Annotated in this window: 55 protein-coding genes and 1 pseudogene (2 of these 56 running past the window's edge); 20 read left to right on the top strand and 36 right to left on the bottom strand. The window is 59.5% G+C overall.

The window, feature by feature from the left end; all coding sequences use genetic code 11:
• The 4 genes from KGB29_RS27715 to KGB29_RS27700 form a co-directional block, all read right to left on the bottom strand.
• On the bottom strand, positions 1-267 hold the beginning of the coding sequence (locus KGB29_RS27715) for a nucleoside recognition domain-containing protein (protein WP_057712585.1). The gene continues 963 nt to the left of window position 1, outside the view; only the first 267 of its 1,230 coding nucleotides appear in the window; it begins with the start codon at positions 265-267; the stop codon falls past the left edge of the window.
• A 189-nt stretch (positions 268-456) separates the two neighbouring features.
• On the bottom strand, positions 457-1,788 hold the full coding sequence (gene gltP, locus KGB29_RS27710) for a glutamate/aspartate:proton symporter GltP (protein WP_057712586.1): 1,332 nt from the start codon (positions 1,786-1,788) through the stop codon (positions 457-459).
• Positions 1,789-2,624: 836 nt separating this feature from the next.
• The gene (locus KGB29_RS27705) at positions 2,625-2,789 is read right to left on the bottom strand and encodes a DUF1328 domain-containing protein (protein ID WP_003177151.1); all 165 of its coding nucleotides are present in this window, start codon (positions 2,787-2,789) and stop codon (positions 2,625-2,627) included.
• A 72-nt stretch (positions 2,790-2,861) separates the two neighbouring features.
• Positions 2,862-3,149, bottom strand: a complete 288-nt coding sequence (locus tag KGB29_RS27700) for a hypothetical protein (RefSeq protein WP_102669537.1) — start codon at positions 3,147-3,149, stop codon at positions 2,862-2,864.
• A gap of 438 nt (positions 3,150-3,587) precedes the next feature.
• On the opposite strand from KGB29_RS27700, the gene algB reads away from it, so the two are divergent.
• Both algB and KGB29_RS27690 read left to right on the top strand, forming a co-directional pair.
• On the top strand, positions 3,588-4,934 hold the full coding sequence (gene algB, locus KGB29_RS27695; RefSeq protein ID WP_057712588.1) for a sigma-54-dependent response regulator transcription factor AlgB: 1,347 nt from the start codon (positions 3,588-3,590) through the stop codon (positions 4,932-4,934).
• A 10-nt stretch (positions 4,935-4,944) separates the two neighbouring features.
• Complete coding sequence (locus KGB29_RS27690; protein ID WP_090452335.1) at positions 4,945-6,735, top strand: KinB sensor domain-containing domain; 1,791 nt, start codon at positions 4,945-4,947, stop codon at positions 6,733-6,735.
• A 7-nt stretch (positions 6,736-6,742) separates the two neighbouring features.
• Here KGB29_RS27690 and KGB29_RS27685 read toward each other — a convergent pair whose 3' ends face one another.
• The 7 genes from KGB29_RS27685 to KGB29_RS27655 form a co-directional block, all read right to left on the bottom strand.
• Positions 6,743-8,356, bottom strand: coding sequence for an EAL domain-containing protein (locus tag KGB29_RS27685; RefSeq protein ID WP_057712590.1), 1,614 nt, complete (start codon positions 8,354-8,356; stop codon positions 6,743-6,745).
• A gap of 76 nt (positions 8,357-8,432) precedes the next feature.
• Positions 8,433-9,212 (bottom strand): N-acetylmuramoyl-L-alanine amidase, encoded by a 780-nt coding sequence (locus tag KGB29_RS27680; protein ID WP_057716533.1) that lies wholly within the window; start codon positions 9,210-9,212, stop codon positions 8,433-8,435.
• 103 nt (positions 9,213-9,315) lie between these two features.
• Positions 9,316-11,271, bottom strand: a complete 1,956-nt coding sequence (locus KGB29_RS27675; RefSeq protein WP_154909711.1) for a GGDEF domain-containing protein — start codon at positions 11,269-11,271, stop codon at positions 9,316-9,318.
• Positions 11,268-12,146, bottom strand: coding sequence for an endonuclease/exonuclease/phosphatase family protein (locus KGB29_RS27670; RefSeq protein WP_057712592.1), 879 nt, complete (start codon positions 12,144-12,146; stop codon positions 11,268-11,270). Before KGB29_RS27670 ends, KGB29_RS27675 begins: the two co-directional genes overlap by 4 nt.
• A gap of 14 nt (positions 12,147-12,160) precedes the next feature.
• Entirely contained in the window at positions 12,161-12,802 is a 642-nt protein-coding gene (gene dsbA / locus KGB29_RS27665) for a thiol:disulfide interchange protein DsbA (RefSeq protein ID WP_090452332.1), read from the bottom strand.
• A gap of 199 nt (positions 12,803-13,001) precedes the next feature.
• Positions 13,002-13,631, bottom strand: coding sequence for a c-type cytochrome (locus KGB29_RS27660; protein WP_056726709.1), 630 nt, complete (start codon positions 13,629-13,631; stop codon positions 13,002-13,004).
• Positions 13,632-13,676: 45 nt separating this feature from the next.
• Positions 13,677-13,967, bottom strand: a complete 291-nt coding sequence (locus KGB29_RS27655) for a c-type cytochrome (RefSeq protein WP_008002190.1) — start codon at positions 13,965-13,967, stop codon at positions 13,677-13,679.
• Positions 13,968-14,158: 191 nt separating this feature from the next.
• Here KGB29_RS27655 and yihA point away from each other — a divergent pair, with 191 nt between their 5' ends.
• Complete coding sequence (gene yihA, locus KGB29_RS27650) at positions 14,159-14,803, top strand: ribosome biogenesis GTP-binding protein YihA/YsxC (protein ID WP_057712595.1); 645 nt, start codon at positions 14,159-14,161, stop codon at positions 14,801-14,803.
• Positions 14,804-15,305: 502 nt separating this feature from the next.
• Here the strand turns inward: yihA and polA are convergent.
• Entirely contained in the window at positions 15,306-18,110 is a 2,805-nt protein-coding gene (gene polA, locus KGB29_RS27645) for a DNA polymerase I (RefSeq protein WP_154909713.1), read from the bottom strand.
• Between the two features lie 74 nt (positions 18,111-18,184).
• Here polA and KGB29_RS27640 point away from each other — a divergent pair, with 74 nt between their 5' ends.
• Entirely contained in the window at positions 18,185-18,472 is a 288-nt protein-coding gene (locus KGB29_RS27640; protein WP_057712597.1) for a DUF2782 domain-containing protein, read from the top strand.
• Between the two features lie 60 nt (positions 18,473-18,532).
• On the top strand, positions 18,533-19,483 hold the full coding sequence (locus KGB29_RS27635) for a homoserine kinase (RefSeq protein WP_154860828.1): 951 nt from the start codon (positions 18,533-18,535) through the stop codon (positions 19,481-19,483).
• Positions 19,484-19,592: 109 nt separating this feature from the next.
• Here KGB29_RS27635 and znuA read toward each other — a convergent pair whose 3' ends face one another.
• Positions 19,593-20,513 (bottom strand): zinc ABC transporter substrate-binding protein ZnuA, encoded by a 921-nt coding sequence (gene znuA, locus KGB29_RS27630; RefSeq protein ID WP_191628307.1) that lies wholly within the window; start codon positions 20,511-20,513, stop codon positions 19,593-19,595.
• A gap of 66 nt (positions 20,514-20,579) precedes the next feature.
• Between znuA and zur the strand changes: the two genes are divergently transcribed.
• The 7 genes from zur to KGB29_RS27595 all read left to right on the top strand — a co-directional run bounded on the left by zur (position 20,580) and on the right by KGB29_RS27595 (position 26,262).
• Positions 20,580-21,062 (top strand): zinc uptake transcriptional repressor Zur, encoded by a 483-nt coding sequence (zur, locus tag KGB29_RS27625; protein WP_008045818.1) that lies wholly within the window; start codon positions 20,580-20,582, stop codon positions 21,060-21,062.
• Positions 21,062-21,847 (top strand): zinc ABC transporter ATP-binding protein ZnuC, encoded by a 786-nt coding sequence (gene znuC, locus KGB29_RS27620; protein WP_007989407.1) that lies wholly within the window; start codon positions 21,062-21,064, stop codon positions 21,845-21,847. The genes zur and znuC overlap by 1 nt, the downstream gene beginning before the upstream one ends.
• On the top strand, positions 21,840-22,628 hold the full coding sequence (gene znuB, locus KGB29_RS27615) for a zinc ABC transporter permease subunit ZnuB (RefSeq protein WP_057712600.1): 789 nt from the start codon (positions 21,840-21,842) through the stop codon (positions 22,626-22,628). Before znuC ends, znuB begins: the two co-directional genes overlap by 8 nt.
• A gap of 37 nt (positions 22,629-22,665) precedes the next feature.
• Positions 22,666-23,382 carry a PA5502 family lipoprotein gene (locus KGB29_RS27610; protein WP_154909717.1) on the top strand — a complete coding sequence of 239 codons (717 nt, stop codon included), beginning with the start codon at positions 22,666-22,668 and terminating at the stop codon, positions 23,380-23,382.
• 367 nt (positions 23,383-23,749) lie between these two features.
• Positions 23,750-24,757, top strand: coding sequence for a methionine ABC transporter ATP-binding protein (locus KGB29_RS27605; protein WP_057712602.1), 1,008 nt, complete (start codon positions 23,750-23,752; stop codon positions 24,755-24,757).
• Positions 24,757-25,431, top strand: coding sequence for a methionine ABC transporter permease (locus KGB29_RS27600; protein WP_057712603.1), 675 nt, complete (start codon positions 24,757-24,759; stop codon positions 25,429-25,431). The genes KGB29_RS27605 and KGB29_RS27600 overlap by 1 nt, the downstream gene beginning before the upstream one ends.
• Before the next feature lie 60 nt (positions 25,432-25,491).
• Complete coding sequence (locus KGB29_RS27595) at positions 25,492-26,262, top strand: MetQ/NlpA family ABC transporter substrate-binding protein (protein ID WP_102669524.1); 771 nt, start codon at positions 25,492-25,494, stop codon at positions 26,260-26,262.
• A 174-nt stretch (positions 26,263-26,436) separates the two neighbouring features.
• Here KGB29_RS27595 and KGB29_RS27590 read toward each other — a convergent pair whose 3' ends face one another.
• From KGB29_RS27590 to KGB29_RS27570, 5 genes are read right to left on the bottom strand one after another with little or no spacing between them, the layout of a single operon-like run.
• A complete protein-coding gene (locus KGB29_RS27590; protein WP_057712605.1) occupies positions 26,437-27,072 on the bottom strand; it encodes an SCO family protein in 636 nt (211 codons plus the stop codon).
• Positions 27,069-27,968, bottom strand: a complete 900-nt coding sequence (gene cyoE / locus KGB29_RS27585) for a heme o synthase (protein WP_008045805.1) — start codon at positions 27,966-27,968, stop codon at positions 27,069-27,071. Before cyoE ends, KGB29_RS27590 begins: the two co-directional genes overlap by 4 nt.
• Positions 27,956-29,026, bottom strand: coding sequence for a COX15/CtaA family protein (locus KGB29_RS27580; RefSeq protein ID WP_150812643.1), 1,071 nt, complete (start codon positions 29,024-29,026; stop codon positions 27,956-27,958). Before KGB29_RS27580 ends, cyoE begins: the two co-directional genes overlap by 13 nt.
• Before the next feature lie 10 nt (positions 29,027-29,036).
• On the bottom strand, positions 29,037-29,630 hold the full coding sequence (locus KGB29_RS27575; protein WP_154909721.1) for a hypothetical protein: 594 nt from the start codon (positions 29,628-29,630) through the stop codon (positions 29,037-29,039).
• Positions 29,596-30,336: an SURF1 family protein gene (locus KGB29_RS27570; RefSeq protein WP_090452326.1), complete on the bottom strand. Its 741-nt coding sequence runs from the start codon at positions 30,334-30,336 to the stop codon at positions 29,596-29,598. The genes KGB29_RS27575 and KGB29_RS27570 overlap by 35 nt, the downstream gene beginning before the upstream one ends.
• A gap of 71 nt (positions 30,337-30,407) precedes the next feature.
• On the opposite strand from KGB29_RS27570, the gene KGB29_RS27565 reads away from it, so the two are divergent.
• Positions 30,408-30,611: a twin transmembrane helix small protein gene (locus tag KGB29_RS27565; RefSeq protein ID WP_154909723.1), complete on the top strand. Its 204-nt coding sequence runs from the start codon at positions 30,408-30,410 to the stop codon at positions 30,609-30,611.
• Between the two features lie 8 nt (positions 30,612-30,619).
• Here the strand turns inward: KGB29_RS27565 and KGB29_RS27560 are convergent, their stop codons facing one another.
• From KGB29_RS27560 to coxB, 4 genes are all read right to left on the bottom strand, one after another.
• Positions 30,620-31,507 (bottom strand): cytochrome c oxidase subunit 3, encoded by an 888-nt coding sequence (locus KGB29_RS27560; RefSeq protein ID WP_090452324.1) that lies wholly within the window; start codon positions 31,505-31,507, stop codon positions 30,620-30,622.
• A gap of 25 nt (positions 31,508-31,532) precedes the next feature.
• Positions 31,533-32,084 (bottom strand): cytochrome c oxidase assembly protein, encoded by a 552-nt coding sequence (locus KGB29_RS27555; RefSeq protein ID WP_056726726.1) that lies wholly within the window; start codon positions 32,082-32,084, stop codon positions 31,533-31,535.
• 129 nt (positions 32,085-32,213) lie between these two features.
• Complete coding sequence (gene ctaD, locus KGB29_RS27550; protein WP_057712611.1) at positions 32,214-33,806, bottom strand: cytochrome c oxidase subunit I; 1,593 nt, start codon at positions 33,804-33,806, stop codon at positions 32,214-32,216.
• An 82-nt stretch (positions 33,807-33,888) separates the two neighbouring features.
• A complete protein-coding gene (coxB, locus tag KGB29_RS27545; RefSeq protein ID WP_090452322.1) occupies positions 33,889-35,016 on the bottom strand; it encodes a cytochrome c oxidase subunit II in 1,128 nt (375 codons plus the stop codon).
• A 369-nt stretch (positions 35,017-35,385) separates the two neighbouring features.
• Between coxB and KGB29_RS27540 the strand changes: the two genes are divergently transcribed.
• The gene (locus KGB29_RS27540; RefSeq protein ID WP_057712613.1) at positions 35,386-36,036 is read left to right on the top strand and encodes a hypothetical protein; all 651 of its coding nucleotides are present in this window, start codon (positions 35,386-35,388) and stop codon (positions 36,034-36,036) included.
• 119 nt (positions 36,037-36,155) lie between these two features.
• Here KGB29_RS27540 and KGB29_RS27535 read toward each other — a convergent pair whose 3' ends face one another.
• From KGB29_RS27535 to KGB29_RS27525, 3 genes are all read right to left on the bottom strand, one after another.
• Positions 36,156-37,682, bottom strand: a complete 1,527-nt coding sequence (locus tag KGB29_RS27535) for a SulP family inorganic anion transporter (RefSeq protein WP_057712614.1) — start codon at positions 37,680-37,682, stop codon at positions 36,156-36,158.
• A 91-nt stretch (positions 37,683-37,773) separates the two neighbouring features.
• Positions 37,774-38,505, bottom strand: coding sequence for a carbonic anhydrase (locus KGB29_RS27530; protein WP_008045785.1), 732 nt, complete (start codon positions 38,503-38,505; stop codon positions 37,774-37,776).
• A gap of 244 nt (positions 38,506-38,749) precedes the next feature.
• On the bottom strand, positions 38,750-39,808 hold the full coding sequence (locus KGB29_RS27525) for a PA0069 family radical SAM protein (protein ID WP_154909725.1): 1,059 nt from the start codon (positions 39,806-39,808) through the stop codon (positions 38,750-38,752).
• A gap of 224 nt (positions 39,809-40,032) precedes the next feature.
• Here KGB29_RS27525 and KGB29_RS27520 point away from each other — a divergent pair, with 224 nt between their 5' ends.
• The 3 genes and pseudogenes from KGB29_RS27520 (at position 40,033) to KGB29_RS27510 (ending at position 41,723) form a co-directional block, all read left to right on the top strand.
• On the top strand, positions 40,033-40,335 hold the full coding sequence (locus KGB29_RS27520) for a hypothetical protein (RefSeq protein WP_150812647.1): 303 nt from the start codon (positions 40,033-40,035) through the stop codon (positions 40,333-40,335).
• 85 nt (positions 40,336-40,420) lie between these two features.
• The gene (locus tag KGB29_RS27515; RefSeq protein WP_154909727.1) at positions 40,421-40,969 is read left to right on the top strand and encodes a hypothetical protein; all 549 of its coding nucleotides are present in this window, start codon (positions 40,421-40,423) and stop codon (positions 40,967-40,969) included.
• A gap of 109 nt (positions 40,970-41,078) precedes the next feature.
• Positions 41,079-41,723 (top strand): annotated as a pseudogene (locus KGB29_RS27510) (tyrosine-protein phosphatase).
• Between the two features lie 41 nt (positions 41,724-41,764).
• Here KGB29_RS27510 and KGB29_RS27505 read toward each other — a convergent pair.
• Positions 41,765-42,052, bottom strand: coding sequence for a YheV family putative zinc ribbon protein (locus KGB29_RS27505; RefSeq protein ID WP_154909729.1), 288 nt, complete (start codon positions 42,050-42,052; stop codon positions 41,765-41,767).
• A complete protein-coding gene (gene prlC, locus KGB29_RS27500) occupies positions 42,049-44,100 on the bottom strand; it encodes an oligopeptidase A (protein WP_150812650.1) in 2,052 nt (683 codons plus the stop codon). The genes KGB29_RS27505 and prlC overlap by 4 nt, the downstream gene beginning before the upstream one ends.
• Before the next feature lie 88 nt (positions 44,101-44,188).
• Between prlC and KGB29_RS27495 the strand changes: the two genes are divergently transcribed.
• Positions 44,189-44,734: a gamma carbonic anhydrase family protein gene (locus KGB29_RS27495; protein WP_150812651.1), complete on the top strand. Its 546-nt coding sequence runs from the start codon at positions 44,189-44,191 to the stop codon at positions 44,732-44,734.
• Positions 44,735-44,759: 25 nt separating this feature from the next.
• Entirely contained in the window at positions 44,760-45,410 is a 651-nt protein-coding gene (locus tag KGB29_RS27490) for an HAD family hydrolase (RefSeq protein ID WP_150812652.1), read from the top strand.
• Between the two features lie 127 nt (positions 45,411-45,537).
• Here KGB29_RS27490 and KGB29_RS27480 read toward each other — a convergent pair whose 3' ends face one another.
• The 9 genes from KGB29_RS27480 to KGB29_RS27440 all read right to left on the bottom strand — a co-directional run bounded on the left by KGB29_RS27480 (position 45,538) and on the right by KGB29_RS27440 (position 55,854).
• A complete protein-coding gene (locus tag KGB29_RS27480; protein WP_154860833.1) occupies positions 45,538-46,161 on the bottom strand; it encodes an ABC-type transport auxiliary lipoprotein family protein in 624 nt (207 codons plus the stop codon).
• Positions 46,158-47,096 carry an MlaD family protein gene (locus tag KGB29_RS27475; protein WP_090452304.1) on the bottom strand — a complete coding sequence of 313 codons (939 nt, stop codon included), beginning with the start codon at positions 47,094-47,096 and terminating at the stop codon, positions 46,158-46,160. The genes KGB29_RS27480 and KGB29_RS27475 overlap by 4 nt, the downstream gene beginning before the upstream one ends.
• A gap of 1 nt (position 47,097) precedes the next feature.
• Entirely contained in the window at positions 47,098-47,901 is an 804-nt protein-coding gene (locus KGB29_RS27470; RefSeq protein ID WP_057712625.1) for an ABC transporter ATP-binding protein, read from the bottom strand.
• Positions 47,898-49,046 (bottom strand): ABC transporter permease, encoded by a 1,149-nt coding sequence (locus KGB29_RS27465; protein WP_150812654.1) that lies wholly within the window; start codon positions 49,044-49,046, stop codon positions 47,898-47,900. The genes KGB29_RS27470 and KGB29_RS27465 overlap by 4 nt, the downstream gene beginning before the upstream one ends.
• A 54-nt stretch (positions 49,047-49,100) precedes the next feature.
• Entirely contained in the window at positions 49,101-50,129 is a 1,029-nt protein-coding gene (locus KGB29_RS27460; protein ID WP_102669507.1) for a DUF5924 family protein, read from the bottom strand.
• Positions 50,130-50,315: 186 nt separating this feature from the next.
• Positions 50,316-51,692, bottom strand: coding sequence for a M16 family metallopeptidase (locus KGB29_RS27455; RefSeq protein WP_154860834.1), 1,377 nt, complete (start codon positions 51,690-51,692; stop codon positions 50,316-50,318).
• A 56-nt stretch (positions 51,693-51,748) separates the two neighbouring features.
• Positions 51,749-53,407: a Na/Pi cotransporter family protein gene (locus KGB29_RS27450; protein WP_150812656.1), complete on the bottom strand. Its 1,659-nt coding sequence runs from the start codon at positions 53,405-53,407 to the stop codon at positions 51,749-51,751.
• 286 nt (positions 53,408-53,693) lie between these two features.
• On the bottom strand, positions 53,694-54,461 hold the full coding sequence (locus KGB29_RS27445; RefSeq protein ID WP_150812657.1) for a TerC family protein: 768 nt from the start codon (positions 54,459-54,461) through the stop codon (positions 53,694-53,696).
• An 85-nt stretch (positions 54,462-54,546) separates the two neighbouring features.
• Entirely contained in the window at positions 54,547-55,854 is a 1,308-nt protein-coding gene (locus KGB29_RS27440) for a CitMHS family transporter (RefSeq protein WP_008045759.1), read from the bottom strand.
• Between the two features lie 418 nt (positions 55,855-56,272).
• On the opposite strand from KGB29_RS27440, the gene KGB29_RS27435 reads away from it, so the two are divergent.
• Positions 56,273-56,656: the 5' portion of a GFA family protein gene (locus KGB29_RS27435; protein ID WP_150812658.1), read on the top strand. 18 nt of this gene lie beyond the right edge of the window; the window shows 384 of its 402 coding nt (coding positions 1-384); it begins with the start codon at positions 56,273-56,275; its stop codon lies beyond the right edge, outside the window.

Genomic DNA, 56,656 nt, shown 5'->3' with positions numbered 1-56,656 from the left:
GACTTCAGGCATCAGGCGCAAAAACAGTGGCCCCAGGGCCCTTGCCAGCCATTCGACGATCCCGGCTTTCTCGGCAATGCGCAGAAAACCCAGCCAGAGGGTCAGGGTGCCGAACAGCAGCACCATGACTTCGACCGACAGCTTGGCCATGGCAAAAATGCTTTCCACCATCGCCGCGAATATCCCGGCGTTGCCCCCGATCAGCCACTGGGCCAGCGCCGATACAGCTGCCACGATGAAGAAGCCAAGCCACAGGCCATTGAGCATCAGTCAAATCCCCCCAAAAGATCCGCGAATGATAGCGGGGTAGCCAGAAACGACAAACCCCGGATTTCTCCGGGGTTTGTTGTAGGAGCGAGCTTGCTCGCGATGGACGTCAATGATGATGCGGGCATTCTGGATAAGCCCGGTGCTCCTGCCACCATCGCGAGCAAGCTCGCTCCCACAGGTTTTGCATCAATTGCTGGAGGTTTCACCCGCCGGCAGTTTTTCCTTGCTGCGCCAGTGCGGCAGGGAGTTCCAGTAGCGCTGGCCCTTGGCGTCGTCGTACATGCCTTCCCAACGAGCGATAACCAGAACGGCCAGGGCGTTGCCGATCACGTTCAGTGCGGTACGAGCCATGTCCATGACGCGGTCGACACCAGCGATGAACGCCAGGCCTTCCAGTGGAATACCGACGCTGCCCAGGGTGGCCAGAAGTACCACGAAGGACACGCCCGGTACGCCGGCGATGCCTTTGGAGGTGACCATCAACGTCAGTACCAGCAGCAGTTGCTGGCTGATCGACAGGTCGATGCCATACAGCTGGGCAATGAAGATCGCCGCGATGCTTTGGTACAGGGTCGAACCGTCGAGGTTGAACGAGTAACCGGTCGGCACCACGAAACTGCAAATGGCTTTCGGCGCGCCGTAGGCTTCCATCTTCTCAATCACGCGCGGCAGCACGGTTTCGGAGCTCGCGGTGGAGTAGGCCAGTACCAGCTCATCCTTGAAGATGCGCATCAGCTTGATCACCGAGAAGCCGAACAGGCGAGCGATCAGGCCCAGGATCACGAAAGCGAAGAAGGCGATGGCGACGTAAACCAGGATCACCAGTTTGGCCAGCGGTATCAGCGACGCGAAGCCGAAGTTGGCAACGGTCACCGCAATCAGTGCGAACACGCCGATCGGGGCGTAGTTCATGATCATGTGAGTGACCTTGAACATGCTTTCCGATACGCCCTGGAACATCTTCACCAGCGGCTCGCGAAGGTCCGCCTGCAGGCTCGACAAACCGAGACCGAACAATACAGAGAAGAAGATGATCGGCAGCATTTCGCCGCGAACCATGGCCGCAAAGATGTTCGACGGGATCAGGTTGAGGATGGTTTCGATGAACGCATGTTCATGCTGAACCTCGGCCGCCGTGGCCTGGTACTTGGAAATGTCCACAGTGCCCAGGGTGCTCATGTCGATGCCGGCACCCGGATGGAACAGGTTGGCCAGCAGCAGACCGACCACGATGGCGATGGTGGTGACGATTTCGAAGTAGATGATGGTCTTGAAGCCGATGCGCCCCAGCTTCTTGGCGTCACCGACGCCGGCAATGCCGACGATCAAAGAGGAAATGACGATCGGGATCACGATCATCTTGATCAGACGGATAAAGATATCGCCTGCCGGTTGCAGGACGTTGCTGATCCACCAGGCTTTTTCGGCACTGAAATGGTTGAGCAGCGCACCGATTGCAATCCCCAATACCAGACCGATGAGGATCTGCCAGGCGAGGCTAAGCTTTGCCTTCTTCATATCTTTACCCTTACTTGTTGTTTGACTCAGGGAGATGCGCGAACTGGAACGCTTGTGGCGAAAAAGTCCAGTGCATCTGCCCCCCGTATAAGGTGCCCCGGAGCGCGTGTTTACGGCTCTCTGGCAGGCGAAAAAAGGCGCAACTATTCCGATGCAAGGAAGCGCCGTCTAATGCCGTAAACGCCTACCCTATGCCGAATCGGCATGAGGTTTTTTTACCGAAACGCGCGTCCCAACCGGTTCGAATACGACATTTCGGCAGGCATAAGTGCCGTGAACCGGCCATCACAGAGCAGATTGAGTATTTTTCGAGCAGTGGCCGAGCGTTGATTTTTCAGCAAAATCGCGCAGGACGAAGGGAAAAATCGCGGCCAAAGAAAGGTGATTTTTCTCGATATACGGTCGCAGATGAAACACCGGGAAAAGTATTTTCCGACGTAACACGGACAAGGACGGGATAACACTGATGAAATCGAGACGAGCGCTCTATTTCAATGTGTTGCTTGATCAAGCCCTTGGCAAGTCCGTCGAGCCTTGGCGGTCCGACGAACTTGCGCAGCAGCTTTTCCTGACCCGGCCCTTGCGCAGGTACTCCCTGTACCCGTAGGTCACTCCGCCCCTGAAACAGGCAGAACGTCCCGACCCCTTGGTCATGCGCCGGCCTTCCTCAGGTGGCGCAGGTAGAAAGAGGCGCTGGCCTCCTTCGTGTACAAATTCTGTTCTATCAGCAGGCCCTGAATGGGCCTCAGGCATGTCGGGAAAACGCCAGCCCGCATGCCATGGCACTACCGCCCAACAGCAGGGCGGCTGCCAGTGTCTTGAACAACGCTCTCATATCAGCCTCGACCGCGACGGCCAAAGAAGAAGGAGGCAATGAACATCACCAGGAACACGACAAACAGAATCTTGGCGATACCCGTGGCGGTGCCCGCGATACCACCGAAGCCCAGTACCGCGGCGATGATGGCAATGATCAGGAATGTGATTGCCCAGCTCAACATGGTGATTCTCCTTACGCTTGTGTTTAGAGGTGCTGCGTTTTCCCGGCGCATGGGGTGCGTCGGAAGTTTTGCCTAGAACACCCAACGCTCTTGATGACGTATCTCACCCACAGGCCCGGCCTGGTCGACATCCATCATGCGCATCGGTGGGCTATCGGCCTGACTGCTGCTGACAGCGCTGAAATGGGTTTGGACCGGATGCGGAATCGACAGGAATGGCACTTCCGGCTGCCGGCTCTGCTCCCAGCGCAGAAACTGCTGGCCGCCGATCAGGGTGATCAACAGCGCCAGAACCGCAAACAGTCCTTGCTGGATATACACAGGCGAGAGGTGCAGGTTGGCGACACGTTGACGGTTCATCCTGGATCTCCTGCCACTGGGGGCGGTATTCGATAGCGGGCGCTTGTTTTTGAATGCCTTGGTTAACCAGAAGATTGCAGAGCGCATGCCAGCTTTGATTAGAACTAATTTCCTTTAATATCAATATGTTATTAACTACAAAGAAACCACTTCGCGCGCATCCTGCACGATGTCCCTTGTGCAATCGTGCGTATTGCACGACTGGTTTGAGGGAAGGCGTAAATTTTTTGAATTGAGAGGAGGGTGCGCAGGTCAGAAATTCACGCTGGCCGCTGTCAGAAACCGGGTATCTATTAAAGGACCCGCAAAATCAGGTGGCTAACCAATGCATTGGATGAGAGCTACCCTGCCATGACAGGAATGGCTCAGAATCAATCATGCAACTTGCCCGATTTCTCCGGGACTAAATTAAGATCATTCATTAAGGAGCGTAGGAAAATGGAATCCGCCACTGAGCATCAAGGCCGCATTCTGCTGGTGGATGACGAATCCGCCATCCTGCGTACTTTCCGTTATTGCCTTGAAGACGAAGGCTACAGCGTGGCCACCGCCACCAGCGCCGCGCAGGCAGAAGCCCTGTTGCAACGACAGGTCTTCGACCTGTGCTTCCTCGACTTGCGCCTGGGTGAAGACAACGGCCTCGATGTGCTGGCCCAGATGCGTATCCAGGCGCCCTGGATGCGGGTGGTGATCGTCACTGCGCACTCTGCCGTCGACACGGCGGTGGATGCGATTCAGGCTGGCGCCGCCGACTATCTGGTCAAACCGTGCAGCCCTGATCAATTGCGGCTGGCAACCGCCAAGCAACTGGAAGTGCGGCAATTGTCGGCGCGACTGGAAGCCCTGGAAGGCGAGGTACGCAAGCCCATGGATGGTCTGGACTCCCACAGCCCGGCCATGAAAGTGGTACTCGAAACCGCCCGCCAGGTTGCCACGACCGATGCCAATATCCTGATTCTGGGTGAATCCGGTACCGGCAAGGGCGAACTGTCCCAAGCCATTCACGGCTGGAGCAAACGCGCGAAGAAATCCTGCGTCACGATCAACTGCCCGTCGCTGACCGCCGAGCTCATGGAAAGCGAACTCTTCGGCCACAGCCGCGGCGCCTTCACCGGCGCCAGCGAAAGCACCTTGGGCCGAGTCAACCAAGCTGACGGCGGAACGCTGTTTCTCGACGAGATCGGCGACTTTCCCCTGACATTGCAGCCGAAGTTGCTGCGTTTTATTCAGGACAAGGAATATGAGCGCGTCGGTGATCCGGTGACCCGCCGTGCCGATGTGCGCATCCTTGCGGCCACCAACCTCAACCTTGAGGACATGGTGCGCGACGGTCGTTTCCGTGAAGACCTGCTCTATCGCCTGAATGTCATTACCTTGCACCTGCCACCGCTACGCGAACGCCGCGAAGATATTCTCAACCTGGCCGACCGTTTCCTGGCACGCTTCGTCAAGGAGTACGCCCGTCCCGCGCGCGTCTTCAGCGACGAGGCCCGGGAAGCACTGCTGGGCTATCGCTGGCCGGGCAACATCCGTGAACTGCGCAACGTGATCGAACGGGCGAGCATCATCTGTCCGCAGGAACGGGTCGAGATCAGTCATCTGGGCATGGCTGAAACCCCGGTCAACAATGCACCGCGCATCGGCGCGGCACTGAGCCTGGATGAGCTGGAGAAGGCCCACATCGGCGCGGTCCTCGCCACCGCCGATACCCTGGATCAAGCGGCGAAAACCCTGGGCATCGATGCCTCGACGCTGTACCGCAAACGCAAGCAGTACAACTTGTGAGCAATCGCCGATGAAACTGGCGATGAAATTGCGGACCCGGCTTTTCCTGAGCATCTCCGCACTGATCACCGTCGCGTTGCTCGGGCTCTTGCTCGGGCTGGTCAGCGTGATGCAGATGGCCGGCAGCCAGGAAGCACTGATTCGCAGTAACTTCATCACCCTGGACCTGGGGCTCAAGCTGCGTCAGACCCTGGGTGATCAACTGATCATCATGCTCAGCGAGAAGCCTGACTCCGCCGCTTTCGCTGCCTCGAAGCAGCGTTACTTCGAACTGCTGGAGGAGGGCATCGCCCAGGAACCGGAGGAAACCGCAAGCGAGCACGGTTTCAGAAAAGCCAAGGCCGACTACGAGCGTTTTATCCAGGCTTATGAAGCGTCCCCGGACCCGTCGAAGGTGCTCAGCAGCCACGACAACCTGACGGAAAAATTCAATGCGCTACGCAATGGCCTGATCGCCGAGCACAAGCGCGCGCTTGATAACATCAGCGATACCGAGCGCCAGGCCCGGGAGCAGGCGCTGCTGTTTGCCGGGTTGCTTGGCCTGGTGGGGCTGGCGGTGCTGATCATCGGCTTCGTGACCGCACAAGCCATCGCCCGGCGTTTCGGGGAGCCCATCGAGGCCTTGGCCAAGGCGGCGGACAATATCGGCCAAGGCAATTTCGATGTCACCCTGCCGATTTCTTCGGCGGTGGAACTGAACCAGCTGACCCGGCGTTTCGGGATCATGGCCCAGGCGCTGCGTGAACATCAGGCCACCAACGTAGATGAGCTGCTGGCCGGTCAGCAGCGCTTGCAGGCCGTGCTCGACAGCATCGACGACGGACTGCTGATGATCGACCGTCAGGGCCATCTGGAACACCTTAACCCTGTAGCCCAGCGTCAGTTGGGCTGGGAGTCCGATCGTCTGGGTCAGGGGCTGGGTACGGCGCTGGAGCGCCCCGAGCTCGATGAGCAGCTGCAACTGGTGCTGCGCGGCGGCACGCTGGAGCGGGCGCCGGAAGACTTGAGTGTCGAAGTCGATGGTGAGTCGAGACTGCTCACCTACAGCCTGACCCCGGTCAGCCATACCCAGGGCCATATTCTGGGTGCCGTGATGGTACTGCATGACGTCACGGAGCAACGAGCGTTCGAACGGGTACGCAGCGAATTCGTATTGCGAGCCTCCCATGAATTACGCACACCGGTCACCGGCATGCACATGGCCTTCGGATTGTTCCGTGAGCGCGCTCACTTTGCCCCGGACTCCCGGGAAGCCGACCTGCTCGATACCGTTAACGAAGAGATGCAGCGGCTGATGCAGTTGATCAATGACCTGCTGAATTTCTCCCGTTACCAGAACGGTTTGCAGAAACTCACCCTGACGCCGTGTTCCATCGAGGCGTTGCTGGAACAGGCTCGGTCACGTTTTGCCACATCGGCCGAAGAGAAGGAAATCAATCTGCTGGTGGAAGTGCAGGGGCCTTTGCCGCGGTTGCAGGCCGACCAGCCACAACTGGAGCGGGTACTCGACAATTTGCTCGACAACGCCTTGCGTCACACCGGCTCCGGCGGGCGGATACGCTTGCAGGCCCGGCGTCACGGTGACCGGGTCATCATCAGTGTCGAAGACAACGGCGAAGGTATTGCCTACGGTCAGCAGGGGCGGATCTTCGAGCCCTTCGTGCAGGTTGGACGCAAGAAGGGCGGGGCCGGGCTCGGCCTGGCCTTGTGCAAGGAAATCGTGCAATTGCATGGCGGACGGATGGGTGTCTATTCACGGCCGGGGCAAGGTACTCAGTTCTACATGACGCTGACCGTTTAGGTCACCCTCACGCTTCGTCATCCAGGCGCCGGCCGGCTCGACGCCGTCCCCGGGTAATCAATTCAGTGAACTGCACTGCGCTCAACGCGCGGGCGAACAGCCAGCCCTGGCCGAACTTCACGCCTTCACTGCACAGGAACGCGGCCTGGGCCTCATGTTCGATGCCCTCGGCAATCACCTTCAGGTGCAGCGACTGGGCCATATGAATGATATGCGGCGCCACGCCGCTGCTGGCGGCGTCATGGCCCAGCGCATCAATGAACGCCTTGTCGATTTTCAGACAATCGACCGGCAGGGTTTGCAAATAGGCGAGGCTGCAATAGCCGGTGCCAAAATCATCGATCAACACCTGATGCCCGACATCCCGTAGCGCTTGCAGGTTTTCCCGAGCCACCACCACATCGACCAGCCCGCGCTCGGTGACTTCAAAAGCAATTTGCCGCGCAGCGACGCGATGCAGGGTCAGCAGCCGCGCCATCACCTGGCCAATCCGCGGAACCATCACATCACACGCAGCGAGATTGACCGAGATGTACAGCTGCGGGTTCGCACGCAGCAACTGGCCGAGTTGCTCGAGCAGGCGCTGCAAGACGAAGTCCGTCATCTGGCGAATCTGCCCGGTGTTCTCCGCCATCGGAATGAACAGGTCGGGACTGGTCAGGGTACCGTCCGGCCTGCGCCAGCGCAGCAGTGCTTCTGCCCCGACACAGTTGCGGCTATCAAGGTCGAAGATCGGTTGGTACAGCACCTGCAACTCGCCACGGCGAATCGCGCCGGCCAGCTCGGCGTCCAGCGACTGCCGTTGGCGCACCAGCAAAAACACCAGGAACCCAACGCATATGCCCAGCGCAAGGCTGGCCGGCAGCAACCACCACCAGACCGCCGGGATATGCATGCCGGTGCGCGGGCTGATCAACACCAATTGATATTCCGGGTTGTCGGTGGGCATCCGGTATATCAGGCGTGCCTGGGTGATCTGCAGCGCATCACGGTTTTTTGGTGGCCAGGCCTCGGCCGGCGGCCAGACCTGAGAAGCGCCCAGCACCGGAATCGCGCGCGCGCCATGGTCCAGAACTACCAGCAGGCTGCTGCCCGGCGACAGGTCGACCATATCGGTCAAATGCCCGCGAGAGGTCGCCACCCGGAAATTCCCGCGCCCGAGCATCAGCGCGGCACGGTTTTCATCGGGTTCAGTGGTGGTATTGAGCCAATAGCTGTAAGTCGGGCCTTTGATGTCTGGCGATCGACTCAGCGACAGCCCTTCCTGACGAGGGCGATTGGAGCAGATTCGTGAAGAGTCCATGTAGGCGGCTTCGTAGACGAAGCGATAATTGAACGTAACCTGTTGCAAGGTCGCGATCATTTCAGCATCGCAGCCGCGCAACGGTTGCGCTTCAAGGTCATCAAGGCTTTCACGCAGCTGCCCGAAGAGCTGTTCGAGGCGGGCGAGGAAGCGTTCGCCCTGAGCATTCATTTCTTCGCTTTCGCTTTGCTCGACCTGGTGTATGGCGACGAACAGGCTGCCGGCCATCAATAATGTTGCGCTCAAGACAGTAGACATCAGCCCCAGGAACCAGGGGCGATGGAACCAACTACGGAAGGTCTCTCGAGCAGCAGTCATTGTGCAATATCCGATGTATTACCAATGAGTTATAGCTGCTGATTGGAAAAAAGCCCTGACCGTCGGGCGGGCGTCATTATTTTGTCTGGTTCAACACCCACAGTAGCGCGGCGGTTTGCGCATCCGGAGTGCCATCGAAACGCGCCGGACGGAAATGCATCTGAAATGCCGCTATCACATGTCGTGTCGCGACATCGAGCTCGCCGGTCTGTGGCGAGGCATAACCCAGGCGGGCCAACTGCGCCTGAAACCAACTGATGCTCGGCAACTGCTCGGCGAACAACATTTGCTGGCGCGCCACCGACTGTTCATTCGGCCAGATGCCCAAGCCTTCGGCGGCCAGACGCTTCCAGGGGAACAGCGGCCCCGGGTCCAGCTTGCGCAAGGGAGCAATATCACTATGGCCAATGATCTCGCGAGGTTTTATGCCGTGACGTTTGCTAATGTCCTTGAGCAACACGATCAGCGACTGGACCTGGTCTTCGGTGTAGGGATACCACACGCGTCCGGTCGGGGTGTCCTCGAAGCCCGGGTTGACGATTTCGATACCGATGGAACTGGAGTTCAGCCAGGTGCGGCCATTCCACTCACTCTCCCCGGCGTGCCAGGCCCGCACATTTTCATCCATCAGCTTGTAGATGGTGGCGCCCTTGTCGTCGCCGATCAGGTAATGGCTGCTGACCTCACCGTGGGTCAGCAATTGCAACGAACGCTCCAGCGAAGCATTGGTGTAATGCACCACCACAAATTGCACGCGGCTGTCGTAATTGGCCGAAGAGTGGCTGGTGTTGAAACGGGGGCCGCTGGCGCAGCCGGCAAGCACAATCAGCGATAAGATCAGAGCAAAATATTTCATGGCGAAAGGCAGTACACGCAAGACAATAATGCAACAGTGTAACGTAATGCCTTGCGGGCGGACGGCAATCCCATCGAATTAAACAAAATGGAACAGATCACCGTCAGCTCGGTTCCACTCGGTTGCGGCCGGCATTTTTTGCGCGATACAGCGCCTGATCGGCTCTTTTAAGTACCTGATCGCTATGTTCACCCGGCCTGAACGCCGTCATTCCGATAGACACGGTGATGGTCACCGGCTCTCCCTTGAAGTGGAACGGACAGGCTTCAATGGAGGCCCGCAAGCTTTCCAGCATCTTCAGCCCCGCCGCCGGCACCGTGGATGGCATTAACAGCACAAACTCCTCGCCGCCGAACCGGGCAATGAAATCCGTTCCGCGCAGCCGCTTGCGCAACACGCTGGCGATGATTTTCAGCACTTTGTCACCGGCCAGGTGCCCGTAGTTGTCATTGATGCGCTTGAAATGATCGAGGTCGAGCATGGCCAGCAACAGCGTGTTGCCATGTTGTTGCCATTGTGTGACTTCATGACCCAGGCGCTCGCTCCAGGCCGCGCGGTTGGGCAGCCCGGTCAACGGGTCGACCAATGCCTTCTGTCGTTGCTCTTCAAGGTGCTCGCGGTAACCCTGGGCCTCCTGCTCCATATGGGCGACCCGCTCGGCCAGGCTGTGCAGGCGCGCAGCGACCTCCTGCTCGCGCTCATCGCGCTGTTTCTGGTGCTGGTCCATGGTGCCCAGCAAGCCTTCGAGATGGTTTTCCAGTACGTGCTTGAGGTCTTCCAGGTCCGCGGCTTCCTGCATGCTGCTTTGCAGGCCATCGACCTGTTCGCGGATCTGCGTGTCCATCTGTCGCGCAGCCGAACGGTTGTCGGCGTGTCCCGCGGTGGCGGCCTGCAAGTTGCTCTGGAACGATTCGAGACGCTCGTTCAGTCGTTGCAGATAGGCTTCGAACTCATGCTGGCCACTGTCGGTAATGGCCAGCATCAATGTGGCGAAGTCGTCGAGAATCGGCAGCAATTCGTACCAGTTCAGACCGTTTTTCAGACGATCGCGCATGGATTCGGCTTGTGGACGATGACGCTCGGGCAGTGTCAGGTCGTCGAGCAGCCCCAGCAACGTGTCTTCGATGTGGCTGGCCACCGAGCTGTAGGAGGGCTCGGGGGAATCCGGAAGTGCGTAGAGAATGTCGTGTTCGGATGGCGTCTGATCGACGACGGCGTCCTGCATCGGAATCGGAGGTAAGGGCAAGCTATCGGGCGATGCTTGCGCGGTCAGCTCGTCGGGGTTCGCTTGCGACTCAGGTGATGTCGCGATGGTTTCCGGGATCGGTTTCTCGGCCGATTCGATTTCCGCCGCGGCTGCACTGGGTGGTTGAGGCTCCGCAGCCGGAGGTGCAAAAGCCACGGCTGGCTCGGTTGGCGCGAACTCGTCTTCGACTCGCTCAACAGCGGGTACCTCGCAGCTTGCCGCAGGGCTCTCGGCTACAGGGGCAGCCAGCGCAGGAGCAGCGGCCGTCGATGCCTCCGTCTCCTGCGCTTCACGACCGCCGAACAACCGCTGCAGCAAGCCCGGCCGGCCGTTCTCCGTTGGGGTCTCCAGCTGGCTCAGGGCCTTGCCCTGCAAGCCACTCAGCTCGCTGAGCAGCAAGGGCATCTCGCGCGCCTGACTGACCCGCGCATCCAGGTGCTTGGCGAAATTCTTGAGTGGCCGACTCACATCCCGTGGCAATGGCAATGTTTGCAGTTGCGTGACCAGCGCAGTCAAGGCGGCACTGGTCTGGTTGACTCGGGTTTCCCGACGCTGTTCGGAGTCGAGCACGGCTTTTTCCAGGCGTGGAATCAGCGCAGCCAGGCCGGCGTCCATGTCATCGGTACGCACGACTTCGCGCATTTCCTTCATGCATTGGTCAACGGCGCGGTCCGTACCTTCCGCTGCCAGGGTGCTGCGCACCAGCCCGCGACGCAGCAAGTCGAGCCGCGCGTCCCAACGACGTTCGAGCTTTTCCTGTTGTTCGATGCTTTTGAGGTATTTCTCTTTCCAGCGCTGTGCTTCGTCGCTCATTCATGGGATCCGCGAGGGGCAGGACTCAACGCGGGCAATGCATCGGCCGTGAGCGAACCCGGCAAACGAATCTCTACCGCGACCGGCAGGTGATCGGAAATGGGCTGTGCCAGCACCTCAACCTTTTCCAGGGTCAGGCTCGGGCTCAGCAGGATATGGTCCAGGCAGCGCTGTGGGCGCCAGCTGGGAAACGTCGCTTCCAGTTGCGGCGCGAGCAGGCCGAGATCGCGCAACGGGGAATGTTGCAGCAGGTCACTGGCATGGGTGTTCATGTCGCCCATCAGTACTTGATGCTTGTAGTCGCCGATCAACTCGCGGATGTAGGCCAATTGCAGACTGCGTGCCCGGGCGCCCAACGCCAGGTGCATCATGACCACCACCAGCGCTTCCGGGCCTTCGCCGAACCGTACCAGAATGGCTCCGCGACCCTTTGGTCCCGGCAACGGATGATCCTCAATTGCCCACGGACGCAATCGGCTGAGCACGCCATTGCTGTGCTGGGCCAGGCGACCGAGATTACGATTGAGTTGTTGATACCAGTAGGGAAAGGCGCCGAGCTGGGCCAGGTGTTCGACCTGATTGACGTAGCCTGACCGCAGGCTGCCGCCATCGGCCTCTTGCAAGGCGACCAGATCGAAGTCGCCCAGCAGATTGCCGATTTTCTGCAGGTTATCGGCACGCCCCGTATGCGGCAGCAGGTGCTGCCAGCCCCGGGTCAGGTAATGCCGATAGCGCTCGGTACTGATGCCGACCTGGATATTGAAACTGAGCAAGCGCAGACGACTGTCTGCGGGCAGGCCCGTGGACTCCAGATGATGCTCGTTGACCCGCGGATCATGCAGGCCAACGATGCGTTCAGTACCCCATCGGCGCATGGCAGTGACTGCCCTTAGTTGGCGGCAGCCTTGTTAGCCGCTCGCTCTTTGTCGATCAGTTTGTCGGCCAGTTGCAGGGCCTGTTCGGCACCGCCGGCAGAACCCACGTCGAAGCGATACTTGCCGTTGACGACCAGGGTTGGAACGCCGGAGATTTCATACTTCTTGGCCAGCTCACGGGCTTGAACAACCTGGCCCTTGATAGCAAAGGAGTCGAAGGTGGCCAGGAATTTATCCTTGTCTACGCCCTGGGTAGCCAGGAAGTCAGCCATGTCATTCTTGTCGATCAGCTTCATTTTTTTGTTCTGGATCGCGTCGAATACCGCGGCATGAACCTTATGCTCAACACCCATGGACTCAAGGGTCAAGAACATTTGGCCATGAGCATCCCAAGCTCCGCCGAACATGGCCGGAATACGCTTGAAATTCACATCGGATGGCAGCTTTTCAGCCCAAGGATTGATTGTCGGTTCAAAATGATAGCAATGCGGGCAGCCGTACCAGAACAGCTCCACCACTTCGATCTTGCCAGGCACGGCAACCGGAACCGGATTGGTCAGCTCGACATAAGGGGCGGCTGGGGCGTCGGCGGCCTGGGCAGTCATGCCAAACAGGCTGGCAGCGGCAAAAACGGCACTGATGATCAGATTACGCATGCTTTACTCCTGGACAAATTTTTTCGCCGCGCGCGATTGTTTTCAGACAAATCCTGGCGGGCTTGAGTTCTGTAGTGTAACGGCAGCGGCCACAAAAAAGGGCGGCCAAAGCCACCCTTTTTATACTTGCCGAGACGGATTAATCGAGCGTTAACGTTGCAGGCGATCAGCACGCCGTTCAACGCCCGATCCAGCGGCCTTAGTGCAGGCCTTGAATGTAGCTGGACACCGCGGCGATGTCTTCGTCGCTCAGCTTCTTGGCAATGCTCTGCATCGGTTTGGTATCGCCGTCGTTGGTGCGGCCACCTTCTTCCTTGCGGAAATCGACCAGTTGCTTGCCGACGTATTGAGCGTGCTGGCCACCCAGGTGCGGGAAACCGGCAGCCGCGTTACCTGCGCCATTTGGCGAGTGGCAACCGGTGCAGGCTGGCAGGCCCTTGGCCAGGTCACCACCACGGAACAGGGCCTCACCGCGAGCGACGATCTTCGGATCGGCGGCACCGACGCTGCCTTTCTGGCTGGCGAAGTAGGCGGCGATGTCTGCCAGGTCCTGATCGCTCAGGTTGGTCAGCAGGCCGGTCATTTCCAGAACGGTGCGCTTGCCCGACTTGATGTCGTGCAATTGCTTGGTCAGGTAGCGTTCACCCTGACCTGCCAGTTTCGGAAAGTTTGGCGCCATGCTGTTGCCATCCGGGCCGTGGCAGGCGCCACAGACGGCGGCTTTGGCCTGGCCGGCTTTTGCATCACCCGGTTGTACTGCCTCACCTGCAGCATGGGCCATGCCGGAGATGCCCACGGTCAACAGCAGACTCACGATCAATTTCTTCATCAGCTAATCCAACTACGGCTAAGGGTTAAGAGTTATGGACCGGGCTTACTCGCTCATCCAAAGGATGATGGCTTGGTAATCCTCGGCACTGCAGTCCATGCACAAACCACGCGGCGGCATCGCCTTGAAACCCTGGGTCACGTGTTGCACCAGCGTCTCCATACCTTTCGCCAACCTCGGCGTCCAAGCTTCCTGATCGCCTTTTTTCGGCGCCATGGGGAGTTGGCCGGAATGACAGGCACCACAAACACGGTTGTACACAGCTTCCGGATCCTGTGTAGCCTGAGCGCTGTAAAGCGGCATCAATACACCGGCAGCTAGCAGCCATTTCGTCATAAAACGACCTTTTCAGGGTTGAGAGCGAGCTGCGTTCTAGTGCGCAATCAAGGTCTGTCGCTCTCGTGAACTTCGTCCTACGCTGGGACAAAGCGCACACAAAATCTGCGGCATTATATACTGGCGTCACTGAAACGGAAGCGACACTGCTTGCCGCACCCATTCCTGGCGCCGCCCACATCGGAAATCCCATGCAACTCAAGAATCCCATCCTCGGTCTGTGCCAACAGTCCACCTTCATGCTCAGCGCCGCCAAAGTCGATCAATGTCCAGATGACGAGGGCTTCGAAGTCGCCTTCGCCGGGCGTTCCAACGCCGGCAAGTCGAGTGCCTTGAACACCCTGACCCACGCCAGCCTGGCGCGCACCTCGAAAACCCCGGGACGCACGCAGCTGTTGAACTTCTTCAAGCTAGACGATGAACGCCGTCTGGTCGACCTGCCGGGCTACGGTTATGCAAAAGTACCGATCCCGCTCAAGCAACACTGGCAGCGTCACCTGGAGGCATATCTGGGTGGTCGCGAGAGTTTGAAGGGTCTGATCCTGATGATGGACATCCGCCATCCGATGACCGATTTCGACCTGCTGATGCTCGACTGGGCCGTGGCTGCAGGCATGCCGATGCACATTCTGCTGACCAAAGCGGACAAGCTGACCTATGGCGCGGCCAAGAACACCCTGCTCAAGGTTCAGGCGGAAATCCGCAAGGGTTGGGGCGATCTGGTGACAATCCAGCTGTTTTCGGCCCCCAAACGCATGGGCCTGGAAGATGCCTACACCGTACTGGCTGGCTGGATGGAGCTGGCGGACAAGGGTGCCGAAGCAGAGATTCAATAAATATCAAAAGCTGTTTGTGGTGCGCTCAGGCAAGGCAAAAGCGCGGCTCGAAAGCGGAGTTTAGGGGCCTAAATGAGCATTTCGAGCCGCGCTTTTAACGCAGCCTGAGCGCATCACAGACAGTTTTTCTCGGGGCAAAAAAAACCCCGGGCTTCATATGGGGAGGGAGAAGTTCCGGGGTTGAAGCTCTAGACCGCTAGGGCGGGGTCCAGATATCTGCCAACACTTAACACAACATAGGAGCATCGAAGGGCTTCACCAGCCATTCAGTAACTCTGAGTGGTGGTGCGCAAGATTAGTTCAGATTTTTTTCAGATAGCTTTGAAATTACTCTGATAGCCCTCCGGACCAAGCTGTTTTTTTTGCGCCCTTCTACCGCGGCACTATGCCGCAGCAGAACTCGACAATTTTCTGTAGGAGCGAGCTTGCTCGCGATGGAATTTCAGTCGAAATCGATGTGTCTGACACTCCATCGCGAGCAAGCTCGCTTCTACAAGAAGGCTCAGTGAGCCTCATCCCAGTTATTTCCAACACCCACTTCGACCAGCAACGGCACATCCAGCTTCGCCGCCTCGCTCATGTGTACGCGAATTTCATCGCGAACCTGGTCGACCAGGTCTTCACGCACCTCGAGCACCAGTTCATCGTGCACCTGCAAGATGACTTTGGCGTCGAGGCCCGACGCGGTCAGCCAGTTATCCACCGCGACCATGGCTTTCTTGATGATGTCCGCAGCGGTGCCTTGCATCGGTGCGTTGATTGCCGTGCGTTCGGCAGCGGCGCGCTCTTGCGGCTTGTTGGAGTTGATGTCCGGCAGGTACAGGCGACGGCCGAAGAACGTCTCGACATAACCTTGCTCGGCGGCCTGGGCACGCGTGCGGTCCATGTACTGGCGAACGCCGGGGTACCGGGCGAAGTAGGTATCGATGTAGGCCTTGGCGGTCTTGGTGTCCACGCCGATGTCCTTGCCGAGCTTCTGCGCGCCCATGCCGTAGATCAGGCCGAAGTTGATCGCCTTGGCGCTGCGGCGCTGGTTGGAGGTCACTTCGGCCAGTTCGACCTTGAACACTTCGGCGGCGGTCGCGGTGTGTACATCCAGATTGTGGCGGAAGGCATTCATCAGCCCTTCATCCCGGGACAGGTGCGCCATGATCCGCAGTTCGATCTGCGAATAGTCCGCAGCCAGCAGCTTGTAACCGACCGGGGCCACGAAGGCCTGGCGGATGCGACGCCCTTCGGCGGTGCGCACCGGGATGTTCTGCAGGTTCGGATCGCTGGAGGACAGCCGCCCGGTGGACGCCACCGCCTGGTGATACGAAGTATGGATCCGCCCGGTACGCGGGTTGATCTGCTCCGGCAGACGGTCGGTATAGGTGCTTTTCAGCTTGCTCATGGAGCGATATTCCATGAGCACTTTCGGCAATCGATAGTCGTCTTCTGCCAGTTTGGCCAGCACTTCTTCGGCGGTCGATGGCTGGCCCTTGGCGGTTTTCTTCAGTACCGGCAGGCCGAGCTTCTCGTATAGGATCACACCAAGTTGCTTGGGCGAACCGAGGTTGAATTCCTCGCCGGCAATCTCGAAGGCTTCACGCTCCAGCGCCACCATCTTGTCGCCCAGTTCGATGCTTTGCACGCCCAGCAAGGCGGCGTCGACCAATGCCCCCTGGCGCTCGATACGCGCCAATACCGGCACCAACGGGATTTCGATGTCGGTCAGTACGCCGGCCAGGCTCGGAATAGCCGAGAGTTTTTCGAACAGGGCATGGTGCAGACGCAAGGTGATATCTGCATCTTCGGCGGCGTAAGGCCCGGCCTGCTCCAGGGCGATCTGGTCGAACGTCAGCTGTTTCACGCCTTTGCCGGCGATGTCCTGGAAGCTCACCGTGGTGTGGTCCAGATACTTCTGCGCCAGGCTGTCCATGTCATGGCGGGTGGCCGTGGAGTTGAGCACGTAGGACTCAAGCATGGTGTCGAAGGCGATGCCACGCACGGTAATGCCGTTGTCCTGATCGCCGCCGATGGCGCAGTTGGCCAGGATGTTCATGTCGAACTTGGCGTGTTGGCCGACCTTGAGCTTGTTCGGATCTTCCAGAATCGGCTTGAGCGCACGCAGGACCGTGTCACGATCCAGCTGCTGCGGCACACCGATGTAGGAATGAGTCAACGGGATGTAGGCCGCTTCGTTAGCCTGAACCGCGAACGACAGGCCCACCAGTTGCGCCTGCTGCGCATCGATGCCGGTGGTTTCGGTGTCGAAGGCAAACAGTTTGGCGTTGTTCAGTTTTTCCAGCCAGGCATCGAACCGCGCTTGATCGAGGATGGTTTCATAGGCGGCTTCAGCAGCGACGGCCGGTGCTTCGGCCTCTGGTTCGCTGAACAGATCGGCGGCCGGTGCTGGCTCGGCGGCAGCGCTCAGTTCCAGGCGTTTGGCGTCGCGATCAAGGTCGTTCAGCCAGCTCTTGAACTCCAGCAGGGAGTACAACTCGTAGAGTTTCGCAGGATCTTCCGCGCCCATTTTCAGGTCGTCGAGGCCAACGTCCAGTGGCACGTCAACCTTGATGGTCGCCAGCTGATAGGACAGGAAGGCCATTTCCTTGTGCTCTTCGAGCTTGGCCGGCAGGGTCTTGGCGCCGCGAATCGGCAGGGTCGGCACGATGTCGAGTTGCGCATAGAGCTCGGTCAGACCGCCGTTCACACCGACCAGCAGGCCGGAAGCCGTCTTCGGACCGATGCCTGGAACACCCGGAATGTTGTCGGAAGAATCGCCCATGAGCGCCAGATAATCGATGATCTGCTCCGGAGCGACGCCGAATTTCTCCTTCACGCCCTCCACGTCCATGCTGCTACCGGTCATGGTGTTGACCAAGGTAATGTGACCGTCGACCAGTTGCGCCATGTCCTTGTCACCGGTGGAGATGATCACCGGACGATCCGCCGCCGCACTGCTGCGGGCCAGGGTGCCGATTACGTCATCGGCCTCGACGCCTTCGACGCACAGCAGCGGGAAGCCCAGGGCGATCACGCTCTGGTGCAGCGGCTCGATCTGCACGCGCATATCGTCGGGCATGCTCGGACGGTTGGCCTTGTATTCGGCGAACATCTCATCGCGAAAAGTCCCACCCTTGGCGTCGAACACCACGGCGAACGGACTGTCCGGATATTGCTTGCGCAGGCTCTTGAGCATGTTCAGCACGCCCTTGACCGCACCGGTCGGCAGGCCTTTGGACGTGGTCAGCGGTGGCAGCGCGTGAAAGGCGCGGTACAGGTAAGAAGAACCGTCCACCAGGACGAGGGGGGCTTGGCTCATGAGCAGGATCAACCTTTTCGGCGGGTCCGGCGCTAGAATAGCGGGACCGTTGACGACAAAGGGACAAGGTTATCATGCGCACACTAAATCGCCTGTTGCTGGCTGGCTTGTTTGCAATCGCACCATCGGCCGTGATGGCGGCGGACGATGCGCCATCGGCGGACCCGGATGTCACCATTCGCACGGAAGGGGATAAACTCATTCAGGAATACCGGCAAAACGGCTTTTTGTACGCCATCAAGGTCACCCCAAAGGTTGGCAAACCGTATTTCCTGGTGCGCGCGGATGGCTCGGAGGGAAACTTCGTCCGCTCCGACTACCCGGATATGCTGATTCCGGCGTGGGAAATTTTTAAGTGGTAAGTCGTCCTTAACTTTAATCGGCGCCGGCTCAACAGCGGCGCCCGTACTGGCAGTTTAAACATGTCTGTGTTCACCCCCCTGGCTCGGCCCGAGCTGGAAGCTTTTCTCGCCCCTTATGGCCTCGGCCGCCTGCTTGATTTCCAGGGGATTGCCGCCGGTAGCGAAAACACCAATTTCTTTATCAGCCTGGAGCAGGGCGAATTTGTCCTGACCCTAGTCGAGCGCGGCCCGGTTCAGGAAATGCCATTCTTCATCGAACTGCTCGACGTATTGCACGGCGCCGACCTGCCGGTGCCTTACGCCTTGCGCACCACAGACGGCGTGGCCTTGCGCGAACTGGCGGGCAAACCTGCGTTGCTGCAACCGCGCCTGGCCGGCAAGCACATCAAGCAAGCCAACGCGCAACATTGCGCGCAGGTGGGTGAATTGCTCGGCCATCTGCACCTGGCAACCCAGGCCAATATGATCAAGCGCAAAACCGATCGCGGCCTGGACTGGATGCTGGAGGAGGGCACGCAGTTTTTGTCGCACCTCGATGCCGAACAGAAAGACCTGCTGCAACGGGCGCTGGAAGAAATCACCCGGCAGAAAGAAAAAATCCTGGCACTGCCGCGGGCGAATATTCACGCCGACCTGTTCCGCGACAACGCGATGTTCGAAGGCACGCACCTGACCGGGCTGATCGACTTCTACAACGCCTGCTCCGGGCCGATGCTCTACGACGTGGCGATTGCCTTGAACGACTGGTGCTCGGACGACGATGGCGTAATCGATGGACCGCGAGCGCGGGCCTTGCTGGGCGCTTACGCGGCCTTGCGAGCGTTCACCGCCGCTGAAGCCGAGTTGTGGCCGACCATGCTGCGGGTGGCTTGCGTACGGTTCTGGTTGTCACGCCTGATCGCGGCGGAGTCGTTTGCCGGACAGGATGTGTTGATTCACGATCCGATGGAATTTCAATTGCGATTGGCACAGCGACAGACAGTCAACACGCCTTTGCCTTTCGCCCTTTAAAAAGCTTCGCGAGCAAGCCCGCTCCCACATTAGACCGAGTTCTTCCATTTGGAATGCCGTCGAATGTGGGAGCGGGCTTGCTCGCGAATGGGGCACCGCAAATGTTGAGTTACAGTGACTCCAGGCACCCCGCCAGATCATTCCCCAATTTCTCCAACACCTGCTCATAGCCCTGGGAAGTCGCCGGCGTGTACCCGCCCAGCGCATCCAGTTCAGCCAGTTTCACCGGCAAACCCGCCACCAGAGTTTCCGCCAGACGGGGCCGCAGCGGAGGTTCGCTGAACACGCAGGTCTTGCCGACTTCCTGCAATCGCGCGCGCATCGCCGCGACATGCTGGGCACCGGGTTGCACTTCGGCCGCGACGCTGAACACACCCACGTGCTTGAGGCCGTAGGCGTCTTCGAAGTAGTCGAAGGCTTCGTGGAAAACGAAGTAGGGCTTGCCCTGAACATCGGCCAGACGCTTCTTCAGGCGCGCATCCAGTGCATCGAGACGCTCGTCGAAGGCTTTCAGATTGCTCTGATAGCGCGCGGCATTTGCAGGATCGGCGGCACTCAGGTCAGCCGCCATTTTCGTGGCGATGACCCGGGCGTTGACCGGCGACAGCCACAAGTGCGCATCCAGGCTGCCCGGACGGTGATCGTGGTCGTGTTCGTCGGCTTCTTCAGCGTGGGAGTGGTTATCTTCGGCAAAGTGACGCAGTTTCATGCCCGGCAAATCCTGCACGGCGACGTTGGGCAACGTACGACCATTGAGCACCCGTGGCAGGAAGCCCTCCATGTCCGGGCCGATCCAGTACAGCAGGTCCACCGATTGCACCTTGCGTACGTCGGAAGGGCGCAACGCATAGTTATGCGGTGAGGCACCCGGTGGCAGCAAAACCTCGGGGATCGCCACGCCATCCTGCACCGCCGCGGCGATCAGTTGCAGAGGCTTGATGCTGGTAAGGACCTTGACCTCGGCCTGCGCCGAACCGATCAGCAGAAAACTTGCGATAAATGCGACAAAAACAGAAAAAAGTCGGGACACGATGACCACTCGAAGAGGCGAGAACGGGTAACATAATAACGTCTCTCACAAACCTCGTCGCCGCTCATGCTAAAAACACCGATCGCCAGCCGTCCCCACGACCACTCACATTGCGTTCACAGCGCTTTGTCCGAGGCCGATGCCCTGTGCGCACGTCAAGGTCTGCGCCTGACCGCGTTGCGCCGGCGAGTGCTGGAGCTGGTGTGGCAAAGCCACAAGCCTTTGGGTGCCTACGACATTCTCGCGGTCCTCAGCGAACAGGACGGTCGTCGCGCCGCACCGCCGACGGTGTACCGCGCGCTGGATTTCCTGCTGGAAAACGGCCTGGTCCATCGGATTTCCTCGCTCAACGCCTTCATCGGCTGCAATCACCCGGAACATGCTCACCAGGGTCAGTTCCTGATCTGCCGTGTGTGCCACGCCGCGATCGAACTTGAGCAAAAATCCATCAGCGACGCGATCATCGCCAGCGCCAGGGATGTCGGGTTTGTCGTCGAAGGCCAGACCGTTGAAGTGGTCGGTCTCTGCTCCGGTTGCCAGGGGGCTTGATGAGCAACGCGCTGATCCGTCTTGAGCAGGTTGCCGTCACGTTCGCCGGGCAACCGGTGCTGGACAACATCGAACTGAGCGTCGAGCCGGGGCAGATCGTTACCCTGATCGGCCCCAACGGCGCAGGCAAAACCACCCTGGTGCGTGCCGTGCTCGGCCTGTTGAAACCGGACAGCGGCAGCGTCTGGCGCAAGCCGAAACTGCGGGTCGGTTACATGCCGCAAAAACTCCATGTCGATCCGACCCTCCCGCTGTCGGTCCTGCGTTTCCTGCGCCTGGTACCGGGGGTGGACCGTGCGATGGCCTTGGCTGCACTCAAGGAAGTCGGCGCCGAACAGGTGATCGACAGCCCGGTGCAAAGCGTTTCCGGTGGCGAAATGCAACGTGTGTTGCTGGCCCGTGCCTTGTTGCGCGAACCGGAACTGCTGGTACTCGACGAACCGGTACAGGGCGTCGACGTGGCCGGCCAGGCCGAGCTGTATAGCCTGATCACCCGCCTGCGTGACCGTCATGGTTGCGGTGTGCTGATGGTCTCCCACGATTTGCATCTGGTGATGAGCACCACGGACCAGGTGGTTTGCCTCAATCGTCACGTATGCTGTTCCGGCCATCCCGAGCAGGTCAGCGGCGATCCGGCTTTCGTCGAGCTGTTCGGAAAGAACGCACAAAGCCTGGCGATTTATCACCACCATCACGACCACGCCCACGACTTGCATGGCTCGGTGGTCAAGGCGCCCGCGTCGGGCCAACCCCATGTTCACGGAGATAGCTGCAAGCATGGCTGATTTTCTGCTCTACGCCCTGCTTGCAGGCCTGGCCCTGGCCGTCGTCGCAGGCCCGCTGGGGTCTTTCGTGGTCTGGCGGCGCATGGCCTATTTCGGCGACACCCTGTCCCACGCGGCATTGCTCGGCGTGGCCCTGGGTTTTCTGCTGGATGTCAGCCCGACCGTTGCCGTCACTGTTGGCTGCTTGCTGTTGGCTGTGATGCTGGTGACGTTGCAACAACGCCAGCCGCTGGCATCCGACACACTTTTGGGAATTCTCGCACCCAGCACGCTCTCTCTGGGCCTGGTGGTACTAAGCTTCATGCACGAAGTGCGGATCGACCTGATGGCCTATCTGTTCGGTGACCTGCTGGCGATCAGCCCGACCGATCTGGCCTGGATTCTTGGCGGCAGCGCGGCGGTACTGGTCTTGCTGGTTACGTTGTGGCGCCCATTGCTGGCGATCACGGTGCATGAAGAACTGGCCAGGGTCGAAGGTTTGCCCGTGGCGGGATTGCGCCTGGCGTTAATGCTGTTGATCGCCGTGGTAATTGCCGTGGCGATGAAAATCGTCGGCGTGTTGCTGATCACTTCGTTGCTGATCATCCCGGCGGCTGCGGCACAACGTCATGCTCGCTCGCCGGAACAGATGGCACTGGGCGCGAGCCTGCTGGGCATACTCGCCGTGTGTGGCGGGCTGGCGCTGTCCTGGTTCAAGGACACCCCGGCTGGCCCGTCGATTGTGGTGACGGCCGCCGCGCTATTTCTGCTGAGTTTTGTTCTGCCCCGTCGAGGGGTGTAGACTTGCTCGTTTTTTGCGCAAATAGAGAGTCGCAGGAATGAAGTCGTTCGCCTCCCGTTATCTGCTCCTTGTCGCATTTTCTTTGCTGCTGGGCGCCTGCCAAAGCACGCCACCGGCGGCCACCGAGGCCGCCGATGCGCGGGCCGCGGCCATCGTACAGCTGGAACAAAACATCGCCAGCGATGAACTGGCCATCGCCGAAGACCAATTGGCAGCCTTGCAGGCCGAATCGCCCAACGATGCTTCCCTTGAGCAATACCAGCGGCAGCTGGCCGAAGCCTATCTGCGCCGCAGCCAGATCGTGCTGCAAAAGGGTGACGTGGATGCCGCAGCAACTGCCCTGAGCCGTGCCCGCGCGTTGATGCCCAAGGCTCCGGCACTGACCGGCGGAGTCAACGGCTCGATTGCCCAGGCGCGCAAGGCCGAACTGGAAAGAGCCGAAGCCGCCCTCAAGGCTGCCGAAGCCAAGCCAAAAGCCAAGGTTATCGACCTGACGGCTGAAAGCACCACGGTCGTGCTCAATATCAACGATATGGGCAAACTGCGTCGCCAACTGGATGCCATTGCCGCCGATGTGGTGAGTTTTCAGTGCGACGTGAGCATTCAGGCTCCACGCACTAATGATTACCCTTGGCTGGCCAACTTGCTGACCAAACGGGTGAAGAAACTCGATCCTGAGTTTGATCTGAAGCTGGAGCGGCAGATTTTGCGCAGTGTCCCGGCGCAGATGGTTCTAACGCCTCGTAAATCTTAAAAGCATCGCGAGCACGCTCGCTCCCACAGGGTTTCGGGTTGCCCACACATTTTGTGACCAACACATCTCTACTGTAGGAGCGAGCTTGCTCGCGATGGCGGTCTCCCTGGCTCCGCAGATCTTCAGGCCGGAATCGCCTTGGCCTTCGCCTCCCTGTCCCAAACCCGATGCTGCCCACCATGTCGAAGTTGCCTTCGGCCTTGGGTGAGTTTCTTCAGCCGTTCCTTTTTTCTGACCTTTGATCGCGTTATTGCCAAATGACAGGACAAATACGAAATAAATGCTAAGAACCTCTATACGGACAGGCTAAAATGCGCGCCCGGCTAACCGCTGATCCTTTTCTAACGCGCCCCACAAGGTTCGCTACGTGATCGAGTTTCAAAACGTCCATAAAACCTACCGCGTCGCCGGTAAGGAAATCCCCGCCCTGCATCCGACCAGTCTGACGATTGAGAACGGGCAGGTTTACGGCTTGATCGGTCATTCCGGCGCAGGAAAAAGTACCCTGCTGCGTCTGATCAATCGCCTGGAAAACGCCAGTGGCGGCAAAATCACCGTCGACGGTGAAGAAGTCACTGCACTCGACGCCAACGGCCTGCGCCGCTTCCGTCAGCAGGTCGGGATGATTTTCCAGCACTTCAACCTGCTGGCCTCCAAGACTGTCGCCGACAACGTCGCGCTGCCTCTGACCCTGGCCGGCGAATTGTCGCGCAGCGAGATCGATTCGCGCGTGGCCGAGTTGCTGGCGCGGGTCGGCTTGTCCGACCACGCGAAAAAGTACCCGGCGCAATTGTCCGGCGGGCAGAAGCAGCGTGTCGGCATTGCCCGTGCACTGGCGACCAAGCCAAAAATCCTGCTGTGCGACGAAGCCACCAGCGCCCTCGACCCGCAAACCACCGCATCGGTCCTGCAATTGCTGGCCGAGATCAATCGCGAGCTGAAACTGACCATCGTGTTGATCACCCACGAGATGGACGTGATCCGCCGGGTCTGCGACCAGGTGGCCGTGATGGACGCCGGCGTGATCGTCGAGCAAGGCTCGGTGGCCGAAGTGTTCCTGCATCCGAAGCACCCGACCACCAAGCGCTTCGTGCAGGAAGACGAGCAGATCGACGAAAGCGAACAGCGTGACGACTTCGCTCACGTGCCAGGCCGCATCGTGCGTCTGACCTTTCAGGGCGACGCGACCTACGCGCCGTTGCTGGGCACCGTCGCCCGAGAAACCGGTGTGGACTACAGCATCCTGGCCGGTCGCATCGACCGCATCAAAGACATCCCCTACGGGCAACTGACCCTGGCCGTGACCGGCGGTGACATGGAAGCAGCCTTCGCCCGCTTCACCGCAGCCGACGTCCACATGGAGGTGCTGCGCTAATGGAAGCCCTGACAAGTTTCTTCGCCAATATCGACTGGTTCGAAATCTGGCTGGCCACCGGTGACACCTTGCTGATGCTGGGTGGTTCGCTGTTGTTCACCGTACTGCTTGGCCTGCCGCTGGGTGTGCTGCTGTTCCTGTGCAGCCCGCGCCAGTTGCTGGAAGCCAAAGGCATCTACGCGATGTTGTCGCTGGTGGTGAACATCCTGCGCTCGCTGCCGTTCATCATCCTGCTGATCGTGATGATTCCGTTCACCGTGTTGATCACCGGTACCTCCCTTGGTGTCGCCGGTGCAATTCCGCCGCTGGTAGTGGGTGCCACGCCGTTTTTCGCGCGTCTGGTGGAAACCGCCCTGCGTGAAGTGGATCGCGGCATCATCGAAGCGACCCAGGCCATGGGCGCGACTACACGACAGATCATCACCAATGCCTTGCTGCCTGAGGCTCGTCCGGGCATCTTCGCGGCGATTACGGTGACCGCCATTACACTGGTGTCCTACACGGCGATGGCCGGTGTCGTTGGCGCTGGTGGTCTGGGTGACCTGGCGATCCGTTTCGGTTACCAGCGTTTCCAGACCGATGTGATGGTGGTGACAGTGGTGTTGCTGCTGGTACTGGTCCAGGTACTGCAAACCGTTGGCGACAAATTGGTCGTCCACTTTTCCCGTAAGTAAGACATGAGCCGGCCATTCGCTGGCAGGCGCCAAACGGGCGCCTCACATGGAGTTAGCTGAATGAAAAAACTACTCGTGGCCTTCGCGGCCGTTGCGGCATTCTCTGCCCACGCTGAAACCCTGACCGTCGCGGCCACTCCGGTTCCGCACGCCGAGATCCTCGAATTCGTGAAGCCGGCCCTGGCCAAAGAAGGCGTGGACCTGAAGGTCAAGGTATTTACCGACTACATCCAGCCGAACGTGCAGGTCGCGGAAAAACGCCTGGACGCCAACTTCTTCCAGCACCAGCCGTACCTGGATGAGTTCAACAAGGCCAAAGGCACCCATCTGGTTTCTGTGGCTGGCGTGCATCTGGAGCCCCTGGGCGCTTACTCCAGCAAGTACAAGACCCTCGCTGAACTGCCTGGCGGTGCCAACGTGGTCATCCCGAACGACGCTACCAACGGCGGCCGTGCGCTGTTGCTGATGGCCAAGGCCGGCCTGATCAAGTTGAAGGATTCGAACAACATCCTGTCGACCGTCAAGGACATCACCGAGAACACCAAGGATCTGAAAATCCGCGAACTGGAAGCCGCGACCATCCCGCGCGTGCTGACTCAGGTCGACCTGGCGCTGATCAACACCAACTACGCGCTGGAAGCCAAGCTCGATCCGGCCAAGGATGCGCTGGTGATCGAAGGCAGCGACTCGCCTTACGTGAACATTCTGGTGGCTCGCCCGGACGACAAGGACAGCGATGCGATGAAGAAGCTGGTTACCGCGCTGCACAGCCCGGAAGTGAAAGCCTTCATCCTCGAGAAGTACAAAGGCGCGGTGGTGCCGGCGTTCTGATCAGCTGACGTAAACGAAAAAGGGGATGCCAAGTGCATCCCCTTTTTTGTGCCTGAAAATACGGCCCCTGTGGGAGCGAGCTTGCTCGCGATGGGGCCATTACATTCAACATCCAAGCTGACTGATATACCGCCATCGCGAGCAAGCTCGCTCCCACAGGGTTTGGTGGTGTTTTCAGTTGCGCTTGAGCATCACCGGCAACTGCGCCACCAGCTTCGCATTGTTCAACGGCGCGCGGATGAAGCCGCGCTGGGTGCCGTCCGGCCCGATCACCGCGAGGTTGCCGCTGTGATCAACGGTGTAGTTCGGCTTGCTCGTGTCCGCCGGAATGAACGGAATGCTCACCGCGTTGGCGATCGTTTGCAGTTCATCGGTCGACGCCGGGGTCAGGCCGATGAACTGCGGGTCGAAGTAGCCCAGGTACTGCTTGAGCTGCTTGGGCGTATCGCGGTTCGGGTCGACGCTGACCAGCACAATCTGCAATTTATCCACAGCCTCGGGTGGCAATTCGCTCTTGATCTGCCGCAACTGGGCGAGGGTGGTCGGGCAGATGTCCGGGCAGAAGGTGTAGCCGAAGAACAGCAGGCTCCACTTGCCTTTCAATTCATTGATCGCGACCGGCTGGCCGTCCTGATTGGTCATCATCACGTCCGGCAGATTACGGCTCTGCGGCAGCAAGATGATACCGGCGTCGATCAGCGCCGTCGGATCGCCCTGGTTTTTCCCGGACAGCACCTTGTTGACGGTCAGGCCCAGGATCAGTGCGACCAGGGCGACAAGTATGAAGACGGTTTTCTGGGTTCGAGTCATAGGTTCAACAATAGGTAGTGGTCTACGAGCAGGGCGATAAACAGCAGGAACAAGTAGTAAATAGAGTACTTGAACGTGTTGATCGCCGCGTGCGGCCGAGTGCCACGGTACAGCACCACGGCCCATTGCAGAAACCGCGCGCCCAGCCCGAGCGCGCAGACCAGGTAGAGCGTGCCGCTCATGTGGATCACATAAGGCATCAGGCTGACGGCAAGCAATGCGAAGGTATAAAGCAGGATGTGAATCTTGGTGTAGTGCTCGCCATGGGTGACCGGCAACATCGGGATGTCGGCCTTGGCGTATTCCTCCTTGCGATGGATCGCCAGCGCCCAGAAGTGCGGCGGTGTCCAGGCGAAGATGATCAGCACCAGCAGCAGCGGTTCAGCGCTGACGTGACCGGTGGCGGCGGTCCAGCCGAGCAATGGCGGCGCGGCACCGGCCAGACCACCGATGACGATGTTCTGCGGGGTCGCGCGCTTGAGGAATCCGGTGTAGACCACCGCGTAGCCGAGCAACGAGGCGAGGGTCAGCCACGCGGTCAGCGGGTTGGTGAACGCCAGCAGCATGGCTTGCCCGAGGACCGCCAATACCAGCGCGAACGTCAGCGCGGCGGTCGGCGAAACCCGGCCTTCGGCAAGCGGCCGCTTGTGGGTGCGCGCCATCACTGCGTCGATGCGCCGGTCCACCACATGATTGACCGCCGCCGCGCCACCGGCACACAGGGCGATGCCCAGGTTGCCGAAAATCAGCACCGTCCACGGCACCCCGGCGCGGGTCGCGAGGAACATCCCCACCAGCGAAGTGATGAGCATCAGCACCACGACTTTGGGCTTGGTCAGTTCCAGGTAGTCACGCCAGATCGCCTGACTGGGACGTTCGCCGATCAGAATCGCCATGGCATTTCTCCTTTTATTGTTATGGGCCCGGCTGAGTGTTTACGCGGGCTGAAGTGCCAGCGCGCTTGCTTGACCCGGACCAGACTGGTTCGGGCGTGGTAATTGACCAGCACCATGGTCAGCAACAGCGCCGCGCCGCCCGCGTTATGCGCGACGGCCACCGGCAGCGGCAGATGGAACAACACGTTGCTGATGCCCAGGGTGATTTGTGCGCCGAGGGCGATCAGCACCAGGCCTGCCAGGCGCGTCATGCCAACCGCCTTCAGTTGCCAGGCCAGACCGAGCAATACCAGGGTGACCAGTAACGCGCCGATGCGATGAGTCAGGTGAATGGCCGTCCGGGCATCGCTGTCCAGTTGCCCGCCGAGGTAGTTCGGGCCGATGTGCTGGGTCAGGTGAAAGCCGTTGGCGAAGTCCGCCGCTGGCAACCACTGGCCGTGACAGGTCGGAAAGTCGATGCAGGCCACGGCGGCGTAATTGGAACTGACCCAGCCCCCGAGGGCGATTTGCCCGATCACCAGCAACAGCCCTGCCGTCGCCCAGTGCTGCAAACGTCGTGGCACGGTCAGCGCCGGCAGTACGCCGGACAGGCGCAAGGTCAGCAGAAACAACAGGCTCAAGGTCGCGAAGCCGCCCAGCAAATGCCCGGTGACCACCTGCGGCCAGAGCTTGAGCGTTACCGTCCACATGCCGAACGCGGCCTGGCCAAAAACCACCGCCAACAGGAACAACGGCAGCTTCACCGGCTGTCCGGGATGGCGGCGATGCACCCACGCACGACCGGCCAACACCGCGATCAACAGCCCCAGCGTGCCGGCGGAGTAGCGGTGGATCATCTCGTTCCAGCCCTTGTGGGCCTCGACCGGAGCGTCCGGGAAATGCAATTCGGCATGGGCCAGTTGGGCTTCGCTTTTCGGCACGCTGATGAAGCCATAGCAGCCGGGCCAGTCCGGGCAGCCGAGGCCGGCGTGGGTCAGGCGGGTGTAGGCGCCGAGCAACACCACAATCAGTGCCAGCAAGGTGGCAAACAACGCGAGGCGAAATCCAGGCTTGGCCATGACGATGCCCTTATCCGATGTTCGACAGTTTCAGCAGATGGCGCAGATCGTTGAGTAAGTCCTTACCCTTCACCGACGGGTCGTAGCGCAGCACCAGATTGCCGTGGGGGTCGATGATCCACAGGTGCGGCGCGTCATTGCTCTGAGCGCCTTTTGTGTAGGCAGGCAAGTCCAGTGAATAACGTTGCAACTGCGGGTACTCGCGTTGAAGTTTAGTCTCGTAATCGCTGTTCAGCGTCTGCGCGGTGGCCAATGCATGGCTGGCGCGGGACGCATCGCGGCCCAGGCCGATCTGGATTTGCCGCGCCAGATACACCAGTTGCTGGCAGTCCACCGCGCAATCCTTGGGCGCGGTCACCAGTATCTGCCAACGCTCTTCCTGGGTCTGCACGCCGATGTCCGCCCGGGTCTGACCGTTGCCGATCAGTTCGCCGTGATAACTGCGGCCCTCGGGCACCCAGAAATTCAGCTTGTACATGCCGGTGGCAAGGATCATCGGACCGATCACCCCGAGCAGGATCAGCAGCAGTTGCATACGGCCCTTGCGCCGGTTCACCAACGGTTTCGTCTCAGACATGCTGGGTGGATTCATGGCCGCTCCCATGGTGTTTCTCCTTTGCGTTGTGCCAGCCGAGATAGAGATAAAGACCGAACAGGACGATCGCCATGGCGAACCACTGCACGGCATAAGCGATGTGTTTTTCCGGGCCCATGGCGACTACGGGCCAGTCGGCCTGATAGGTGGCGGGGCCGGTTTCGGCCCGCAGTTCGTAGGCAAAGCCTTCGCGATTCAGCGCTGTCCAGAGCTTGTCTGGTTCAACGGCCGTAATCAGCTTCGGCCATGTCAACGTTGTGGGATCTGCGTGCAATTGGAACGTCGCCCCAGGGGAGACGTAGACCCACGCGTCAAGACTTACCGCCTCGGTGGGTGTCTTGAATTGCGGTGGTGTGCGGCGCTCCGGCCAAGGCAACCAGCCGCGATTGACCAGCAGCCAAAGCCCGGTGGCCTGATCGTGAAAGGGTTGCAACAGCTCGACGCCAACCCTGCCGTTGCGTTGACTGTTATCCAGCAGCAGGCTGTGTTCGGCATCGAACTGGCCGTACAGGTGAACCCGACGGAAGGCCGGGTCTGTCGTGTGTTGCAGTTCGGTGCTGGCCATCGGCTCGGCGGCCCGCCGCTCGGTGTAGCTTTGCAGCAGCACGCTTTTCTCCGCGCCCCGGCTCAACTGCCAGAGCCCCAGGGACACCAGTAGCGGCAGCAACAACGCCACCACCAGCGTTGGCACGATACCTGGCCGAAAGCACTTCATGGCATTGCCAGAAAATCGGTCATCGCGATAGCTATACTCAAGTACATCGCTTGTCCCCCCGGAGTCTCACCATGCTCAAAGCAGCCATCGTCCTGATGCTGATTGCCACGGTTGTCAGCCTGTTCAGCGGCCTGTTTTTTCTGGTCAAGGACGACAGCCGCTCAAACCGCCTCGTCATTGCCTTGAGTGTTCGTGTGACCCTGGCCGCCCTTACCCTTGGCTTGATTGCCTGGGGCTTTTTCAGCGGCCAGTTGGTTTCCAATGTCCCCTGGTAACTGCTGCTTTAAAGCACATAGACGAAAACAAACAGCCCGATCCACACCACGTCCACGAAGTGCCAGTACCAAGTCGCCGCTTCGAAACCGAACTGGTGCTCGTTGTCGAAATGCCCGCGCATGATCCGCACCAGCATCACGAACAGGATGATGGTGCCGATGGTGACGTGGGCGCCGTGGAACCCGGTGAGCATGAAGAAGGTCGCGCCGTAGATGCCCGAGCCCAGGGTCAGGCCCAGTTCGCGGTAGGCGTGCATGTACTCTTCGGCCTGGAAGATGAGGAACGCACTGCCGAGCAATACAGTGAGCGCCAGCCAGAGTTTCAGTGCGCCGCGATGGCCCTTTTTCAAGGCATGGTGGGCGATGGTCACGGTCACGCTGGAACTGACCAGCAACACGGTATTGAGTAGCGGCAGGCCCCAGGGGCTAATGACTTCCTTGGGCGGAGGAAACAGTTTCGAGTCGGGGTTGCTCAGCAACGGCCAGGTGAACTGGAAGTTCGGCCACAGCATGTGCGCCATGCCTTTGGCACCCTCACCACCGAGCGCCGGTCCGGAGATTTGACGCACATAAAACAGCGCGCCAAAAAAGGCGATGAAGAACATCACCTCCGAGAAGATGAACCAGCTCATGCCCCAGCGGAACGAGCGATCCATCTGTGCGCTGTACAAGCCGCCGCGACTTTCCTTGATCACCGTGCCGAACCAGCCAAACAGCATGTAGGCCAGCAACAGGCCACCGACGAAAAAGATCAGCGGCCCGTGGGATTCCGGACGCGCTGCTTTCAGATCATTGAACCAGGTGGCCAGGCCAAACACCGTGACGAACATCCCGACCGTGGCGATGATCGGCCATTTGCTCTGAGCCGGGACGTAATAATGTTCATGAGTTGCCATTTATTGTTCTCCTTATCGGGCACGCTCAGCCGCCAGTGTTTACAGCTACCGGTGGATGTCGGGCGGTGATATCGAACAGCGTGTAGGACAGCGTCAGGTGCTTCACATCCTTGGGCATGTCACGATCAACGATGAAACGTACCGGCATTTCGATCCGCTGACCGGGCTGCAGCACTTGCTGGGTAAAGCAGAAACATTCGGTCTTGTGGAAGTACGCCGCCGCATTGCTGGGCGCGATGCTCGGCACGGCTTGGGCGCTCATCGGTTTATCGGTGGGGTTGTGGGCGATGAAGATCATCTCGTTCACCGCCCCCGGGTTCGCGGTCAATTCGTCATGTTTGGGATAAAAGTCCCACGGCATGTCGGCGGTGTTGGTCGACAGAAACTGCACGCGTACCTGCCGCGAAGTGTCGACCGTTTGCTCACCCTCGTACTGCCCGCCGGTCTTGCCATTAATGCCGAAGGCCTTGCACATCACGTCGTAGATCGGCACCAGGGCAAAGCCGAACACAAACATTGCCACCACCACGGTCAGCAGGCGCGTGACCAGTTTCTTCATCGAAATCGAGTCAGCCATGATTTCCGCACAACCCTGCAGGAGCGAGCTTGCTCGCGAAAAACTTGGGAGCGCCGTGGTGTGTCAGGCTTCCAGCGTCATCGTTGACGACCATCGCGAGCGAGCTCGCTCCTACAAAGGGCCAGGCGTTCATTTCACTTCCGGCGGCGTGGTGAAGGTGTGATACGGCGCCGGCGACGGGATGCTCCACTCCAGACCTTCAGCCCCATCCCACGGCTTGGCCGGTGCCGGCGCGCCGCCGCGAATGGTCTTGATCACGATGAACAGGAAGAAGATCTGCGTGGCGCCGAACATGAATGCGCCGATCGACGACACCATGTTGAAGTCGGCGAACTGCAGGTTGTAGTCCGGAATCCGTCGTGGCATGCCCGCCAGCCCCACAAAGTGCATCGGGAAGAAGGCCAGGTTCATGCCGATGAACGACAGCCAGAAATGCAGCTTGCCGAGGGTTTCGTCGTACATGTGGCCGGTCCATTTCGGCAGCCAGTAGTAGGCCGAGGCGAAGATCCCGAAGATCGCCCCCGGCACCAGCACGTAATGGAAGTGCGCGACCACGAAGTAGGTGTCCTGGTACTGGAAGTCCGCCGGGGCGATGGCCAACATCAACCCGGAGAAACCGCCGATGGAGAACAGGATCACGAACGCCACGGCAAACAGCATCGGCGTCTCGAACGTCAACGAACCCTGCCACATGGTGCTGGCCCAGTTGAACACCTTCACGCCCGTCGGCACCGCAATCAGCAACGTGGCGTACATGAAGAACAACTCGCCCACCAGCGGAATGCCGACCACGAACATGTGGTGCGCCCAGACGATGAACGACAGGAACGCGATACTCGCCGTGGCGTAGACCATCGAGGTGTAGCCGAACAGTGGCTTGCGCGAAAAGGCCGGAATGATCGAGCTGACGGCGCCGAACGCCGGCAGGATCATGATGTACACCTCGGGGTGACCGAAGAACCAGAACACATGCTGGAACAGCACCGGGTCTCCGCCACCGGCGGCACTGAAGAAACTGGTGCCGAAGTGGATGTCCATCAGCATCATCGTCACACAACCGGCCAGTACCGGCATCACCGCAATCAGCAGGAACGCGGTGATCAGCCAGGTCCAGACGAACAACGGCATTTTCATCAGCGTCATGCCGGGGGCGCGCAGGTTGAGGATGGTGGCGATCACGTTGATCGCGCCCATGATCGAACTGATCCCCATCAAGTGGATGGCGAAAATGAAGAAGGTCACGCTTTCCGGCGCGTAGGTCGTCGACAGCGGCGCATAGAACGTCCAGCCGAAGTTCGGCCCGCCACCGGCAGTGAACAGGGTCGACACCAGCATCAGGAACGCCGCCGGCAACAGCCAGAAACTGAAGTTGTTCATGCGCGGCAGGGCCATGTCCGGCGCGCCGATCATCAGCGGAATCATCCAGTTGGCGAGGCCGACGAAGGCCGGCATCACCGCACCGAAGACCATCACCAGACCGTGCATGGTGGTCATCTGGTTGAAAAATTCCGGCTGGACGATCTGCAGCCCCGGCTGGAACAGCTCGGCGCGAATCACCATCGCGAACGAACCGCCAAGCAGGAACATGGAGAACGCAAACCACAGGTACAACGTACCGATGTCCTTGTGGTTGGTGGTCAGCACCCAGCGCATCAGGCCTTTTGCGGGGCCATGGGCGTGGTCGGTGGCGGTATGAACATGTTCATCGATTACAGCAGTCATGTCCTGTCTCCTGCAAACAGATGGACTGGGCGGGCCGGGGTGCGTAGCCCCGACCGGTTCCTTACGTGCGCAATAGACCGGGTCATTTGCTTTCCGCCTGTTTCAGCTCCAGCACTTCTTTAGGCGTGACCATGTCGCCCTTGTTGTTGCCCCAGGCGTTACGTTCATAGGTCACGACCGCCGCGATATCGACCTCCGAGAGTTGCTTGCCGAATGCGGCCATGGAAGTGCCAGGCTTGCCGTGGAAGACAATGCCCAGGTGAGCGTCTTTCGGTCCGGTGGCGATTTTCGAGCCCTTGAGTGCCGGGAACATCGGCGGCAGACCCTGGCCTTCGGCCTGGTGACAGGCCACGCAGGTGGTGTGATAGACCTTGTCGCCGCGTTCCTTGAGCTCCTCGAGCGTCCATTCCTTGCTGGTCAGCTCTTTGAGCTGCGCGGCCTCGGCCTTGCGATCGGCCAGCCATTTTTCGTAATCGGCCTTTTCCTTGACCTCGACCACGGTCGGCATGAAGCCGTGATCCTTGCCGCACAACTCGGCGCACTGGCCACGGTAGATGCCGGGCTTGTCGATACGGGTCCAGGCTTCATTGACGAACCCGGGAATCGCATCGCGCTTGACCGCGAAAGCCGGCACCCACCAGGAGTGGATCACGTCGGCGGAGGTCACCAGGAAGCGCACCTTGGCACCGACCGGCAGCACCAATGGCTTGTCGACTTCGAGCAGATAGTGCTCGCCCTTGGTTTCCTTGTTGTGGATCTGATCCTGGGGGGTGGTCAGGTTGCTGAAGAACTCGACGTCCTGGCCCAGGTATTTGTAGTGCCACTTCCACTGGTAACCGGTGATCTGGATGTCGATTTCCGGCTCACTGGCGTCGTACATCTTGATCAGGGTCGCGGTAGCGGGAACCGCCATGGCCACCAGGATCAGGAAGGGCACGATGGTCCAGAGAATTTCGACGGTGGTGCTTTCATGAAATTTGGCGGCCACCTGCCCGGTCGAGCGGCGGTGGAGAATCATCGACCAGAACATGGCACCAAATACGATGATGCCGATCACCACACAGATCCAGAAAATGATCATGTGCAGGTCGAATACTGCGTGACTGATTTCAGTCGCTCCAGGCGCCATATTCACAGTCCAGGCCGCTTGCGCCTGACTGAAAATCGACCACAACAGGAGGCCCATCCAGACATGTGGATGTCGCATCATTGCGGGTTCCCCTTATCGTTCTTGTTATCCCGCCGGCTTTCACCTGCGGCAAGGGAGCGGCTGCATCAGACTACGAACTTGAGCACCGGGCCTTGCTGCATATGCAGTCGGGCGTCATCAGCTAACTCCATTCCACCCCGAGTATAGACAGCGACTCTCACCTCGCAATGCGAAGGCGTAAATGATCTGAAACAGCATTAACTTGCGTTGCAGGGCACGAATGGAGAAGGATGCAGACGAGTGGTGGCAAATCGATATAACGGGACCGTCTCAAGGATGAAATAATTATGACAAATGCGTCTTAGCATTTTTCGTAAGCCAGCTAAGTTATGTCTTCCCTATTTCATTGCCTTGTTTCCTGGAGTTTTCATGAACACCGCCGCATTGCGCGAGCAGATCCAAACAGCCCAACAACACGAAGCCGAGACCGGTCTGCTGACGCGTCAACTGGAAAGCAAACTGGCTCATCTGCACCCGGCGATCCAATTGCCGGAGGCCGATACCAAAGGCGTACTGACGCGATTTGTCGCCGCCTACATCGAAGAAGTGCCTGATCTGCTGGATGCAGCCAATGAAGTCGCCAGGGAAGCGGGCATTGAGTCACAGATCAAACCGGTGCTGAAAATCGCCGAGCAATACTTCCTCCAGCCGCCAGCCATCATGGCCGGCCATGCCGGGCTCGACAGTCTGCTGGATGAAGCCTATCTGGCGCACCGGTTTGTCGAAGAGGTCAACGACCTGTACATCAAGCATCTTGGCCAGCCACTGATCCCCTTGGACATGACTGTCGCCAACCTGATTGCTCACCAATTGATCGGTGAGACGTTCGCCAACCAACTGGACGAAGTGGTGCATCACGCCATCGACGAGATGCTCAACGACGAAACCTTCGCACTGGAGTCCGTGGAAGCCTACCGCGAGAAGCTCAACAGCCCGGACACCGGCGCCGCGTGGAAACGCTGGCCGTGCATGTCCCGCCGTTTGGGCGTAGGCCTGGAACTGGATCAGCCGGCGGCTTGATCCACCGGTAAACACAATCCCCTGTGGGAGCGGGCTTGCTCGCGAATGCGGTTAACCATTCAGCAAATATATTGGCTGATCCACCGCCTTCGCGAGCAAGCCCGCTCCCACACTGTTATCTACCCGGCCGCCCCTATGCCGGTATTCGTTCGCACCCGCCCCTCGAGCCTGCGCTTCAGCCCCCGTGATTCAATCAACAGCTTCGAACCCTTGGCCGCATTCGCCCGGCCCCACTCCTCCAGAAGCTCCAGACACGAGTGATCGATGTAGCTCAGGTTGTTAAGCGGCACATGCACCGTCGCGCCTGGTGGAATACTACCCAGCACCTGGGTCAGCGCCGGCACTTTGAGGAAGGTCGCCGCACCCACCAGGCGCAATTCCATTTCCCCTTCCTGAGGCAGGTCGATCAGGCTGATTTTCAACCGCGAAGCTTTCAGCGCCAGTTTCACCAGCGTCAGGCCGAAGCCAATCAATACGCCAGTCAGCAGGTCCGTGAAAACGATGGCGAGCGCGGTTGCCGCATAGGTGAACATCGGCGCCCGACCATACCGGCCCAAACCACGGAATACCTTGAGATCCACCAGCTTGAAACCGGTGTACACCAGCACGCCCGCCAGGCTCGCCACCGGAATGCTTTGCAGCACGCTGGACAGCAACAGTACGAACGCCAACAACCACAGGCCGTGGAAAATGGTCGAAAACCGCGTGGTTGCGCCAGCCTGAACATTCGCCGAACTGCGTACGATAACGCCGGTCATCGGCAACGCTCCAAGCAGGCCACACAGCATGTTGCCGATACCTTGCGCCGACAATTCCCGGTCGAAGTCCGAGCGCTGACCGCTGTGCATACGATCAACCGCGGCGGCTGAGAGCAAGGTTTCGGCGCTCGCGATGAAAGCCACGGCAAACGCCGCGATCAGCAAGGTCGGATCAGCCAGGTTGAGCAGATCCGCTGGCTTCAGCCAGTCGATGGCCTCCGTCAGGTTGGCCGGAACCTCAACCCGTTTGACCTGCAACGCCAGCATCAGGCTGGCAAGCGTGGCCAGACCGACGCCAAGTAGCGCGCCAGGAACGAAGCGCAGGGATTGCGGACGGAATTTATCCCACAGCCACATGACGGCGATTGTCGACAAACCAAGCAACCCGGCTTGCCAGCCAAACGTGGGCAACGCCAGAGACAGCGCCGCCGGGAAGGCTGCCAGGTTATCCAGACCCGAAGGTTTGGGCACGGCATCCAGCATCACATGCACCTGAGACAGGATGATCAGCACGCCAATCCCGGCCAGCATGCCGTACACCACCGCGGGTGCCGTCACTCGAAACCAGCAGCCCAGCTTCAATCGGCCAGCCACCAGTTGCAGCAAACCCGCCAACAACAGTATCGGCCCGAGCATGGCGATGCCGTGCTGGCGGACCAACTCGAATACCAGAACGGCCAGGCCCGCCGCCGGGCCGCTGACTTGCAGTGGCGAACCGGCCAACCAGCCGACCACCAGACCACCGATGATGCCGGTGATCAGGCCTTTGGCCGGCGGCAGCCCCGAAGCAATCGCGATGCCCATGCACAGAGGCAGGGCGACCAGAAACACAACCACCGAAGCCAGCAGCTCCCGTGGCAGAACAGCTTTGAGTCGAGCAGCACGCATGGTGAGTCTCCCGAAATTTTTCTTCAGGCATGGCAAAGCCAGGCTGCCTGAACGGCAGCCTCGGCTGAACCACACAACGATTTAGGAGGATTTAGAAGCGCGCTTTGGGCGTCGCCACGGGAATTGGCAGGCTGCCATTGAGCGGCAGGAAACAGCCTTGATCAGCGTCGTACGCTTTGATTTCGCTGGTTTCGATGTTGTAGACCCAGCCGTGAATAAATAGCTGACCGTTGGCCATGCGCGAAGCCACCGACGGATGGGTGCGCAGATGCTGCAACTGGGCGATCACATTCTCTTCAGTGAGGATGTGCATGCTTTCGCTTTCGCTAGAGCAGTTGCAGTTCTCTTGCACCATGGTTTTGGCCACTTCGGCATGACGCAGCCAGGCTTTGACCGTGGGCATTTTTTCCAGACTGTCCGGGTTGAGCACCGCGCGCATGGCGCCGCAGTCGGAATGCCCGCAAATGATGATGTGATGCACCCCCAGAGCCAGTACGGCGTACTCGATGGCCGTGGAAACACCACCGTTCATTTGCCCGTAAGGCGGCACGACGTTGCCGACGTTACGGGTCACGAACAGGTCGCCGGGGGAGCTCTGGGTAATCAACTCGGGAACGATGCGCGAATCGGCGCAGGCGATGAACATCGCTCGTGGCCGCTGGGCCGTGGCGAGTTTCTTGAAGAGTTCTTCCTGTTGAGGAAAGATCTCATGATGAAAATGCAAAAAGCCGTCAACGATATGCTGCAACGCTGCATCGGCGGTTTCGGCCTCGGGTTGGGCTGAAGCCGACGCAGCCAACGGCTGTTTATCCTTGTCACTCATCAATTCATCCTCATTGGCGGGCTCAGGGAGTCATCCCGTGTGGTCCGGTGTGAAGCCAGTGGCTGGTTAAAAAACATCCAGGCCAAACATCTCGACCCATCAGTCACTCGATGAACAAGGTAGCGGCCGAATCTTAATTGAAACTGAATAAAACGCTCTAGAATGCGTGTTACAGGTCACAAAAAACGTGACCAGCCTAAGACGCGAGCGCGATCTTCAGTACTCAACCATAGGCCAATTGTCCTCAAATCAACGACATTTGGCGACCAGGCGGACAAAAGGCATTGCAGTCCAGGTCAAAGCCTTCCCGGCGATTGAGCCCCAGGCGCTTGATGGCTTTGGCAAAACGCTGTGCCAGCAGGTCGGCGAAAGGACCTTCGCCGCGCATTCGAGCACCAAAGCGGCTGTCGTAGAGTTCACCGCCACGGCTCTGGCGAATCAGGCTCAGCACATGCGCCGCCCGTTGCGGATAGTGGGCGCCCAGCCATTCTTCGAACAGCGGCGCCACTTCCAGCGGCAGACGCAGCATCATGTAGGCGGCGCTTTGTGCTCCGGCGCCGTGAGCCTCGGCGAGCAGGCTTTCGAGTTCGCTGTCGTTGATCATCGGAATCATCGGTGAACACAGGACGCCCACCGGAATGCCCGCCTCGCGCATGACCCTGATCGCCCGCAACCGGGCCTTGGGCGCCGCGGCGCGGGGTTCAAGTATGCGTTTGAGTTCGTCGTCCAGGGTGGTCAGGCTGATCATCACCGCCACCAGGTTTTGCTGTGCAAGTTCGGTCAGCAGGTCCAAATCGCGAAGGATCAGCGAGCCTTTGGTGACGATGGTCACGGGATGACGATATCGCAGCAGTACTTCGAGGGTTTGCCGGGTGATCCTGTATTCACGCTCGATCGGCTGATAGGGGTCGGTGTTGGAGCCGAGGTTGATCGGCGCACATTGATAGCCGCGTTTGGACAGTTGTTGCTCCAACACATCCACTGCGTTGGTCTTGGCGATCAGCTTTGTCTCGAAATCCAGCCCGGGCGACATGTCCCAATAGGCATGGCTTGGCCGCGCGTAGCAGTAGATGCAGCCATGCTCGCAACCGCGATAGGGATTGATCGATCGATCGAAGGGCAAGTCCGGCGACGTGTTGCGGGTAATGATGGTTTTCGCCGTTTCAATGCTTACCTCGGTACCCTGGGTGAGCGGTACTTCCTGATACCAGCCGTCGTCCTCAACCACCGAATGGCTGGGGGCAAAGCGGTTGTGCGGGTTGGTTGCGGTGCCGCGGCCGCGGGGAGGCAGAGAGCTGACCATCGGCGGACTCCTTGATCTGTATATCCATACAGTAACCGACCCACTGCCTGTCGACCAGTACCGCTCAGCCCTTCATCTGACAAAGGGGCATCATGATGCTCACTTGTTCATTGATAATCAGAAAACTCAGGAAACATATAGTCAGTGGTTGGATTCAATACCCAACCGTATATTCAACCCAACAGGCAATACCCTCAACAGCAATCAAATAAAAGGATTTATTAATGTCTTTCTTTAATCAGCGCGGTATTTTCCTTCAACTCATGCGACCAAATCCTTCGGAACCCAACACCTTGGTTTCTTTGCAACTGGCTCGCAAAGAGTTGAGTTGGGATGCGGAAAATGAAATGCAAATTGAGAAGCTGGTCGACTCAACTTACTACACAGCCACTTCCACCGACCTTGGCAACTCTTTCAGCATCCGGACCGTGGGCAAGGATGTCGATGGAGACGGGACCATCGATGCCGACGACAAAGCCAAGTTACAGGCGCTGGCAAAGGCTTATGCCAGTATCGTCAATCCCTGAGCCCTGACTTTCCGATCACTTGAAAGTGCTATTGCCGAATGCATGCGGGCTCCCGCATGCATTCCAGACAGCCTGGAGGATAAAAATGTCAATGCTCATAAAAACCGGTGTTTATCTACAACAAATAGAAACGACGAAAGATGTGCAGGTAATTATCAAGCTCATAAGGGCAGGCGAGTATCCGAACAAAACAATGGAGCAATTCGCTGATATTCTCGCAAGCGCTCCATCAGTGACACTCCATATAAAAGACGAAGGCAAGACTTCAAGGCTCGATTTTGATCCTTGGTCCGATATCAATGTCACTCCAGACAATAGCATCGACGAAAATGACATTGCCGCCCTTACACAACTTGCACTCGCTTTTTATCATCAACAAATAATTGCTCCAGAGGGCATAGCGTACCTTTATCGTCTTCCCGCTGAATCACCCGAGCTTCGAGTAGACGTTGAGGAATTTGAAATTGACGAAGATGATCATCAACTGTATAGCCTCGGCGTGTACGAGACTAAATCTGCGAATGCCGGCTCGTCTTTTGAAGGTCGCAAGCGCAACCCTTTAACTGGACAGGTGTTTAACTATGGGGTCGGACTGAACGAGCTGCTCAAATCCTTCATCAAACTGAAACTATAACCTGAGCGCGGACTTCACGATTCTTTGACAGTCAGCTCACGGGCCTTTGACCGTGCATGGCTGATCCTTGCCACCATCTTCCCGTCCTTTTCTGAACGGTCGCTCAAGCATGCTTTTTCCACGTTTTTTATCTGCAATATGCTTGTCGCTGGTTGTGCTCGCTAACCTGACACCGGCACTTGCTGACGACAGTGTGATGCAGCGTCCAGCAGACTGGGCTCAACAAATAGAGAAGTAATACAACCTCTTCCAGATGTCGCCGACGCTCTATCGCAGCGCCTTGCCGGACAAGGGCGCGGTGCCGCTGCTGGAGAAACTCAAGGTGGGCACTGTGATCAATTTCCTGCCCGAAGCAGACTCCAGTTGGTTGTCCGTGCCAGGCATCACGCAAGTACAACTGCCTTATCGCACCAACCATGTGGATGACGCCGATGTGCTCAAGGCCTTGCGCGCCATTCGGTCCGCCGAAGCCAAAGGCCCGGTGCTGATGCACTGCAAACACGGTTCCGACCGCACCGGCCTGATGGCCGCCATGTACCGGGCTGTCATCCAGGGCTGGACCAAGGAGGAGGCCCTGAACGAAATGACCCAGGGCGGCTTTGGCGACAGCACCCACTTCAAGGACGGAATTCGCTACATGATGCAGGCCGACGTGGAAAAACTGCGCACGGCCCTGGCCAATGGCGATTGCAGCACCAGCCCATTCGCTGCGTGTTCAATGAAGAGCTGGTTCAAGTCCGCTCACATCGAATAAAAAAAGCCCCCGCTGCATTACGCAACGGGGGCTTTTTTCACTCAACTTTGTTCGTCAGGCTTTTTCTTCAGCTTCGGATTCGGGAAGAACTGAACCGGCTGAACCTTGGTGTCGGCAGGTTTTGGGGCGCTGGTGTTCACCCGCGTACCCAACTCCTTGGGCACCGACAGCCCTTGCTCATTGAGTGTGTCGGAGTAACCGCAGGCCACGCACTCTCGGTGCGGGACCTGGTCTTCATTCCACATCATCAATTTGTCCGGCTCGCTGCATGCCGGGCAGACCGCCCCGGCGATAAAGCGTTTTTTCGTAATCACAGGTCCCTCACTCATGCTGCCGCGCCCTCACTCAGGCCGCTGTGGCGCAAGAGTGCGTCAATTGATGGCTCACGACCACGGAAGTCGACGAACAGCACCATCGGCTCCTGGGAGCCGCCACGGGCCAGGATTGCTTCGCGGAACGCACGACCGGTGTCGGCGTTGAGCACGCCTTCTTCTTCGAACTTCGAGAACGCATCGGCCGACAGCACTTCAGCCCACTTATAGCTGTAGTAACCCGCGGCGTAACCGCCAGCGAAGATGTGCGCAAAACTGTTGGGGAAGCGGTTGTAGGCCGGCGGACGCATCACCGAAACCTCGTCACGCACGCCTTCAAGCACTTGCAGCACGCTGCGGCCGTCGCCGTGGGTAGCGTGCAGTTCGAAGTCGAACAGCGAGAACTCCAGTTGGCGCACCATCATCAGGCCGGACTGGAAGTTTTTCGCCGCAAGCATCTTTCCGAGCAGGTCCTGAGGCAGCGGTTCGCCGGTTTCATAATGACCGGAAATCAGCGCCAGGCCTTCCGGCTCCCAGCACCAGTTTTCCATGAACTGGCTCGGCAGCTCGACCGCATCCCAAGCCACGCCGTTGATGCCGGACACGCCAGCATGCTCGACGCGGGTCAGCAGGTGATGCAGGCCGTGACCGAACTCGTGGAACAGGGTGGTGACTTCGTCGTGGGTCAGCAGTGCTGGCTTGCCGCTGTCGGCCGGGGTGAAGTTGCACACCAGGTTGGCTACCGGGCTTTGCAATACACCACCAGCGGTGCGACGACGGTCGCGGGCGCCATCCATCCAGGCGCCGCCACGCTTGTTGGCGCGAGCATAGAGGTCGAAGAAGAAGCGGCCGACGTGCTGGCCGTTTTCCTTGATTTCAAACAGGCGGACATCCGGGTGCCAGGTGTCGAAGCCTTTCTGCTCGGCAATCTCGATGCCGTACAGGCGCTGGACGATGGCGAACAGACCGCTGAGTACCTTGTCGATCGGGAAGTAGGCGCGCAGGGCTTCCTGGGCGACGCTGTAACGCTGTTCACGGAGTTTTTCGCCGTAGAAACCACTGTCCCAGCTTTGCAGATCCGGGCAGCCCTGTTCGGCGGCATAAGCCTTGAGCTGTTCCAGATCCTGGGCAGCGAACGGTTTGCTGCGCTTGGCCAGGTCGCGCAGGAAACTCAGCACCTGATCGCTGGACTCGGCCATTTTGGTCGCCAGGCTCAACTCGGAGAAACTGCTGAACCCCAAGAGTTTTGCCAGTTCCTGACGCAGGTCGAGGATTTCTTCCATGACCGGGCCGTTGTCGTTCTGGCCGGCATTCGGCCCCTGGTCCGACGCCCGGGTGCAGTACGCGGCATAGACTTCTTCACGCAGCGCGCGGTCCTGGGCGTAGGTCATCACCGCGTAATAGCTCGGGAATTCCAGGGTGATCAGCCAGCCGTCCAGATCCTTGGCCTGAGCCGCGGCGGCCATTTGCGCTTTGGCCGAATCGGTCAGGCCGGCGAGGGCGGCCTCATCGGTGATGTGCTTGGTCCAGGCCTGAGTGGCATCGAGCAACTGGTTGGAAAAACGGCTGCCCAATTCGGACAGCTTGCTCTGCACTTCGGCGTAACGCTTTTGTTCGGCTTCCGGCAGGTCGATACCCGACAGACGGAAGTCACGCAGGGAGTGTTCCAGGATAGTTTTCTGCGCCACGTCGAAACCGGCGGCCTCCGGGCTGCTGGCCAGGGCTTCGAAAGCCTGGAACAGTTCGCGGTTCTGACCCATTTCAGTGGAATAGGCGCTCAAGGCCGGCAGGCACGACTCGTAGGCTTCACGCAGTTCGGCGCTGTTGCACACGGCATTGAGGTGGCTGACCGGGCTCCAGGCGGCGCCCAGACGGTCGTTGAGTTCATCCATCGCCAGCACCAGGCCGGCCCACGTTGGCTGTTCGGCCTGGGTCTTGAGGATCTCGACGATAGCGGCACGGTTGTCAGCCAGGATCTGTTCAATGGCCGGTTGTACGTGTTCGGCGCGGATGGCGGAGAACGGCGGCAGGTCATAGGACTGCAAAAGAGGGTTGTTCACGCTCACGGTTGATACCTTGGCTGGAGAAACATGCAGCCATCTTAATTACAATCGACGTTCACCGCAGCTATCAGCAATAGAGAGAAACCCTATCGTGAACCTTCGCAAGTATCAGAACCACACGCCGCTGCTGGGTAAAGGCGCTTTTGTCGACGGCTCGGCGGTGGTGATCGGCGACGTTGAAATCGGCGAAGACAGCTCGGTCTGGCCGCTGACAGTGATCCGTGGCGACATGCACCGAATCCGCATCGGCGCGCGAACCAGCGTGCAGGATGGCTGCGTGTTGCACATCACCCACGCCGGGCCGTTCAACCCGGACGGCTTTCCGTTGCTGATCGGCGATGACGTGACCATCGCCCACAAGGTCATGCTGCATGGCTGTTCGGTGGGCAGCCGGGTGTTGATCGGCATGGGCAGCATCGTCATGGACGGTGCGGTGGTCGACGATGAGGTGATCATCGGTGCCGGCAGCCTGGTGCCGCCGGGCAAGCATCTGCAAAGCGGCTTCCTGTATGTGGGCAGCCCGGTGAAGCAGATCCGCCCGCTGACTGACAAGGAACGCGCGTTTTTCACCTACAGCGCGGCGAACTACGTGAAGCTCAAGGACCTGCATCTGGCCGAAGGCTACGACCAGCTTTGACCCGGCCCCTTATTCAGGATTCGACATGCATTACCAAACCGTTTTGTTCGACCTCGATGGCACCCTGACCGACCCACGTGAGGGCATTACTCGTTCGATCCAGTTCGCCCTGAGCAAACTGGGTATCGATGAGCCGGACCTGGCCAGACTCGAACACTTCATCGGCCCGCCGTTGTTGCAGGCATTCATGCAGTTCTACGACTTCGATGAAGCCAGGGCCTGGGAAGCGGTGAATTTCTACCGCGAGCGCTTCAAGGTCACCGGCCTCTACGAAAACCGGGTGTTCGATGGTGTCACGCCACTACTGGAAGCCCTGAGCGGGCAAGGCCGACAGCTGTACATCGCAACCTCTAAACCGTGGGTGTTCGCCCGGGAAATCGCCCGGCATTTCGATTTTGCCAAACACTTCAAGGTGATTTACGGCAGCGAACTGGACGGCACCCGGACCAACAAGGTAGAGCTGATCGCTCACCTGATGGCCGAAGAAAACCTGGACCCGGCCAACACTTTGATGATCGGCGACCGCAAGCACGACCTGATCGGCGCGCGCAGCAATGGCCTGGACGCGGCGGCGGTAGGTTACGGGTTCGGCAGCCATGAAGAGTTGAGCGCCGAAGCGCCGACGTATCACTTTGAGACGCTGGAAGAGTTGCATCAGGCGTTTTTACAGCGTTGACAGGATCGACACAAATCAACTGTGGGAGCGGGCTTGCTCGCGAAGGCGGTGTATCAGGCAACATTGTTGTCGACTGACACTCCCTCTTCGCGAGCAAGCCCGCTCCCACAGGGGACGGTGTACTTCCTCAAGGTCTGGGCGGCGGGGCGAGTTTCTGTCCTTGCTCAACCGCCCAGCTCACCACCTGCACGGTCAACTGATCGCTCGCCTGACCGAACCCGGCCACCACCGCCGGGACTTGCACATTGCTCAACGGCTGGCGCACTTCAAAGCGGCGGCTGGCGAGGATGCGCTGGTCGTAACTGCGCACCAGCAATGCATCCAGACGCACGACCGCGCTGGCATTCGTGCCCTGGTATTCAGTCTGGAACGCCTGCAGGCTGCCGCCCAATTCAAGATCGGTCTGGAAAATGCTGTCATCGGTGCTCAGCAGCGGCACCCGCCCGTCATGCTGGAAACCTTCCAGCAGGCGATTGCGCACCAGCACCGGCGCCGGGTCGCTCCAGCGTGAACCCTTGTAGTGGCTGATCACATCGCCCTGGGGAATTACGGCAATGTTCGGACTGTTCAACGCTTCGCTGGACTGGAGTTTGCTCAGGCGCAGCGACCAGCGCTGCGGCGTGCCATGGCTGGCCGATGCGCTCTGGGCCGACGGCAATCGATAGACCTCGAAGGGCTCGGGCTTGGGCAGGATCGAGCACGAACTGATCAATGTGAAGCCAGCGAGGAGGGCAATCCGAATCAGCTTCATGGCGTAAATTCCTTGGTCTTGTCACTGCCCAGCAGGTAACCGCTGGGGTTGGCTTCCAGGCGTGTGGTGATGGTGCGCAACGAACTCAGGGTTTCGCGCATCTCACGGACCGCCGGGCCCAGGCCATTAAGGCCTTGCATGCCGCTGTTGAGCGAATCCTGATTGGCGGTGATCAGTTTGTTGAGGGTGGCGCTGCTCTCCTGCAGCGACTTCATCGCCTGCTCGGCGCTGCCCAGCGCTTCCTTGCCATGCTCGTTGAGCAGCCCGTTGGCATTGCGCATCAACGCCGTCGTCTGCTCCAGCATGGTGTTGGCCTGCTTACCCACCGAGGCCAGTTGCTGCATGGTCTGGCGGATATCGCCGCGCTGATCGGCAATGGCCCCGGTGGTTTGCTCCAGGTGCTCCAGGGTGTTGCTGATGCGCTCGATGTTTTCCGTGGAGAACATCAGATTGGCGTTATGCATCAGCGTACTCACCCCGGCCATCAGGTCTTCGCTGTCATTGAGCAGCCGGGCGATGGGCGAGGGCGAGGCGACGATGGTCGGCAGGTTACCGTCCTTGCCCTTGAGCGTCGGACTCTGTGGTGTGCCGCCGCTGAGTTGGATGATCGAAGTCCCGGTGACGCCGGTCAGGGCCAGTTTGGCCTGGGTGTCCTCCTTGACCGGGGTATCGCCGGCCAAGCGAATTCGCGCCAGCACCCGGCGCGGGTCTTTCGGGTCCAGGCGCAGCGAGATCACGTCGCCGACCTTGATCCCGCTGTACTGTACCGAGCTACCTTGGGACAAACCGCTGACCGCCTCGTTGAACACGACTTCGTAGTCCTTGAACTCGGTGTCGACACTGGACTTGGCCAGCCACAGGCCGAACAGCAGCGCGGCCGTCACCACAATCACGGTGAACAGGCCGATCAATACATGATGGGCTCGGGTTTCCATGTCAGACCTCGTTGAGCTGTTGGGCGGCCGTCAATGCCGCGCGGCCACGAGGGCCATGGAAGTATTCGTGAATCCACGCATCGTTGGTTTCCGAAACCTTGTCGATGGCGTCCGCCACCAGCACTTTTTTCTGCGCCAGCACCGCCACCCGGTCAGTGATGGTGTAGAGCGTGTCGAGATCGTGGGTCACCAGAAAGACACTCAGGCCCAAAGCATCGCGCAGGGTCAGGATCAATTGGTCGAACGCGGCGGCGCCGATCGGGTCGAGACCGGCGGTGGGTTCGTCGAGAAACAGGATGTCCGGGTCCAGTGCCAATGCCCGGGCCAGCGCGGCGCGCTTGATCATGCCGCCGGACAGCGACGAGGGGTACTTCTCTGCGGCCGACAGCGGTAACCCGGCCAAGGCCATTTTCACCGCCGCCAGGTGCTCGGCGTCGTTGCGGCTCAAGCCGGCGTGTTCGATCAGCGGCAGGGCGACGTTCTCGGTCACCGTCAGTGAAGAGAACAGCGCGCCTTTCTGGAACAGCACGCCGAATCGCCGCTCCACCAGCGAACGCTCGTGCTCGGACAAGGTCGGCAGGTTTTTCCCGAAAACTTTCACCACGCCTTCGCTGGGCTGGCGCAACCCGACAATGCTGCGCAGCAGCACCGACTTGCCGCTGCCGGAGCCGCCGACCACGGCGAGGATCTCGCCCTTGTACAAGTCCAGGTCGAGGTTCTCGTGCACGCTCTGGCTTCCAAAACGGTTGCACAACCCACGGACTTCGATCACCGCCTCGGAGGGCGCTCTGGGGATACGACTCACCAACCCATCTCCATGAAAAACATCGCGGCGATCGCATCCATCACGATCACCACGAAAATCGACTGCACCACACTCGACGTGGTGTGCGCGCCCACAGACTCAGCGCTGCCACTGACCTTGAAGCCTTCGAGGCAACCGATGGCGGCGATGAGGAAGGCGAACACCGGCGCTTTGACGATCCCCACCAGAAAGTGCTGAACGCCGATGTCCGTTTGCAGCAGCGACAGGAACATCGCTGGCGAGATATCCAGCGCCACCGCGCAGACCACGGCACCGCCGATAATCCCTGACAGCATCGCCAGGAAGGTCAGCATCGGAAGGGCGATCAGCAACGCCAGGACCCGCGGCACCACCAGCAACTCCACGGGATCGAGGCCCAGGGTGCGGATGGCGTCGATTTCTTCGTTGGCCTTCATCGAACCGATTTGCGCCGTGAACGCACTGGCGGTGCGCCCGGCCATCAGGATCGCGGTCAGCAGCACACCGAATTCGCGCAGGAAGGCAAACCCCACCAGGTCCACGGTGAAGACGGTGGCGCCGAAAGTGGCCAGCACCGTCGACCCGAGAAACGCCACCACGGCGCCCACCAGAAAAGTCAGCAACGCAACGATGGGGGCGGCGTCGAGACCGGTCTGTTCGATATGGGCGATCATCGGCGTGACGCGCCAGCGCTTGGGACGGAACAGGCCGCGGACGATGGTTTCGATGATCAGGCCGACGAAACCCAGCAGTTGCAGGGTGTCCTGCCAGACAGTGTCCACCGCGCGGCCAATGCGGGTCAGCAACTGAATGGAAACGCTGACTTCCGGTTCCTTGATCGGTACGCAGAAATCGGTCAACGAGCAGTAGACGGTTTGCAGCAACGCCCGATCCGCAGCAGAGAGTGTGCAATCAGGATGTTCGGCAGAACGACCGAGGCGCTCGGAGCCGAGCAGCTCGACCAACAGCGAGGCACCGGCGGTGTCGAGGGCGCCGAGACCATTGAGGTCGATGGGGGTGTTGGCGTCGTACTGGCCGTGGAGTTTTTCGCTCAACAGCTTGAGGTCAGCGTAATGGGCAAGCGTCCAGTCGCCCGTCACCCGCAACCGCGCAGGGGTAATCGAGGAGTCCAATCGGGCGTTGCCGGCCATCGTGCTGCTGATCATAAGCTCCGTGCTTGTTCAGTGATTACGCAGCTCTACGTAATAGCACGAACCGGACTACTTTTCTTTGATCGCTGTGCTGTCCGTGACCTTGAAGCGAAGCACGCCAATGACCTGGCCATCTTCGGTCAGGACCCGAACCTGCCATTTACCGGCCGGGTTGCCCGGGAAGTTCTGCTTGTGGGTCCAGGCCCGGTAACCTTCCTTGCGCCCGCCACGAATATCCAGGGGAATGCGGTCGACCTCTTTACCGTTGAACTTCCAGACGTGATAAATCCGTTCGTCCAGGCCACGCGGGGCGTTGATCGCGGTGTACGCGTAAAGCCCGCCATTACGGATCTGTTCGGCGCTGACTTCGTCGAGGCTGGCACCGGGTGTGCGATCCTGCATTTGCGTACTGATGGCCACGTCGGTCATCCACAGCGTCGCCGGCGGCACCCACGAGCGCAGCTCCCAACCAACGGCGCCGATGCCCAGGGTGATACTCAAGATCGCCAGCGCATTGCGCAGGGTACGAATCGGGAAGATCGACGCCAGGCTCGGGAACGACAGCAGCACCGAGATACCCAGTGCCCATTTGAAACTTTGCGCGGTGGTCAGGTGCATGATCACCGGCAATGCGGTGAGCAGCGCGGCGAACAGGGTCAGGGTGTGCAGGGCCAGAAACGCCCAGCGCCGTGGAGCCAGCCACTTGTAGTAAAGCGGGTCGACGATCGAAATCAGCGCCGCCACGCCCAGCAACCCGGTGAAAAACAACTGGCCGCTGTTCCACGTCGTGGTGATGAAGAAGAACGGCAGGACAAAGAACAGGCTTTCCTGATGGATCATCTGCGTTGCGTAACGCAACAACGGTTCCGGTATTTCGCGCTTGAAGATGCGCGTGAACAGCTTGGTCAGGCTGTTTTCCAGCATCAGCCAGATCCAGCTGATCAGCATGATGGTGGTGATCCAGCTCGCCAGGCCTTGCTGGCGATCGACCAGAATGAAACTGCCCACCCCGGAGATGAAACCAAAGAGCGCAATGACCCCAGGGTACCGCTTCATCAAATCAAGGATGCGCTGTACGAAAAGGGATAGGTTTTGCATTCGTTGGTTTCACAGTCGTCGTAGGAAAAAACCTCGACAGGGTACCGCTGGTGCGGCGCTGTGGCGAGGGTTCGCGATGAGGCCGGCACATCCAACATTTTCGGCGGCTGACAATCCGCTATCGCGAGCAAGCTCGCTCCCACAGGGAACCGGCAAGGCCTCTCAGTCCGTTGTCACATGGAATGGTTACTTCCTGCGGTGCAAACGCCAGCCCACCAACATCAACACGATCAAGCCCACCCCACCGACCACCAGCCACATCAACTGGTCATAACTGAACAAAGGCTTCTCGATCCGCAAATACCCTGGTTGCAGGAGCAATTCGCGCACGGCCTTGTTCGCTTCTTCCAGGGTCACCCCTTGCAGCTCCCGGGCCGGGTTGGTGAAGTGACCGTCCTCGTAGTTACCGATCGCGCTCCAGTAGTAGTCGGCCAACGCGCTGTTGCCTTGTACGGCCCAGGCCTGGCGGGCAATCGCGGCCTGCTTGAGGCGGTTGAAGGTGTCGGCATTGAGGCCGTCCTTGAGCAGGCCGGCCTTCAGGTCCTCGAGTACTTGTTCGGCATCGGCCACGGCGTCGCGCTCAAGGTCGGCGTTGAGGCTCATGAAACCTACGCCGCCGAACACCTCGCGCTCCGCCCACGGGCCGTAGGACAAACCGTGAGCCAGGCGTAACTGGCGATAAAGCGCCCAATCCAGATAGTCCTTGAGCAAATCGAAGGTTTCATCGTGCCCATCCTCCAGTACCGGCTCCGGCACCAGCCAGTGCAACTTGGCGCCGTTGCCGACCAGACTGTGGGTCAAGGTGCGCTCATGGGTGGCGCTGGCCTGGATTTGCGGCAGCGGCGGATGCTCGCCAGGGGTGATCGCTTCCAGCGCGCCATACGCCCGCTCCAGATAGGATGGCAGCAACTTGTCGAGGTCGCCGACCACGATCAGGGTCATGTTGTTCGGCGCATACCAGTCCTTGCGCACCTGCTCCAGTTGTTCACGGGTCAGGTCATCGACTTGCGCACGCTCCGGGCATTTGAGGCCCAATTCCACGGCCAGTTGTTTGCTGGCCGTGTGGCCGAGGTCCTGACGATCGAGCCAGCGTTGCAGGTGCGAGTAATGGCCGCCGTCTTCACGCTCGACCACTTGCTTGGCCGCGTTGATGGCACTGTCGTCGAAGCGGGTCTGGGTCAGCAGCGCCAGCAACAGGTCGAGAACCTTGCGCTGGTTTTTCGCCGGGGCTTCGATGACGAAAGTCGTATCGGCATTACTGGTGAACGCGTTCCACTCGCCGCCCAGAGCCTGCATGCTTTCTTCCAGGCCGCCTTCGCCGCTGGCGTCGATACCGCTGAACAACAAGTGTTCCAGCAGATGCGGCAACTCCTTTTCTTCGCACTTGAAATCGTCCAGGCCAACGCCGACCACCAGCCGGATCGCCACATGCCCGTGGTCAGTGCCGGGCTTGAGCAGCAACTGCAAACCGTTGCGCAGGGTGTAGCCCTCGACCTGGAAGCGATCCAGGGCGAATGACGGGAATGAACCAAGCAACAGGCAGGCGAACAACAGACAACGCATAACGAGCTTCCGTACGGCTAGCGTAAGTTCAACAGACTTCAGGCAACTGTGGACGTTCAGGGTGAATGAGTGATGTCACTCAAATCGTCGACCACCAGCGCACCTGTGTCCGATGTTTCCAGCACCACGTAGGCACTGCTGCAAAACAGCGAATTAAGACGCTTCATGTCGGCGATCAGCTCCAGGTGCAACGAACTGGTTTCGATACTTTGCACGATTTTACGTTGCAAGCGGCTGACATGAGCGTGAGCCAGGCGCCGTTCCTGTGCGCGGAAACGACGTTTTTCACGCACCAGCTGGCGGGCACTTTCCGGGTCGCCACTGAGAAACACCGACATCCCGAGCCGCAGGTTGGAAATCAACTGAGTTTGCAGCCCGGTCAATTCGTCCAGCCCCACTTCGGAAAACGACCGGCGCTGCGAGGTTTTCTGCTGCTGGACCTTGCGCAGCATGCGTTCGATCAAGTCGCTGGCCAGTTTCAGGTTGATCGCCAGTTCGATGATTTCCGCCCAACGCCGGCTGTCCTGATCGCTGAGATCTTCCCGGGGCATTTGCGCCAGATACAACTTGATCGCGCTGTAGAGCGCTTCGACATCATCGGTCAGGCGCCGCATTTCCTGGGTGACGGCGGTTTGCTTTCCGCGCAACACGTCGAGCATGGCTTCGAGCATGTTGTCGATCAGGTCGCCCATGCGCAGGGTTTCCCGGGCTGCGTTGGCCAGCGCCAAACCGGGGGTGACCAACGCCGTGGGGTCAAGGTGTCGGGGCTTGGCCGTACCGTTGACTAGCGGGCGCTCCGGCAGCACCCAGGCACAAAACCTGGCCATCGGCCCAACACTGGGCAGCAAGATCAGGCAACGCGCGATGTTGTAGAGCAGGTGAAAGCCAATGACCATTTCCTGAGGGCTGAAATCCAGGCCATCGAGCCAGTGCACCAGCGGATCGAGCACTGGAATGATCAGTAAAAGACCAATCAGTTTGTACAGCAGGCTGCCCAGCGCCACTTGGCGCCCGGCGGCGTTCTGCATGCTGGTGCTGAGGAACGCGAGTATGCCGCTGCCGATATTGGCGCCGATCACGAGCCCGATGGCCACCGGCAGGCTGATCACGTTGGCGCCCGCCAGGGTCGCGGTGAGCAATACAGCGGCCAGGCTGGAATAGGAAAGCATCGCGAACAGCGCGCCGACCAGGGCGTCGAGCAGGATATCGCCGGTGAGCGAGGCGAAAATCACCTTCACCCCTTTGGCATGGGTAATCGGGTGCGCGGCTTCAACAATCAGTTGCAGCGCCAGAATGATCAACCCCAAGCCAATGGCGACACGGCCCATCTGTCCGAGTCGGGTCTGCTTGCGCGACAGAAAGAAGATCACCCCGGCAAAAATCAGCAACGGCGACAACCACGACAGATCGAACGTCAGCACCCGCGCCATCAGGGCCGTACCGACATCGGCACCGAGCATGGTGACCAACGCTGGCGTAAGCGCCATCAGGCCCTGGCCGACAAAGGAGGTGACCAGCATGGCGGTGGCGTTGCTGCTCTGGACCATCGCCGTCACGGCGATCCCGGAGAGGAAAGCCAGCCAGCGGTTGGACATGTTATGGCTGATGACATGGCGCAAGTTGGTGCCGTAGACCCGCAGGATGCCGGTTCGGACGATGTGCGTGCCCCAGATCAGCAGGGCCACGGCAGAAAGCAAATTGAGCAGGGTGAGCATAATGACCCCCTGTGGTGTAGCGCCCCAAAGGAGCAAGTTGACGGTACCGCGCGACGTTCTACGTTCTGTACTTAAGCTGTAGTTGGCTAACGGTCTGCGCGCCAGCATCGCATAGCCAAAGACGCGATTGAAACAAAACTGTCATGAAATCCGGTTTAAGCAACCCGCAAAAACAAAGTGGGAGCGGGCTTGCTCGCGAAGGCGTCGTGTCAGTCGACATTAATGTTGTCTGACACACCGCTTTCGCGAGCAAGCCCGCTCCCACAGGGTGTTGCGTACTACCGGGTTACTGGCCCGGGATGTCCTTGCGCAGCCTTACCGGATCCTGCTGTTTCTTCTTTTTCGCGATGGCAGTGCGCATCTTGATGTTGATCGCTTCCACCGCCAGCGAGAACGCCATGGCGAAGTAGACGTAGCCTTTTGGCACGTGCACGTCCAGGGATTCGGCAATCAGCACCGTACCGACGATCAGCAGGAACGACAGCGCCAGCATTTTCAGCGACGGGTGCTTGTCGATGAACTCACTGATGGTGCCAGATGCCCACATCATCACCAGTACGGCCACGATGATTGCCGCAACCATGACCGGTACGTGGGAGACCATGCCGACTGCGGTGATCACCGAGTCCAGGGAGAACACGATGTCGATGATCGCGATCTGGATGATGGTGTAGAGGAAGTTGCCGCCCTTGCCCGAAGGCTCTTCGTTGGTTTCGTCTTCACCTTCCAGCGCGTGGTACATCTCTTGCGAGCTCTTCCACAACAGGAACAGACCACCGAAGAACAGGATCAGGTCGCGTCCGGAAATACCCTGGTCGAATACTACGAACAGGTCCGCCGTCAGGCGCATGACCCAGGTGATCGACAGCAGAAGCAGGATTCGCGTGATCATGGCCAGCGCCAGACCGAAAATCCGGGTGCGCGCCTGCATGTGTTTGGGCATGCGGCTGACCAGGATCGAAATCATGATGATGTTATCGATACCCAGGACGATTTCCAGGGCGGTCAGGGTGAAGAAGGCAACCCAGATTTCAGGGTTGGTCAGCCATTCCATGTGTATTCCTTTGAGCGATTGTTAAACCAAAACGGGCCCGGGCTTCAAACAGCGAAGCCTGGACCCGAAGTGGTGAGTCTTGGGCTTATAGAGTGCTGAACACCGGGAAAGTCCCCAACAGCAGTGCAGCAATCAGTATGCAGATACAAACCAGCACTGCCCACTTGAGAGTGAAGCGCTGGTGGTCACCGAAGTCGATGCCAGCCAGGGCCACCAACAGGTAGGTCGATGGAACCAGCGGGCTCAACAGGTGGACGGGCTGACCGACGATCGAGGCACGTGCCATTTCCACTGCGGTTATACCGTAATGGCTGGCGGCTTCGGCAAGTACCGGTAACACGCCGTAATAAAATGCATCGTTCGACATGAAGAAAGTGAACGGCATGCTTACCAGTGCCGTGATCACTGCCAGGTACGGGCCGAGGAAATCCGGAATCACCGCCAACAGGCTCTTCGACATGGCGTCGACCATCCCGGTGCCGGTCAGGATACCGGTGAAGATACCGGCCGCAAAGATCAACCCGACCACCGCCAGTACGCTACCGGCGTGAGCCGCGACGCGATCCTTCTGCTGTTGCAGGCAAGGGTAGTTGACGATCATGGCGATACTGAACGCCACCATGAACAGTACCGGCAACGGCAGCAGGCCGGCGATCAGGGTGCACATCAGGGCCAGGGTCAGGGCGCCGTTGAACCAGATCAGCTTCGGACGACGGGCATCCGGGAACTGCGAAACGCTGATTTCACTGTGGTCGATTTCATCGCCCACCAGGTGCAGTTCACCCAGACGCGCACGTTCACGCTTGCCGTAGAAGTAGGCAATGACCAGGATCGCCACCACACCAGCCAGCATCGCAGGAATCATCGGTACGAAGATGTCGGACGGATCCACATGCAACGCACTGGCGGCGCGAGCGGTCGGGCCACCCCATGGGGTCATGTTCATCACGCCACCGGCGAGGATGATCAGGCCGGCCATGATTCGCGGGCTCATGCCGATACGGCTGTAGAGCGGCAGCATGGCGGCCACGCAGATCATATAAGTGGTCGCGCCGTCACCATCGAGGGAGACAACGAGCGCCAGAACGGCGGTGCCGACCGAAACTTTCAGCGGGTCGCCCTTGACCAGTTTGAGGATCTTGCGCACGGCCGGGTCGAACAGGCCGGAGTCGATCATCAGGGCGAAGTACAAGATAGCGAACATCAACATCACGCCGGTTGGCGCAAGCTTGGTAATGCCTTCGAGCATCATCGGACCGATCTTCGGCGAAAAACCGCCGAACAGGGCAAAGATGATTGGAATGATGATCAGGGCGATCAGCGCAGACAGGCGCTTGGTCATGATCAGGAACATGAACGTGATGACCATGGCGAAGCCAAGGAAAGTCAGCATGGGAATACTCCAGGCGTAGCGCGGCTAGGGAATGGGCGGATCAGGCGGGATCAGCGCAGAACGGGAAGCACGAGACGTACGGGCGGAGTTGCAGCGAAGCGGCGGATGGAAGAGGACATCAGAATCACCATTGTTGTTGTTAAATGGGCTGTGCGAGCGATAAAACGCTGGCATTGGCCAACCGGTCTGTTGCCGGTAGTGGGGGCGATCCTAATCGGGGAAGCTTTCAGCCAGCTTTCGGCGATGAACGCGTTGACCGGAAGTACAACCGGTCGTCGGACTGGGGCATGAAGGTGAACCGAGTTACGGCCTTCGCGAGCAAGCCCGCTCCCACACTGGATCTGTGTCGTACACAAAGCCAATGTGGGAGCGGGCTTGCTCGCGAAGGCGTCGGTAATTACGCATCGGGAGGAATGCCATGAACAAAATTCACACCGGCGGCTGCCATTGCGGGCAACTGCGCTATCAATTCAGCGGGCCGCTGCACGATATCGCCCACTGTCATTGTTCGATTTGCCGACGGGTCAGCGGCGGCATCGTGACTACCTGGATAACCGTGCCGGCATCCGCCTTTCAATGGCTGGCCGGGACGCCGTCGCGGTACGATTCTTCATCCACCTGTGCGCGATATTTCTGCGGCCACTGTGGGGCGCAACTGGCACTAGCGACGCAACTAAGCCCGGAAAGCATCGACTTGACCATCGCCACCCTCGACCATCCTGAGCAAGCACCAGCCGAGCGGCACATCTGGACCGACAGCCGCTTGCCGTGGCTGCATCTGGACGAACATTTGCCCGGCGAG

The organism is Pseudomonas sp. BF-B-30 (assembly GCF_019956305.1).
GTDB lineage: Bacteria > Pseudomonadota > Gammaproteobacteria > Pseudomonadales > Pseudomonadaceae > Aquipseudomonas > Aquipseudomonas jessenii.
The sequence above is the reverse complement of the archived record's forward strand: the minus strand, read 5'-3'. Positions and strand labels throughout refer to the sequence as shown.

Bases quoted from the DNA above. Each gene is read 5' to 3' on its own strand.
- polA (WP_154909713.1), bottom strand. From the start codon at position 18,110: ATGAGCCAAGCCCCCCTCGTCCTGGTGGACGGTTCTTCTTACCTGTAC.
- znuB (WP_057712600.1), top strand. From the start codon at position 21,840: ATGGCTGATTTTCTGCTCTACGCCCTGCTTGCAGGCCTGGCCCTGGCC.
- gltP (WP_057712586.1), bottom strand. From the start codon at position 1,788: ATGAAGAAGGCAAAGCTTAGCCTCGCCTGGCAGATCCTCATCGGTCTG.
- KGB29_RS27575 (WP_154909721.1), bottom strand. From the start codon at position 29,630: ATGGGAGCGGCCATGAATCCACCCAGCATGTCTGAGACGAAACCGTTG.
- KGB29_RS27455 (WP_154860834.1), bottom strand. From the start codon at position 51,692: ATGCGTTGTCTGTTGTTCGCCTGCCTGTTGCTTGGTTCATTCCCGTCA.
- KGB29_RS27540 (WP_057712613.1), top strand. From the start codon at position 35,386: ATGAACACCGCCGCATTGCGCGAGCAGATCCAAACAGCCCAACAACAC.
- KGB29_RS27505 (WP_154909729.1), bottom strand. From the start codon at position 42,052: ATGAGTGAGGGACCTGTGATTACGAAAAAACGCTTTATCGCCGGGGCG.
- KGB29_RS27570 (WP_090452326.1), bottom strand. From the start codon at position 30,336: ATGAAGTGCTTTCGGCCAGGTATCGTGCCAACGCTGGTGGTGGCGTTG.
- KGB29_RS27690 (WP_090452335.1), top strand. From the start codon at position 4,945: ATGAAACTGGCGATGAAATTGCGGACCCGGCTTTTCCTGAGCATCTCC.
- KGB29_RS27480 (WP_154860833.1), bottom strand. From the start codon at position 46,161: ATGAAGCTGATTCGGATTGCCCTCCTCGCTGGCTTCACATTGATCAGT.
- cyoE (WP_008045805.1), bottom strand. From the start codon at position 27,968: ATGGCGATTCTGATCGGCGAACGTCCCAGTCAGGCGATCTGGCGTGAC.
- KGB29_RS27580 (WP_150812643.1), bottom strand. From the start codon at position 29,026: ATGGCCAAGCCTGGATTTCGCCTCGCGTTGTTTGCCACCTTGCTGGCA.
- KGB29_RS27595 (WP_102669524.1), top strand. From the start codon at position 25,492: ATGAAAAAACTACTCGTGGCCTTCGCGGCCGTTGCGGCATTCTCTGCC.
- KGB29_RS27535 (WP_057712614.1), bottom strand. From the start codon at position 37,682: ATGCGTGCTGCTCGACTCAAAGCTGTTCTGCCACGGGAGCTGCTGGCT.
- KGB29_RS27450 (WP_150812656.1), bottom strand. From the start codon at position 53,407: ATGCTCACCCTGCTCAATTTGCTTTCTGCCGTGGCCCTGCTGATCTGG.
- KGB29_RS27440 (WP_008045759.1), bottom strand. From the start codon at position 55,854: ATGCTGACTTTCCTTGGCTTCGCCATGGTCATCACGTTCATGTTCCTG.
- zur (WP_008045818.1), top strand. From the start codon at position 20,580: ATGCTAAAAACACCGATCGCCAGCCGTCCCCACGACCACTCACATTGC.
- KGB29_RS27525 (WP_154909725.1), bottom strand. From the start codon at position 39,808: ATGGTCAGCTCTCTGCCTCCCCGCGGCCGCGGCACCGCAACCAACCCG.
- dsbA (WP_090452332.1), bottom strand. From the start codon at position 12,802: ATGCGTAATCTGATCATCAGTGCCGTTTTTGCCGCTGCCAGCCTGTTT.
- KGB29_RS27460 (WP_102669507.1), bottom strand. From the start codon at position 50,129: ATGCAAAACCTATCCCTTTTCGTACAGCGCATCCTTGATTTGATGAAG.
- KGB29_RS27670 (WP_057712592.1), bottom strand. From the start codon at position 12,146: ATGCGCCGATGGGGTACTGAACGCATCGTTGGCCTGCATGATCCGCGG.
- algB (WP_057712588.1), top strand. From the start codon at position 3,588: ATGGAATCCGCCACTGAGCATCAAGGCCGCATTCTGCTGGTGGATGAC.
- KGB29_RS27640 (WP_057712597.1), top strand. From the start codon at position 18,185: ATGCGCACACTAAATCGCCTGTTGCTGGCTGGCTTGTTTGCAATCGCA.
- KGB29_RS27635 (WP_154860828.1), top strand. From the start codon at position 18,533: ATGTCTGTGTTCACCCCCCTGGCTCGGCCCGAGCTGGAAGCTTTTCTC.
- KGB29_RS27555 (WP_056726726.1), bottom strand. From the start codon at position 32,084: ATGGCTGACTCGATTTCGATGAAGAAACTGGTCACGCGCCTGCTGACC.
- KGB29_RS27565 (WP_154909723.1), top strand. From the start codon at position 30,408: ATGCTCAAAGCAGCCATCGTCCTGATGCTGATTGCCACGGTTGTCAGC.
- znuC (WP_007989407.1), top strand. From the start codon at position 21,062: ATGAGCAACGCGCTGATCCGTCTTGAGCAGGTTGCCGTCACGTTCGCC.
- KGB29_RS27515 (WP_154909727.1), top strand. From the start codon at position 40,421: ATGTCAATGCTCATAAAAACCGGTGTTTATCTACAACAAATAGAAACG.
- KGB29_RS27560 (WP_090452324.1), bottom strand. From the start codon at position 31,507: ATGGCAACTCATGAACATTATTACGTCCCGGCTCAGAGCAAATGGCCG.
- coxB (WP_090452322.1), bottom strand. From the start codon at position 35,016: ATGATGCGACATCCACATGTCTGGATGGGCCTCCTGTTGTGGTCGATT.
- KGB29_RS27475 (WP_090452304.1), bottom strand. From the start codon at position 47,096: ATGGAAACCCGAGCCCATCATGTATTGATCGGCCTGTTCACCGTGATT.
- ctaD (WP_057712611.1), bottom strand. From the start codon at position 33,806: ATGACTGCTGTAATCGATGAACATGTTCATACCGCCACCGACCACGCC.
- KGB29_RS27700 (WP_102669537.1), bottom strand. From the start codon at position 3,149: ATGAACCGTCAACGTGTCGCCAACCTGCACCTCTCGCCTGTGTATATC.
- KGB29_RS27660 (WP_056726709.1), bottom strand. From the start codon at position 13,631: ATGAAGAAATTGATCGTGAGTCTGCTGTTGACCGTGGGCATCTCCGGC.
- KGB29_RS27445 (WP_150812657.1), bottom strand. From the start codon at position 54,461: ATGGAATGGCTGACCAACCCTGAAATCTGGGTTGCCTTCTTCACCCTG.
- KGB29_RS27655 (WP_008002190.1), bottom strand. From the start codon at position 13,967: ATGACGAAATGGCTGCTAGCTGCCGGTGTATTGATGCCGCTTTACAGC.
- KGB29_RS27680 (WP_057716533.1), bottom strand. From the start codon at position 9,212: ATGAAATATTTTGCTCTGATCTTATCGCTGATTGTGCTTGCCGGCTGC.
- KGB29_RS27600 (WP_057712603.1), top strand. From the start codon at position 24,757: ATGGAAGCCCTGACAAGTTTCTTCGCCAATATCGACTGGTTCGAAATC.
- KGB29_RS27490 (WP_150812652.1), top strand. From the start codon at position 44,760: ATGCATTACCAAACCGTTTTGTTCGACCTCGATGGCACCCTGACCGAC.
- KGB29_RS27465 (WP_150812654.1), bottom strand. From the start codon at position 49,046: ATGATCAGCAGCACGATGGCCGGCAACGCCCGATTGGACTCCTCGATT.
- KGB29_RS27590 (WP_057712605.1), bottom strand. From the start codon at position 27,072: ATGACTCGAACCCAGAAAACCGTCTTCATACTTGTCGCCCTGGTCGCA.
- KGB29_RS27520 (WP_150812647.1), top strand. From the start codon at position 40,033: ATGTCTTTCTTTAATCAGCGCGGTATTTTCCTTCAACTCATGCGACCA.
- KGB29_RS27610 (WP_154909717.1), top strand. From the start codon at position 22,666: ATGAAGTCGTTCGCCTCCCGTTATCTGCTCCTTGTCGCATTTTCTTTG.
- KGB29_RS27685 (WP_057712590.1), bottom strand. From the start codon at position 8,356: ATGACTGCTGCTCGAGAGACCTTCCGTAGTTGGTTCCATCGCCCCTGG.
- KGB29_RS27675 (WP_154909711.1), bottom strand. From the start codon at position 11,271: ATGAGCGACGAAGCACAGCGCTGGAAAGAGAAATACCTCAAAAGCATC.
- yihA (WP_057712595.1), top strand. From the start codon at position 14,159: ATGCAACTCAAGAATCCCATCCTCGGTCTGTGCCAACAGTCCACCTTC.
- KGB29_RS27530 (WP_008045785.1), bottom strand. From the start codon at position 38,505: ATGAGTGACAAGGATAAACAGCCGTTGGCTGCGTCGGCTTCAGCCCAA.
- KGB29_RS27705 (WP_003177151.1), bottom strand. From the start codon at position 2,789: ATGTTGAGCTGGGCAATCACATTCCTGATCATTGCCATCATCGCCGCG.